This is a genomic window from Paraburkholderia sp. USG1 (assembly GCF_031570135.1).
Classification (GTDB): Bacteria; Pseudomonadota; Gammaproteobacteria; order Burkholderiales; family Burkholderiaceae; genus Paraburkholderia; species Paraburkholderia dioscoreae.
Window position 1 is genome coordinate 1 of record NZ_JAMWXW010000034.1, and the last position, 57,671, is coordinate 57,671.

Here is a 57,671-nt window from a genome sequence, read left to right on the forward strand (position 1 = left end):
GCCGGGGCCGGGGCCGGGGCCGTTCAGTTTAGGCCTTTAGTTTGTCGCCGCTCTGTCATGGGTTTTCTCACCGCAGCCACTTGCGCACATCCTTTTCCCACTCCGGATCGCCGCAGCCTTGCGGGTTTTCCGGCCCAAGCACGGTAATGTAGCCCCGGCTCTTCATACACGATTCGTACGCGCGAACTTTCGTGCATTGATCCGGGCCCGCGTTCCTCGACACGGCTTTGCATTGTGCGATCGATCTGTCCATCGGACCGAAGTCCATATCGCTTGCCTGGTTGAACATCGGCGCGTCGGCACCGGACGCCGAAAACTCGACGGGGCCGGTTTGTGCGCACGCATTCAGGAGACCGGCCAATGCGGCAACGAAGAGAAGATGAACACGCGGATGCATAGGTGACTCCTGCCTGGTAGAGGTTGCAGAATCATACGCCCGCGCAGTTGTAGCTATGCGCTTGCCGACCGGGCGCTCACGTGCCGTCTGCTCCGGTACACGTCGGCAAGACGTGCTTCACGCCGAGTTCCTCGTGAATCTTCGACATGATGCCGTCGCGCCGCCACTGCAACCATTTGATGTAGCACGTTTGCGACGGCGGAAAGCATGCCGGCAGCCGATGCCACTTCTCGTTCTGCGTAGTCACCCACAGGATTGCGTTGAGCACGTCGCGCGGATTTCGGCGCGGCCGTCCGGATCGCAGATTCGGCTCCTGATTGAACAGATGACTGACGCGTAGCCACGCGTCGTCGGAAAGAGGTAGAGATAACATGTGGATCAACGACTAACTAACCAGTACATTTTGATCTTATACGTTTGGCACCTGGCTCTAAATCCTGATATGGCCGTGGTTCCACCTCCAAACCCCGGAATCGCGATCTTCCTTGTCATGCTAACGGGAGGGACAACACGTCCGTAAGCGCATTTTCGCCAGCGCGCCGGATTTCGATGCCGCTTGCGATAGTTGTAATCCATGCGTTTTCATTCCGCCGGTTCCCTGAATGGATTCAATAATCGCGGCAAGGTTTCGTCTTCGCGCTTCGTCCTGGCCCGATCCGCACTCCTGCGCAAAACCGCTTTGATCTCTTTCCAGCTCGGACTCCGCGCATTGCCTCCCGCATAGTTCGACTCGACCGCGGCGATCAGCCTCGCGGCGTCCTGGTCCCCAGCGGCCTCGATATTCTCGAATCGCGCCGGACGGCCGAAGTCGCGCCCTCTGTCCATCCACGAATACAAGGCGGCAATGGTGCGCCGCCATTCCCCCTTGCGCGCGGCCACCGCCAGCTTGCGCCTGGCAAGCGCGTCGCTTGCCAGCCAGCGGGTTCGCGCCTCGCTCAATGCGCGCTCACCGCGTCGAACGAAAGACGCGACATGCGCGCGCCAGGAAATCAGAAGAATCACGCCCAGCACGACGAGACAACCGGCAATGGCTTCGCGCGCATGAATCACGACGACGCGATGCGGCATACCCTCGCGCATGGCGTCCAGCGGTATGTCGAACAACGGCTTGTCCCGCACGGCGTCAGCCGAAAAACGCACTGCCGGCAGCACGACCGTCTCCTTGCGCCGCGCCATCGTGTTCCACCATTCGATCGTCACCGGCGGCAGACTGAACGTACCGCTGCGATCGGCAACGTAGCTCGCGCTGTCGGTTCGCTCACCGGCGACGAGTCCCGCGCGATCCTTCACGATGTTGCGCGTCGCCGCGGGCTTCGCGTAGCGTTTGAGTCCGGCCACGTCGGCGAGTATTGCCGGCGGAATCAGCATTGACTCGGTGCCCGCGGCCCGCTGGGTAATCGTGCGGGTAAGCGGCGCACCGACGGCGAGATGTCCCGGCGCCGGTTCGATTTTCTGTTCGACGGTGAGTTGGGGCGCGGCAAAGAACGTGGTCATGCCTTCCGCACCGGGCGGCAACGTCGCGACGAACTTCAATGCGGGCGTTCTGACCTGCACCGGTCCTTGCATGCCGCCGGGGTACACCGTAATGGTCAGCGGTGCGATCTCGTAGGTTTTGCCCGCCTGCGGCGCGATCCGGTATGCACGGCTCACGCCGAACCAGCGCGTGCCGCCGATGTCTTCCGACAGATTGTCCGCCTGCTCGTCGGGCAGGTTCACGATCGCATCGGCAATGGTGAACAAAGGCCAGTTCGGTGCCTCGGTGAACCATGTGGTAGTCAGCAGATCGACGACCAGTTTGACCTCGCTTCCCGCCACGACCGGGCCGGCCGGTTCGAGATGCACGCGCGCCATGATGCGTGGCGCGGGATCGGCCGCCGCGGGTCCGGTCGCCAACAGGGAAGCCAGCCAGAATGCGAGCAATGCGGCAAGCAGCGCAACACGGCGTGACAATCGCTTCATGGCGCGCCGCCCGTCTTCGCCGTGGATTCCTGTTCGAAACGCTGTTGCAGGAACACTGCCGGCGACGTGTTCAGATTGCGCATCCACGCATCCTCGCTTGGACGCGGCGCGGCTTCGATCACCGCGGTCGTGCCTCTGCCCTTCTTCTTGTCCACCTGCACCTGGTCAGGCGGGTCTTCTTCCGGGTCGGCCTCGTTCTGCTTGTCTCGTGCCAGCAGCGTCTGCATGTACGCGCGATTGGCCACGGCCTGCGCGAGTGAAGGTTGCAGTTGGAGCGCGTTGTCGTACGCCTTGATCGCGCCCGCGTAGTCGTCCAGATGCGCAAGCGTATTGCCGATGTAGAAATACGATTGCGCCGTTTTGAGGCGCGAGAAGGTTTCGAGCGCGGCTGCATAGTCTCCCGCCAGATATTGCGCGCGCCCCTTCCACATGGGATCGTCGAAGCGCTCGGCCGCCGCCTTGTAGTTGCCGTGTTCGAGATTCCATCGCCCTTGCTGGTCATGCGTCGCGAACAGATCGAGCCACTGCCACTGCGCCGCTTGCGCAGAGTGCGGCAGCGCGCCGAAGGCGAGCGAGATCAGCACGACAGGCAGCCACTTGACCGTCCAGCCGCGCCGGAAACTCCACAGCGCGAGCAGCAGCAACGGCAGGACGAGCCAGTAGCCGCTTTCCTTCCAGCGCGGCTCGATCCTGCTCTCTTCCGCTTGCGCGAGGTAAGCCTGCGCGCGATGCTGAACCCACGACACATCGTCGTCATCCGCACGCATGCTCGCGAGCGGAATGCCGGCGTCGCGCGCGACATTGCGAATCGAGTCGGCGTCGAACGTGCCCATCAGCGGATGGCCTTCCGGGTCCATCTGGATCATGCCGTCGGGGCCGCGGATCGGACCGCCGTGTTCCGTGCCGACCGCGAGCCAGAGCAGTTGGTGCCGCAGCGATTTCGCTTTCTGCACGAAGGTGTCCGCCCCATTGGCATCGAAGCCGTCGCTCATGAAGACAATCGTGCCCGCCGCCGGGTCGTTCGCCAGAAGCTGTTCGGCCACGTCAAGACCGGCCGTCGCGTTCTTGCCGTCGCGCGGCATCAGCGCCGGTGACAGCGCGGGCACGTAGAGTTCGAGCATCGCCGGATCTTCGGTCGGCGGCACCACGAGGTGGGCGGTCGCCGCGAATACGACGAGGCCGGTTCGCGCGCCTTTGCGCGCTCTCGCCAGATCGAGCACTTTCTGCTTTGCGCGTTCGAGGCGGGTTGGCGCGATGTCGGTGGCGTCCATCGAATGAGCGAGTTCGAGTACGACGACGAGCGGCGCCTGATCCTGATTGAACGGCGGGCGCTCCTGCTGCCATGTCGGCCCGGCTGCGGCAATCGCACCGATGCCGAGCAGCAGCGCCAGGGTATGAACCGGCTGGATTACACGCCGTTTCGTATCGCCGACGATCAGATGTTCGAGCAATTCCGGCGCGATCACACCGCGCCAGCGCGCGCGCACGTCGTTGCGGCGCAGCCAGACGAACGGCAGCACGAGAGCCGGGATCAGCAACAGCAACCATGCCGGCCGCAGGAAATGGAAAGCGGTCAGATCAATTTCCATGCTGCGCCCCGTTGGCCGGCAAGCCTTGCGCGCGCTGCGTTCGCCGCGGCGAACGCAGCAGCGCAATCAGTAACGCCAGCACATGATAGAGCGCGAGAATGGACAAGCCCACGGCGACGGGCACCCAGAAATAGTCGCGCTGCGGCCGGTAGATTTCCCGTTTGATTTTCTCGGGCGTCAGTTTGTCCAGCGTCGCGTAGACCTCGGCCAGATCTCTTTGCTGACCCAGCGCGCGAAACGCGCGGCCGCCGGTGATGCTCGCAATGCGCGCCAATGCTTCGAGGTCGACCCGATCTTCACCCGTAGTGCCAGGGTCGCCAATGCCTATCGTGTGCACCACCAGCTTGTGTTGCTTCGCGATCTCCGCGGCCCGCTCCGGTGGGATGGCACTGCTGGTGTCGTTGCCGTCGGTGAGCAGGATCAATACCTTCTCCTGCGCATGCGAATCCGCCATCAGCTTGACGGTCAGCCCGATCGCGTCGCCAATCGCTGTACGCGGGCCCGCCATGCCGATCTGCATCTTATCCAGCAATATCCGCACGCTGTCGTGGTCGAGCGTGAGCGGCGCCTGCGGATAGGCCGCGTCGCCGAATACCACGAGACCGATGCGGTCGCCCTTGCGCTTCGCCACGAAGTCGGCCACCACGCGCTTGACGGCGCTCAGCCGGTCCATGCGTTCGCCGGCCGGATCGACGAAGTCGCGCGTGGCCATCGAGCCGGACAGATCGATCGCGAGCATCAGGTCGCGTGCGGGTTCGTCGCGCACGATCGGCGGCTCGACGAACACCGGTTTCGCCGCGCCGGTCACGAGCAGGAGCCACAGCACCGGCAACAGCAAACGCAACAGCCAATGCCGGCGCAAGCGCACGCCGCCGGGCGCCGGTTTTTCGCCCGCGGCCCGTGCCATTTCGTGAAAGAACGGCACGCGCACGGCCGTGGCCGTGGTGCGATAGGCCGGCACCAGCCACCACACGAACACGGGCAGCGGCAACAGCGCGAACATCCACGGAAAATCAAACTTCCACATGATGATGCTCGATCCAGTCGCGCGCATGCCGGATCAGCGCGGCTGCGTCGTCCGGTGAAAGGCGCGCGACTTCCTGCGGCGGCGCATAGCTTGCCAGTGTGAGAAGCGGACCGGTTTGCGCGTCGAAGCGGCCGCGCGTACGGCGCAGAAAAGCGAGCCACGCGTCGCCAGTGAGTGCCGCGACCTGGTCACGCGGCGCGATCTCGAGCGACGTGCGCTTGAGCAGGCAAGGTATGGCGGCGAGCATGGCCGCGCGCCGCTGCGGGTCTGCCCGGCCGGAGGCCAGACTGGCCTCGATGCCCGCCAGTTCCTGCAAGGCGTTGCGCCGGTAACGCTGCCGCCGGTAGCGGCGCAACGCCGCCCATGACGTCAGCAGCACGGCCCCGAGCAATACGATTGCGATGAACAGCCAGCCGATAGTTTGGGGTGCATACGATACCGGTGTGGGCAGCGGCAGCTCCTGCAATCCCTGCAGTTGCGGCGACGAGCCGGCCGGCACAAGCGCGGTGCCTGATGACGTGCCGCTCATATGCCGCTCCCCGCAGTGGGCCGCGCGCGTTCGCCAAACAGACGACGGACCTGATCCACGGCCGGTTCGGCGGTAGACAATGCCAGGAGCGGCACGCCGCTCGTGCGCAGCAATTCGGCCACTTCAGCGGTGCGTCCGCTGAACAGGCTCGACAACGGCTGCCGCACGCGCGCCTGTTCGATGCGCAACTCGACCTGCAGGCGCCCTTCGCTGACCACCAGCGCACGGTGGCCGGGCACCTGCTGCCACAATGGATCGAAGATCATTGCCGCGACGACGTCGTTGTGCGCCGAGAGTTGCCGCAGCAGCTTTCGCGTGCGCGCGCCCGCCCCGGCAAAATCGCTGACCATGCAAATCAGATAGTCATGCCCGGCGAGTTGAAGCACGCCTTCGAGCGCGGCGTCGAGTTGATCGTAAGCGGTTCTGGCTTCGCTTTCGGCATGCAGCGCGCCGTTCATGGACGCGAGTGCGCCAAACAGTGTCCTGATGCGGCCGCGACTTCGCAAAGGTTTGATCCGCACGAGCTGGCTGTCGTTGAACAGCACACCGCCGACGCGGTCGCCCGCGGCAAATCCCATCCACACGGCAAGCGCGGCGGTCTCGGCAGCCACGACCGATTTGAACGCACGACGCGAGCCGAAAAACATGCTCATGCGTTGATCGACGACAACCAGCAGCGGCCGGTCGCGCTCCTCCGTATAGGTGCGGACTTGCGGTTTGCCGAGCCGCAACGATGCCTTCCAGTCGATATGACGCACGTCGTCACCCGGCAGATAGCCGCGTATTTCCTCGAAGTTCAGACCGCGCCCGCGCAGACGCGACGCATGCGCGCCCGACAGCACGCTCGACACCGGCGCGGGCGCGACGAAACTCAGCCCGCGCGCCTGAAATTCGAGCTTTGCCAGATGCGCGGCGTCGACATACACGCTGCCGATCGCGGTTGAAGACTGCACGGCCACGCCACTCCTTCGCGTTGAGAACACACCTGCTGTCAGGCCGGCACCGCGACCTTTTCGATCAGACGGTCGATCACGCGGTCGGCACTGATACTGTCCGCGTTTGCATCGTATGAAAGTATCAGCCGATGCCGCAGCACCGGATGAATGACGGCGCGCACGTCGTCCGGCGTGACGAAACTGCGCGCCTGTAACCATGCCTGTACGCGGCTCGCGCGGTCGAGGCCGATCGCCCCGCGCGGGCTCGCGCCGACTTCGATCCATTTGCCGAGCTCGGCGTCGAGCTGCGCGCCGTGCCGCGTGGCGTTGACGATCGACACGATGTAGTCGTCGATCGCAGGCGCGACGACAATCTGACCGATCTCTTCGCGCACCGCGAAAATGGCCTCCTGCGACAACATGGCCGGCGCCTCGGCGAGCGCGTTGCGCTCCTCGCGCAGCAGACGCAGCATGGCGATTTCGCTTTCAGGCGACGGATAGCCGATCAGCACCTTGAGAAGAAAGCGGTCCATCTGCGCTTCGGGCAGCGGATAGGTGCCTTCCTGTTCAATCGGATTCTGAGTGGCCATCACGAGAAATAGCGCGGACATGCGGTGCGTTTTCCCCGCGACTGAAATCTGCCGCTCTTCCATTGCTTCGAGCAATGCGGATTGAACCTTGGCCGGCGCGCGGTTGATCTCGTCCGCAAGAATCAGATTGCCGAATATCGGACCCGGTTGAAAACTAAGTGTGTGCCCCGTGCCGGATTGCAGCAGCGTCTCCGCCCCCGTAATGTCCGAGGGCAACAGATCAGGGGTGAACTGGATGCGGCTCATGGTCGCCGCGAGCCGCGTGGCGATTGCCTTGACGGTACGCGTCTTGGCGAGCCCCGGCAAACTCTCCAGCAACACATGACCGTCGGCCAGCAACGCGATCAACACCTGCCTGACCACGGACTGCTGCCCTACGACCGACTGATTCACGCTCGCTTCGAACTGCAGAACGATATCGCGCATTGTGCCCTCTCTCAAGTCATTTATGTAGTAGCTGACTGGACGACCCGAATGCCAATGCCCGCCGCCAGACACGTTAATGCAACAGCGCGCATTCGTCAAAGTGTCTGATGTACGTACTAAAAAAAAGATAGGAAATATCGGCGAAAAATTGCTAATCTCCAACTGCTTGTTCGCACTGATTGTGCGTCTTTATTCTGTATCGCTAAGCTTGTTGTGAAGCTGAAATAGAAAGTCCAGAGCGTTGACCGTTGCGTACTACCCGGCCGTTCACTGCACGAGAGAAAAAGATGAAGAGTGAAAGAGATCGAGGTTCCGCAAAGTCGTCCCGCTCGAACGGGTCGGCCGCAGTAACCCAAACGCGTGCCGGTCGCACGCGCAAACTATTGTTGTGGGGCGCCTTACTCGTCATACTGCCCGCCTGTGTCGGCGCCGCGGTCAGTTGGGCCTTCACGCCGCACACACCCGCTCATCCGCAAATCGTTCTCGGCGACGGCACGCATGGTCCGCTCGGCATGGCATGGGTGCCCGGCGGCCAGTTCCTCATGGGCAGCGACGCCAAACAGGCGCAACCGAACGAACGCCCCGCGCACAAGGTCAAGGTGCATGGCTTCTGGATGGACCGCCATCACGTTACCAATGCCGAATTCCGCCGTTTCGTCGAAGCCACCGGTTACGTCACCACGGCCGAGAAGAAACCCGACTGGGACACCCTGAAAGTCCAGTTGCCGCCGGGCACGCCGCGCCCGCCCGAGAGTGCGATGGTGGCGGGTGCGATGGTGTTCGTCGGCACCAGCCGTCCCGTCCCGCTAGACGACTATTCGCAGTGGTGGCGCTACGTGCCTGGCGCCGACTGGCGTCATCCAACCGGTCCAGACAGCAACATCATCGGTAAAGACGATCACCCCGTGGTTCAGGTGTCCTACGAAGACGCACAAGCTTATGCGAAATGGGCCGGCAAGCGTCTGCCGACCGAAGCCGAATGGGAATTCGCCGCGCGTGGCGGCCTCGAACAGGCCACTTATGCGTGGGGCGATCAGTTCTCTCCCGACGGCAAGCAGATGGCCAACGTGTGGCAAGGCCAGCAGCCCCAGTCTTTCCCCGTCGTCAATCCGAAAGCGGGCGGCGCGCTCGGCACGAGCCCCGCGGGGACTTTTCCGGCCAACGGCTACGGCCTTTCCGATATGACCGGCAACGCCTGGCAGTGGGTTGCCGACTGGTATCGCGCGGATCAGTTCAGGCGCGAGGCGGTGAGCACCAGCGCGATCGACAACCCGGTGGGCCCGAGCGATTCGTGGGATCCCGCCGACCAGGGTGTGCCCGTCAACGCCCCCAAGCGCGTGACACGCGGCGGCTCGTTCCTCTGCAACGAAATCTATTGCCTGAGCTACCGGCCCAGTGCGAGACGCGGCACCGATCCTTACAACAGCATGTCGCATCTGGGCTTCCGGCTGGTCATGGACGAAGACACCTGGAAAGAAGCCGGCGCGCGCCAGGCTTCGGCGAGAGCCGCCGGCGTGCCTGGTGCCCCCGGCGGTTAGCGCGCACCGTACTGCTGGCAAACCCTTATTTTTTGCGCCCGTGATCTGCCGGCGCGCATGGCGATCGTCCGTCTGATCGTCTGTCTAATTGAACTGGAGCCTGGATGCAACTGTGCCATCAGCCTGTGTGGTCGAGCCGTGCCTTGCGCATGATGCGAGCCGCATGGATCGTGTTGAGTCTCGCCGGCTGCGTCGCGCCGCACAACTGCGTGGCGCCCGCCCAACCCACGGCGAGCAACCCCGCCGCCACACTGCCCTCATGGCGTGATACATCCGCGAAACAGGCTATCGAGTCGTTCGTTGCCGACGTTACGCGCGAGGGTTCGTCGTCGTTCGTGCCGCCTGCGGAACGCATCGCCGTGTTCGACAACGACGGCACGCTGTGGAGCGAACAGCCGTTGTATTTTCAGTTTGTCTTCATGCTCGATCAGGTGAAGGCAGCCGCACCGCAGCATCCCGAGTGGAAAGACAATCCGGCTTTCAAGGCGCTCATTGCGAAAGACTACGGCGCGCTCGCGAACCAGCAGAAGGCGTTGCAGCAGTTAGTCGCGGTGGCCAATAGCGGTATGACCGTCGACGACTACGACAAGACCATCAGCGCGTGGCTGGCCAGCGCGCGACATCCGAAATTCGGACGCCTTTATACAGACCTCGTCTATCAGCCGCAACTGGAATTGCTGGCCTATCTGCGTGCCAACGGCTTCAAGACCTTCATCGTCTCGGGCGGCACGATCGAGTTCATGCGGGTGTGGGCCGAGAAGGCATACGGTATTCCTCCCGAGCAGGTCGTCGGCTCCAGCCAGGTGGTGCAGTACGAAGTGCGCAACGGCAAACCCGTTCTCGTGCGCGAACCCAAACTCGATTTCGTGGACGACGGCGCGGGCAAACCCGTCGGCATTTATCGCAACATCGGCCACAAGCCGATTTTCGCGTTCGGCAACTCCGACGGCGATCTGCAAATGTTGCAGTACACCGCCGCCGGTCCTGGGCGGCACCTCGCGCTGCTGCTGCATCACGACGACGCCGTGCGTGAATTCGCTTATGACCGCGCGTCGAAAGTCGGCAAGCTGGACAAGGCGTGGGACGAAGCTGTCACTGAGGGCTGGACTGTGGTGAGCATGAAAAACGATTGGCAAACAGTCTTTCCCGCGCCGCGGCAGTAAGCGGCGCGCGGCAAGTTCGGGCCGCGGACTGCCGGCGGCCGACGAGGGGCGACCCCGTCACGCTGAACATTGCGTAATGGGTGAATAAGAGTCAACTCCATTGGAGCGACAAAATGACAAAGTTGTTAAAAAGAGGGCGTTACGCGTTGGGGGCCGGCGCGCTTGCCCTTGCCGCGTTCGGTGCGGTGATTTTTCCATCCATCAACGCGCCGGCCCAAACCCAACCGGCGGCCAAACCCGCCGCCACGAGCGCGCCGCAGCCGGCCGCGAAGTCTTCGGCGAAACCGAACATCCTTGTGATTTTCGGCGACGACGTCGGCCAGGCGAATATCAGCGCCTACACCCGCGGCGTGGTCGGTTACAAGACGCCGAATATCGACCGCATTGCCAATGAAGGCATGATTTTCACGGACTATTACGCCGAGAACAGTTGTACGGCGGGTCGATCTTCCTTCATCACCGGTCAATCGCCATTGCGCACCGGGCTATCCAAAGTCGGCGCACCCGGCGCACCGGTCGGTCTGCAAAAGGGAGACATGACAATCGCTCAGGCACTCAAGCCGCTCGGCTATGCAACCGGTCAGTTCGGCAAGAACCACCTCGGCGACAAGAACGAGTACCTGCCGACCAATCACGGCTTCGACGAGTTCTACGGCAACCTGTATCACCTGAATGCCGAAGAGGAACCCGAGCGCCCTTATTGGCCGAAGGACAAGAACGACCCTTACGTGAAAAACTTCTCGCCGCGCGGCGTGATTCATAGCACGTCGGACGGCAAGGTTCAGGACACCGGCCCGCTCACGGTCAAACGCATGGAAACCATCGACGACGAAACGGGCGCGCACGCGGAGGAATTCATCCGCAAGCAGGTCAAGAACGGCACGCCCTTCTTCGTCTGGATGAACTTCACGCGAATGCACGTCTTCACCCACGTGCGCCCGGAGTTCAGGGGCAAGAGCGGCATGCCCGGCAACGAATATGCCGATGGCATGTGGGAGCACGACCAGGACGTCGGCAAACTGCTCAAGCTGCTGGATGACCTGAACATCTCCAGAAACACCATCGTCATCTACACAACGGACAATGGGCCGAACCAGTTTTCGTGGCCTGACGCGGCAACCACGCCGTTCCGCAGCGAGAAGGACTCTAACTGGGAAGGCGCGTTCCGGGTGCCGGCCATGGTGCGATGGCCGGGGCATATCAAAGCTGGCGAGACGTCCAACAGCATGTTCTCAGGGCTCGACTGGTTTCCGACGCTACTCGCCGCGGCGGGAGACGGCGGCGTGAAGGACCGCTTGCTGAAAGGGTGGGCGCCCAAGGCCGGGGGCACAAGCTTCAGGAATCATCTTGACGGGTACAACCAGTTGCCGTTCCTCACGGGGCAGACGACTCAGGATCCGCGTACCGAGTTCTTCTACTTCAACGACGACGGCGAACTGGTGGCAATGCGCTGGGATAAAGATGGAAACGCATGGAAGACCGTGTTCTGCGAGCAGCGCGCCAAGGGCAATCTGGAAATCTGGCAGGATCCATTCGTATGTCTGCGTTTTCCGAAGGTGTTCAACCTGCGAATGGACCCATACGAAAGAGCTGACGTGACGTCCGATCAGTACAACGACTGGTTGGTGAAGAACGCTTATCTCGTTGCCATCTCGACGATGAAAGCCACGGAATTCCTTCAGACGTTCGTTCAATACCCGCCGAGCCAACGTCCTGCGAGTTTCAGCGTCGACCAGGTGCGCCGGCAAGTCGACAAGAAGATCGACGAGTCGTTCAGAAAACGCGGACTAGAGTAAGACGTTCGAGTGCTGCACTTGCCGGCTTCGACCGGCAGATGCAGCGCTTGCGCGCTTCGAACTCAAAGTCCATTCGCTTCGTCCCGACTTACTTCATCCGCGCACACTTCATCCAATGCCCCAAACGTTGGCTCACCGCGCCAAAAGCTCACGCCGAGCGCGTCGCGCACACGAACGCGCGCAACGTCACGCCGATCCGCGTGAACGCAGACCGGCTGAACCGGGCGACATTCCCGCGTCGCCGGCTTTATCCGTTGCCTGGCCGATGCTCCTGCTGTTTGCATCGGGCGCGGCATCGCTGATTTACCAGGTGCTGTGGATCAAACAATTGGCACTCGTCGTCGGTGTCGACGTCCAGGCGGTCACGACCGGCGTGAGCGCTTTTTTCGCGGGTCTCGCGCTGGGCGGCTGGCTGCTAGGCAGGCTGGCCGACCGCGTCTCACGGCCGTTGTTACTTTACGCCGTACTGGAAGGCGGCGCGACGGTGCTGGCGGTGGCCGGCACCGTCGCGTTGGCGCACGCGGCCGCGCCGTTCGCATGGCTGCAGGATCGCACCGGGCCGTTTGCATGGACGTTGCCGTTCGCGCTGGTCGGCCTGCCTGCCGTGTTGATGGGCGGCACGCTGCCGGTGCTGATGCGTGCGCTGCGCCTTGGCGCGACACGGCTGGGCCGCGCTGGCGCACACCTGTATGCGGCCAATACGGGTGGCGCGATCGGCGGTACGCTCGCCGCCGCCTTCATGCTGATTCCGTTGCTTGGCGTGCAAGGCAGCGCGTTCGTTGCTGCCGGGTTGAACGCGTTTGCCGCACTGATCGCATTGCTCATTCGCCGATTCAATTGTGCACGCGAGCCTGTCGATGTATCTCCGCCCGAAACGACCTCTTCCGCCGAAGCAGCCGCGGACCAGGCCGCGCCCGGCGCACGCCTCGCCGTCGCACTCTATGCGCTTGCCGGCGGCATCGCGCTGGGTTACGAGGTCGTGTGGTCGCAACTGATCGTCCAGTTCATCAGCACCCGCAGCTTCGCTTTCGCGATCGTACTTGCCACGTACCTGCTCGGGCTCACGCTCGGCAGCGCACTCGGCTCGCGCCATGTCGATCGCACGCGCGACCCGTGGGGTGTGTTCGCGCTGCTGATCGTGACCGCCGGACTCGTCGCGCTGCTGGAAGTCGCCGCGTTGGGCGGCTGGCTGCTCCAATGGCAAAGCCTGGCGCGCGAGGCAACGCTCTCCGCCACCGGCAGCCTGCTCGCCGCCATGTGCGCGGGTTTTGCGGTCGCGGCCGCGTGCATTGTCTTCGTACCCACGTTGTTGCTGGGCGCCGCGTTCCCTTTCGCGCTGCGCGTGAGCGTGGATGCCCGGCACACCGGCCGCGATGTCGGCACCGTGGTAGCGCTCAATACCGCAGGCGGTATTGCCGGCACGCTGATCGCCGGCTTCCTGCTCGTGCCGGCACTCGGGCTGGTTCATGCGCTCGCGGTGCTCGCAGTCCTTGCCGGCGCAGTGGGCGCCGTCGCTGTGTGGCGCGGTTGCGGCGTACGGCGCGGCATTCGCTGGAGTGTGCCGGTGCTTGCTGTGGCGACTCTGGGTGCCGTACTGCTGACGCCATCGGACCGTCTCGCCACCCTGCTCGCCGCAGCGCGCGGCGGCACCCTACTCTCCTACGAGGAAAGCGCGGGCGGCACTGTGGCTGTCGTTACGCAGGGCGCGGGCCAGAAACAGTTCCGGCGGCTCTACATTCAGGGAGTCTCCAACTCCGGCGACGCAATGACCTCGTTGCGCTATATGCGTCTGCAGGCGCTCCTGCCGCTGCTGATTCACCGCGACACGCCACGCAGTGCGCTTGTCATCGGACTCGGCACGGGCATCACGGGTGGCGCGCTGCTCACGTGGCCCGGCCTCGACAAACGCGCGGTCGCCGAGTTGTTGCCGGCAGTTGTGCACGCCGCGCCGCAGTTCAAGGGCAACTACGGCATCAGCACCGACCCGCGCGTCGACATCCGCCTGCGCGACGGACGGCGCGAACTACTGCGCAGCAGCGAACGCTACGACCTGATCACGCTCGAACCGCCGCCTCCCTCGGCAGCCGGAGTGGTCAATCTTTACTCGTCGGATTTCTACCGGCTGGCGGCCTCGCGTCTGGGCACGAGCGGCATTGTCGCGCAATGGCTGCCGCTGCCGACCCAGAACGAAGACGACACGCGCTCGCTGATCCAGAGTTTCATCCAGGTGTTTCCGTATGCTGCGCTGTGGACCACCGAGTTGCACGAAATGATGCTGATTGGTTCGATGCAGCCAATCGAACTGGATGTGCCGCGTATCGAGTCGCGCTTTGCGCAGCCGCAGGTGGCGGCGGCACTGCGCGAAGTCGGCGTGGCGTCGCCGGCAGCATTGCTTGCGACCTGGATCACCGATCGCGCAGGCCTCGCCTACTACACCGCGGAAGCTGCGCCCGTAACCGATGATCGGCCGCGTATCGAATACGCGGCGTGGGTGCGGCAAGACGGTTTTCCGGACACGCTCATGCACCTGCTCGCGCTTCGCAGCGAACCACCGTTGCGGCACGCGGACGGAATGTTCCGCGCGGCCTTGAACGCGGAGCGCGGTGCGTTGCAAAGCTTCTATGCCGCAGGCCTCGATGCATACCGCGGCGAGCGTGATGCGTGGTCTCGCGACATTGGCGATGCATTGCAGGCTCGACCGGACAATCCCTACTTCCGGTGGTTCGTCGGCGGCGGGCCATAGTGCTGGATGCGCGCGTGGCGCGCATCCAGCTGCTACCGAACCTTACTGAACCGTATAGCCTTTACCTTGCATGCAGGCTCCATAAGCGTGCCAATAAGTGCTCATTGCCGATTGCTGGTTGGCCTGCGCCGTTTGCGCCTGCGCAGCGTGTTGCTGACGGCTGCGCACACCGCCGGCGAGCGCGCCCGCGGTCGCGCCGACTGCGGCACCGTGTCCGGCGTCGTTGTTACTCACGTCACCAACGATCGCGCCTGCCGCGGCCCCGCGTGCAGCACCCCGGACGCGCGCGCCGGTTGGGCCCGACGGCGGCGGAGGCGTTTGCGCGACCACGGCCGGGTCGATGCCGGTGCTTTGTTTCGCCCATGAGTAGCAGGCGCCGTCGTCCGACATCTGCTGCTGCTGGCTTTGTCCATGCGCAGGATAAACGGCCGGTTTTTGCGCCAGGGCGAGCGCGCTCACACTGGCCAGGATCATCACGGCGAATCGTTTCATATCGGTCTCTCAATGGGTTGAGCGCTTGAGTGGCACGTGCACGGATCAGATGTGCCCGCACGCACCGATCGCCGCTTTACAGGTCTACGGAGAAGGAACCGCAGCTTAGCTGAAAGGATTCGGAAAACACTTAACGTAAATGTGTTTTTACATTAATCGATTGATATCGAGCCGCGCTAATATTCTGTCGCTTCATGCACAGTTTTCGAACGATACCTTGAACGCATAGATGACTGATGCGACAAGATGTCCGTGCGCCGTGATTCGAACAGTCGGGTTGGGCTGCGCGTCCGCGCAAATGGACAACGGAACGCCCCGTATGAAGCGTGAATTAAGAAAGAGCGATCGCTTGCTGCATGCAACTTTCCTCGAAAAGCGTTTCTCGAAAAAACGAAACGGGCGCAGGCTGAATCATGTGTGGCTTGACCTCTTCGGACAGCACGCCGACTATCTCAATGTTATTCAATCACCATATGAGACCCGTGCACGAAACGCAAGGACATTGTTAGATGGGCTGACGGTCGGAAAAAGCGCTTCAAGCGTCAAGCCGCTAATCCATCAGCAAAAGAAATTCAACAAGAATTTATTTGAGCAAAAGATTGCACACTTCGAGGGAAAAGGTTTATTAATCTTGCCATCAAGCTTGTCAACCAGTGAGCGTAGCCTGCAGCACGATTCGGAGTCCATTCGAAGTGCGATCTACGTGGGTCTTGCGTGGGTCTTGCGTGGGTCTTGCGTGGGTCTTAAGAGGCGGTCGGCTACGCCAGTTATCAGACCCGCCCAGGCAATCCACCGCGCGAAGGCACGGCTACGAGGTCGACGTCTCGCGCACCGCACCACCGCGCTATATACAACTTCCAACAGGGGAGACTTGATCGTGAAACGCTCCAGGGCATACCAGAGAAGATCGCGGATTTTTCTAGTCGCATTGACCGTACTGGCCGGCTCGCCGCTCCTGCTCGGAGTCGCGGCGCCTGCCGCTTATGCGCAAGCGCCGGCCAAGATCTCGAATCAGCAACTGGACTCGTTGACCGCGCCGATCGCACTCTACCCGGACGCGCTCCTCGCCCAGGTGCTGATGGCCTCCACCTTTGCGCAAGACGTGCCGGCGGCGGCAGCGTGGTCGAAAGCCAATCCGAACCTCAAGGGCGACGACGCCGTGAAGGCAGTTGCGGCAGAGCCGTGGGATCCGAGTGTGCAATCGCTGGTGGCTTTCCCTCAGGTGCTGGCCACTATGGCGTCGAAACCCGACTGGGTCGCGCAACTGGGCAATGCCTTTCTCGCACAGCCGAACGACGTGATGGACTCCGTGCAGCGCTTGCGCAAACAGGCCCAGCAGGCCGGCAACCTGCAGACCAACCAACAGCAGAAAGTCGTCGTCGAGCAGAGCACCATTCAGATCGTGCCGGTGAATCCCCAGGTCGTGTACGTGCCGACGTATAACCCCACGGTCGTCTACGGCACGTGGCCGTATCCGGCCTATCCGCCCGTATACGTGCCTCCCCCACCGGGCTATGCGGTGGCCAGCGGGCTCGCTGCGGGACTCGCGTTCGGCGTCGGCGTCGCGATCACCAGCTCTCTGTGGAGCAATGTCAACTGGAACAATCACAGCGTCAATATCAACGTCAATCAGTACAACAACATCAATGTCAATCGCCGGCTCGACGTGAACAGCAGCACGACGAACTGGAATCGCAATTCGACTTTCAATCGCAATACCTCGGCCAACGTGGGCAGCGCGCAGCGAGACGCGTATCGCGGGCGTGATATGTCGGCCTCGCGTGCGCAGGCGCAGCAGACATTGCAGAACCGTACCGGGCAGAACCTGGGCGGTACGGCAAGTCAGCGCCTACAGGGTATCCAGCAAGGCGGCAACAATGCCGCCAACCTTCGCAACAACGCGCAAAACGTGAACCGCGACAATGCGCTGCGCGGCGCGGGTGACGGCGGCGCCGCGAAGCAGGACATGCAGCGCGGGCAAGCAAGCCGGCAGTCACTCGCGAACAATCGCAGCGGCGGTCCTGGCGCGAACGGCGGTGCTCAGCAACGTGGCGGCAATCTGGGAGCGGGGGGCAGTGGCGAACGCGCCGGCCTCGGCGCGGGCGGAGGTGGACAACCACGCGGCGGCGGCTTCGGCGCGGGTGGCGGCGGACAGCAGCGCGGCGGCGGTCTGGGTGCGGGCGGCGGCGGCCAGCGTCATTTCGGCCGGCAACATTGAACCGATTTCACAGGAGCCGCTCATGACCCGTATCCGCACGTTCCAGACCTTCGGCGCACGTCTTGCCGACACGCTCGCACACGCCCTCGCCTGCGCTCCCAAGCCGCGCCTCGCCGGCACCGCGCTCGGGCTTGCCGCGCTGTTGCTGGGCGCGTCAGCAGCGCATGCACAAGCCGTATACCCGACCCCCGAGGCCGCTTCCAAAGCTTTTGTCGACGCGCTTTCCAGCAACGACAACGCAGCGATGCAGCATGTGCTCGGCAAGGACTTCACCCGTTTCATCCCGACCAAAAATGTCGGCGAAGACGATATCTATGAGTTTCTCGGCGCGTGGGCGGCAGGACACCAGATCGTCGACGACCCTGCGCCGTTAAACGGTCACGCGAGCAAGCATCTTTCGGTCGGCACCAGTGGCTGGACCTTGCCGATTCCTCTCGTGCAAACGTCCGGCGGCTGGCGTTTCGATCCCGCAGCCGGTCGCGACGAAATCATGACGCGCCGTATCGGCCGCAACGAACGCGCGGCCATGCTAACGTCGCTTGCCTATCTCGACGCGCAACACGACTACCGGGAATTGACCCAGCATTACGCGCAGCGCATTCTCAGCACACCAGGCCAGCACGACGGTTTGTACTGGCAGAGTGCGCCGGGGGAACCGGAAAGCCCGCTTGGCCCACTTGCCGCGGCTATGCCGCACACCGGCTCCGTCGCGAAGGAGGGTTATCACGGGTATCACTTCCGTATCCTGAGCGCGCAAGGACCGCATGCGAAGGGGGGGAGCCAGAACTACGTCGAGAACGGCACGATGACGAAGGGTTTCGGCCTCGTCGCGTGGCCCGCCGAGTATGGCAGGACAGGCGTGATGAGCTTCATCGTCAATCAGGACGGACTGGTTTATCAGAAGAACCTCGGGCCGCAGTCGGCGCGTATCGCGGCCGGGCTCAAATCGTTCGATCCGGATTCGTCGTGGGAGGCCGTGCAGCCCTGAGCGAAGCATCCGCGCCATCGGCACCGCCAGCGTATGGCGCCTTGCGCGATGCCCGGTGTAAGCGATGCGCGCGGGGCGACACGCGGTGAACACAGGATGACCACAGCGACGCAGTTCGCCCCGTACCCGATTCGCAGGCACGTGGCGAGCGAGAGTCAGGACACATCCAGTTACGCTTCGGAGCCCAGTCATGAGTAGCCCGCAAGGATCCAGCTTACCGCCTGATTTGCCTGATCCCGACGTTGCGCCGCCGCGTAGCTGGTTGCCCTCGCTTGTCTGGTTAGTGCCGCTGATCGCGGCGTTGATCGGCATCGCGCTTGTCGTCAGGTCCGTCACGGAACGCGGCCCGGCGATCACGATCGTCTTCGACAATGCCGAAGGCCTTGAACCCGGCAAGACCCAGGTCAAATACAAGGATGTCGAAATCGGTTCGGTGAAGGCGATCACGCTGTCGAAGGACCAGACGCACGTTGAGATCGCCGTGCAACTCACCAAGCAGGCGGAAAACTTCGCGGTCAAGGACACACGCTTCTGGGTGGTTCGTCCCCGCGTGGGCGCCTCCGGTGTGTCGGGCATCGGCACGCTGCTCTCGGGTGCTTATATCGGCGTGGACGTCGGCCGCTCCAAAGAAACTCGAACCGAGTTCGTCGGGCTCGAGACGCCGCCCCCCATCACAGCCGACCAGAAAGGTCATCGCTTTGTCTTGCATGGCGATTCGCTCGGCTCGATCGACATCGGCTCACCGATCTTCTACCGGCGCGTGCAGGTGGGTCAGGTCTACGGCATCGCTCTCGACAAGGACGGCACGGGCGTCACCATGCAAGTGTTCGTCGCCGCACCGTACGACCAGTACGTGGGCACCAATTCGCGCTGGTGGCATGCAAGCGGTGTCAATGTGCGGCTCGACTCGGCCGGCTTCGTCGTCAACACGCAGTCGCTCGCGGCCATTCTGGTCGGCGGCCTCGCATTCCAGACGCCGCCAGGACAGCAAATGGGCGTGCAGGCGGCGGAGAAAACCGACTTCCGTCTGGCATCCGACGAGACGGACGCCATGCGTGCGCCGGACGGCATACCCGTGCGCGCCGTGATGAATTTCAACCAGTCGTTGCGAGGGCTTTCGGTGGGCGCGGTGGTCGACTTCCGCGGCATCGCGCTGGGACAGGTGACGGGCATCGGTGTCGAGTACGATCCGCAAACGCAGAGTTTCACAATGCCGGTGACGCTCGACCTGTACCCGGACCGGCTCAGACGGCGCGCCCGCAGCGCGACGATGCCGCAGGCCCGTACCGCGGCCAGCCACGAACTGCTGCGGCGTCTCGTCGAGCGCGGCCTGCGCGGCCAGTTGCGCACCGGCAATCTGTTGACTGGCCAGTTGTACATCGCGCTCGATATCTTCCCGAAAGCGGCGCCCGTCAAGTTCGACGTCGGCAGCGACCCGGTCGAACTGCCGACCATTCCGAACACGCTCGACGCGTTGCAAGTGCAGGTCGCCGACATCGCGAAAAAGCTCGACCGGATTCCGTTCGATCAGATCGGCTCGAACCTGAACACGTCGCTGAAAAACGCCGACGCGCTGTTCAATCGGTTGAACAACGAGGTCGTGCCGCAGGCGCGCGACACGCTCGCGGCAGCAAGGCAGACCTTCGGTTCAGCGGAAGCGACTTTGCAGAGGGATTCGCCGTTGCAGTCGGATGTGCATGAGGCGCTGCAGGAATTGACCCGCACGCTGCAATCGCTGAACGCGCTGGCCGACTATCTGGAGCGTCATCCGGAGTCGCTCGTGCGCGGCAAACCCGGAGACAAACCATGATCACCTCGCAGCCCGACTGCGGGCGGCGGCCAGCCGGCTCCGCCGCCGCCCGCTCGGTTGATCGCCCGGTTCAGCGCGTGGTTGACTGCGTGGCTGCGCACGCGGTTGCCCACGTTGCGCCCCGCTCGATCGCCGGCATCGCGGCCTGCGTGGGGCTGGCTGCGCTCACCGCCTGTTCGTCACCGTCGAGCCGCTTCTACACGCTGGGTTCGAGCGACGCGCCAATAGCCGGGCACAATGCCGCTACGCCACCGTTGCTGATCGAAGTGCCGCCCGTCGACGTGCCGCCACAGGTTGCGCGCACCGCGTTCGTCGTGCAAACCGGCGCGAACCAGGTCGACGTGCTCGAACAGACGCGCTGGGCATCGCTGCCGGCCGACGAAATCCGTCAAGCGCTGTCGCTGGATCTGACTCAGAAGCTCGACGCCATCGACGTGTTCAACACGCCGCATCCCGAAGGCGCGCTGGTTTATCGCGTCAGTGTGAGCGTGCAGCGTTTCGAGTCGTGGCCCGGTTCGCATGCACTGATCGATGCGGTGTGGAGCGTAAGGCCCTTGTATTCGCAAACTGTGCTGACCTGCCGCAGCGTCGTCAGCGAGACAGTGGCGAGCAGCTACGATGCGCTGGTGGCCGGCCACCGGCTCGCTCTCGCTCAGGTTGCTACGAAAATTGCCGCTGGCGTCGAAGCGCTCAACACTTCACCGGATGCACGCACCGCGCCCGCTCCCACAACGGGCGCGACGACTGCGCGCGTGCGCCGGCCGGCCATCGGCGTGCCCTGCCCAGCGGACTAGCGGACTCCAACCGGACTCCACTGTTCCGCGTGGCCCCACTGTTCCGTCCGGCGTAGAGAACATCGAGCAGCCATCAATCAACCATTACGCACGCAAACCAAAGCCACTTCGTCGCCGTCGAGTAACAGCCGCCAACAGCCCCACCAGCCCGTGACAACCCGCCAATCTGGCCGCATTGCCCGCTAGAATGGTCGGCTTTGCCCGCGTCCGGCGCGCCACGAGGCAAAATACGGGTTTTGCGCGCGCAAATGGCGCCGCGCTCCCGGCTCGATCAGACGCCGGCGGCAACCATGCCACCGGCCTCACCACGACGCACGTCGACGGCCCGCTCAAGCCCAGCGCGGCGGCGCGGCCCGTCACGTACGGCGCAGCCAGGACAGCTCGTCCTTCAACAGAGCACCTCAGGAGCATTTATGACCGATTCGAACCCATCCTTCCTCGGCAGGATTTCCCTGGCCGTGAGCACGTTCTTCCGCATCCTCGGCGATGGCGAATTCGCCGCCGGGGTCTTGCGTCTGCGTCAGGGCGGCGCTGCCGCCCGCGCCACGCCTGCACCGGTCACTGCGCCGGCCCCCACACCCGCACCACCGCCCGCGCCCGTGCTGAAGGAAGCCAGTCCCGACGCCGCGCTGCAACTGCTCGGCCTGCTGCAACGCGACGCGCGTTTCATCGATTTCGTCGAGGAAGACATCAAGAGCTACAGCGACGCCGACATCGGCGCGGCCGCGCGCCTCGTGCACGACGGCTGCCGCGCAACGCTGCGCGAGCACTTCACGATCCGCCCGGTGCGCGACGAAGCCGAAGGCAGCCGCATCACGCTGGCGGAAGGTTTCGACGCGGCCTCGATTCGCCTGACCGGCAATGTGGTCGGCCGCGCGCCGTTTAACGGCAGCATCAGCCATCGCGGCTGGCGAGTCGACGAAGTGCGTCTGCCGAAGCTCGCGGACAGCCACGACGCGAAAGTGATCGCACCGGCCGAGGTGGAGCTATGAGCGACGCACGCCAGCCAGGCGCATCGCGCTACGCCATCGGCATCGACCTCGGCACCACGCACTGCGCGCTGTCCTATGTGGACACGAGCGCGAGCGACGGCGAAAAGACCACCCAGGGCGTGCTGCCGATCGCCCAGCTAACCGGTCCGGGCGCGATCGACAATCTCGATCTGCTGCCCTCGTTTCTTTACCTGCCGCATCCCGACGAACTTGCGTCGGGCGACCTCTATCTGCCGTGGACCGGCCAGCGCGAATTCGCGGTCGGCGAGTTCGCCCGCAGCCGCGGCGCAGCCACGCCGATCCGGCTCGTGTCGAGCGCGAAGAGCTGGTTGTGCCATCCGGGCGTCGACCGGCGCGCCGCGATTCTGCCCAACGACGCGCCGCCTGAAGTCGCGCGCGTCTCGCCTCTCGAAAGCTCGGTGCGTTATCTGACCCACTTGCGCGAAGCCTGGGATCATGTGCATCCCGACGCGCCGTTCAGCGCGCAGGACATTACGGTGACGATCCCGGCATCGTTCGATCCGGCCGCTCGCGAACTGACCGCCGAAGCCGCCGCGGCCGCCGGCTACGGCAGCATGACGCTGCTGGAAGAACCGCAGGCCGCGCTGTATAGCTGGATCCAGAAAAGCGGCGGGCAGTGGCGCAAGCAGGTCAAGATAGGCGACATCATTCTCGTGGTGGACGTGGGCGGCGGCACGACCGACCTGTCGCTGATCGCCGTGATCGAGCGCGAAGGCAATCTGGAACTGCATCGCGTCGCGGTCGGCGAACATATTCTGCTCGGCGGCGACAACATGGATCTCGCGCTCGCGCACGTGGTCGCGCGCAAGCTCGCGGCGCAAGGCACCCAGGCCGACGCGTGGCAACTGCGCGCCCTCACCTATGCGTGCCGCTCGGCGAAGGAAACGCTGCTCAGCGATCCGGCCACCGATACCGTGCCGCTCGTCGTGCCGAGCCGCGGCTCGAAGCTGATCGGCGGCTCGATCCGCACCGAGCTCACGCGCGCCGAATTGACTCAGACGATTCTGGAAGGCTTCTTCCCGCAGGTGGATTGCGCCGCGCGTCCGGTGAGCCGCGCGCGCGCCGGTCTGACGCAGCTCGGCCTGCCGTATGCGCAGGACGCGGGCATCACGCGGCACCTGGCGGCATTTCTCGGCCGTCAGGTGGGCGCGCTCGCAGAACTGGACGGGCTGCGTGACATCGCCACGGCGCCAAACGCCAGTTTCCTGCATCCCACGGCGGTACTGTTCAACGGCGGCGTGTTCAAGTCGCCGTTGCTGGTCGAACGCATCATGGGCACGCTCAACGGCTGGCTCGCTGCGGAAGGCGCGGCGCCGGCGCGGCTGCTCGAAGGCGCCGATCTGGATCTCGCCGTCGCGCGCGGCGCGGCCTACTACGGTTACGTGCGACGCGGCCAGGGCGTGCGGATTCGCGGCGGCACGGCGCGCGCGTACTACATCGCGATCGAATCGGCGATGCCCGCGGTGCCAGGCCTCGAGCCGCCTATCCAGGCGCTGTGCGTGGCGCCGTTCGGCATGGAAGAAGGCACCGAAGCCGAACTGCCCGCGCAGGAATTCGGGCTGGTGGTCGGCGAGCCCGTGCATTTCCGCTTCTTCGGCTCGTCGGTACGGCGTCAGGATCAGGTCGGCACGCTGCTCGACTTCTGGGGCGCTGATGAATTACAGGAGCTCGAAGAGATTCAGGCCACGCTGCCCGCCGCCGGCCGCACCGCCGGCGAAGTCGTGCCGGTGAAGCTGCACGCGCGCGTCACCGAAGCCGGCACGCTCGAACTCGAAGCCGTGCCGCGCGGGACTGACGAGCGCTGGAAAGTCGAGTTCGACGTGCGCGGCAACGCGAATGCATGACTGAGATGAAGCGGTACAGCGTCGGCATCGATCTCGGCACCAGCAACACGGTGCTCGCCTATGCGCAGATGGGAGCATCGGATGGGTCGCGGATTGAGTCGCAACTCATTCGCGTCTTCGAGATCGAGCAACTGGTGAGTCCGGGCGAAGTGGCCGCGCGGCCGCTTCTGCCCTCGGTGCGCTATCACGCGGCGCAAGGCGAACTGAACCCCGGCGATCTGCAATTGCCGTGGTCCAGTGCGGACCAGACCGGCGCTCAAGCCGAAGCTCAGCGCAAAGCGCAGTCACGAGCGCAGTCAAAAGCAAAGGAAGAAGCGAAGAAAGAAGCACAGCCGGTCGTGATCGGCCGGCTCGCACGCCTGTTGGGCGCTCAGGTGCCGGGGCGGCTGGTGACGAGCGCGAAGAGCTGGCTCTCGCATGCGTCGGTCGACCGCGTTGCGCCGATCCTGCCGTGGGGCGCCGCCGACGACGTCCTCAAAGTCTCGCCGGTCGAAGCCAGCGCGAGCTATCTGGCACACGTGCGCGCCGCGTGGAATCACCGTTTTCCGGACGCGCCGCTCGAAGGTCAGGACGTGGTGCTCACGGTGCCGGCTTCCTTCGACGAAGGCGCGCGCGCATTGACCGTGCAAGCCGCGCGCATGGCCGGCTTGCACAATCTGAAGCTGCTGGAAGAGCCGCAAGCGGCATTCTACGACTGGCTGTTTCATCATCGCGAGCGGCTTGCAAGCGAGCTCGCGGACACCCGTTTGGTTCTCATCTGCGACGTGGGCGGCGGCACCACCGACCTCACGCTGATCGAAGTCGGCCTGAGCGACGGCGAGCCTCGGCTCACGCGAATCGGTGTGGGCAATCACCTGATGCTCGGTGGCGACAACATGGATCTGGCGCTCGCGCATCTGGTGGAAGCGCGGTTGCCGGGCGCCGACCAGGCGGGCGGGCGCACGCGCTTGTCGGCGGCGAGCCTGTCGCAACTGGTCGAGCGTTGCCGCAATGCGAAGGAGCTTCTGCTCGGTCCGCAGGCGCCCGACTCCGCATCGGTCACGCTGCTCGGCGCCGGCTCGAAGCTGATCGGCGGTGCGCGCACGGCACAGGTCACGCGCGAGGAAGTGGAGCGGATCATCGTCGACGGTTTCTTTCCGGCGGTGGCATCGAACGAACGGCCTGGCAGGCCGCGTGGCGCAATCGTCGAGTTCGGCCTGCCCTATGCCACCGACGCCGCCGTCACACGTCATATCGCGGCATTCCTCGAACGCTTCGCGGCGCAGTCACGCAAAGCGCTGGGCGCTGCGCCGTCGAGCACGCCGGCCGCCGACGACGAAAACGCCTTGCCGGTGCCCGACACGCTGCTGCTGAACGGCGGCGTGTTCCGGGCCGAAGCGCTCACGCAGCGTCTGGCGAGCACGCTGGGCGCGTGGCGCGGCCAGGCGCTCAACCTGCTGCATAACGACAACCCCGACGTGGCCGTAGCACGCGGCGCGGTCGCCTATGCGCTCGCGCGCGCGGGCAACGCGCCGAAAATCGGCGGCGGCTCGCCACGCAGCTACTTTCTCGTGCTCGACGAAACCAGCGACGGCAAGCACAAGGCCGAGCCCGCGCAACGCGGCATCTGCCTGCTGCCGCGCGGCACGGAAGAAGGCCACGAGATCCTGATCGCGGATCGCACCTTCGCGCTGCGGCTCGGGCATCCGGTGCGTTTTCATCTGGTCTCGTCGAGCGCGGACACGGTGTATCGGCCGGGCGAATTGATCGATCTTACCGGTGGCGACTTCGTTCGCCTGCCGCCGATCGCAACCATCGTGCAGCCGCGTGGCGCGAGCACCGCGCGCGAAACCGCGGTGCAGATCGCAACGTCGCTCACCGAGGTGGGCACGCTCGAAGTCCACTGTATCGAACGGGACAATCCGGCGCAGCGCTGGCTGCTCGAATTCCAGTTGCGCCGTGAAGACGCGCAGGTGAGCCTGACGGACGATGCCGCGCCGTCCCGCCACCCCGCGCTCGACGAGGCGATCGAACATATCGACCGCAGCTTCGGCTCGCGCTCGCAAAACGTCGGCCCGAAAGAAGTCAAACGCCTGCGCTCGCAACTCGAACAATTGCTGGGTCCGCGGGAGAGCTGGAACAGCGCGTTGCTACGCGAACTGTTCGGCGCGCTGCGGGAACGCGCGCGCCGGCGGCGGCGGTCGGCGGATCACGAGCGCCTCTGGCTGAATCTCGCGGGCTATTGCGTGCGGCCCGGTTTCGGCTATCCGCTCGACGAATGGCGGGTCGAACAACTCTGGTCGTTATTCGACGACGGCATCCAGTACGTCAACGAAAGCCAGGTCTGGTCCGAATGGTGGACGCTCTGGCGCCGCGCCGCCGGCGGCCTCGACGAAAGCGCGCAATTGCGTGTGCTCGACGCAATGGCGTATCTGCAAAAGGCTGCGCAATCGCGTCACAAGCTGCCGTTCGACGTCGCGAAAACCGGCTTCACCGATATGGTCCGCCTCAGTGCATCGCTCGAACGGATTCCTGTGGAGCGCAAGATCGAACTCGGCGAGTCGGTGCTGGCCCGCCTGAAGAAGCCCGCTGAAAATCATCAAAGCTGGTGGGCGGTCGGCCGTATCGGCGCGCGTCGGCCGTTCTACGGCAGCGCGCACAGTGTCGTGCCGCCGGAGATTGCCGGCGCGTGGCTCGACGCGATACTCGCGCTCGACTGGAAGAAGGTCGATCCCGCCGCCTTTGCCGCCGTGCAGATCGCGCGCATGACCGGCGACCGCTCGCGCGACTTGCCCGAAGACCTGCGTCGTACGGTGGTGCGGCGGCTCGAAGCGGCCAATGCGCCGCGCGCGTGGATCACGATGGTGAGCGAGAGCGTGGAGCTCGATAACGCCGACGAAGGCCGCGTGTTCGGCGAGTCGCTGCCGGCGGGGCTGAAGCTGATCACGAGTTGAACGGGCGTCGGTGCCGGCCCGCTCGACTACGCCATCGTCACCTGATTCCTACCGCCATGTTTCGATCGATACAACGCGCGATCAGCGCTCGCGAAACCATCGCGATACGCTGGCCGTGATGTTTCGGTGATGCGCGTCAGCGACGCACCCACGCTCACCGTTACCGTGCCGAGCGGCGACGCGCGATGCTCGATCGCCAGATCCTCCACGCCCTGGCGGAGCGTATCGAGCGTGTTTTCGAGTGCTGCCGGTTCCGCTTGCAACATCAGCAGGCCGAATTCCTCGCCGCCCATGCGCCCGACGATCACGCGTTCGCCGTCGGCTGCCGCCTGCATCACCGAGGCCACCTTGCGCAGACAGTGATCGCCCGCCTGGTGTCCGTAGGTGTCGTTGTATTGCTTGAACCAGTCCACGTCGACCACGACTGACCCCATCACGTCGCCCTCCCGCGCCTCTTTCCATCTGCGGGTGATGCTTTCCAGCAGGAAACGGCGGTTGTACAACTGAGTCAGCGGATCGATCGCGGTGGCCGTGCGCATCTTCAGATCGTTTTCGATCATTGCACGCAGGTGATAGAACACCGCGCGCTGTCCCGCATCGAGCCGACCGGGCGCCGGGTCCATCGCGCATAACGCGCCGACGATTTCGCCGTTGGGCGCGCGCAGCGCGATCGCCGCATAAAGCCGCACGAACGGATGGCGCTGCACCAGCATGCATTCGCCGAAGCGCGTATCGCTGTGCGCATCTTCGATGACGAACAGCTCGGCGTCGCGCACCGCATAGTCGGCAAGCGAGCGGGCGCGCGTAACGAGCGGCATCGCCATGCCGACCTCGGCGCGGTAATGCTGATATTCCTCGTCGAGCAGCGTAATCGCCGTGATCGCCGCGCCGGTCACGCTCTTGAGGATTTCCGCTGCGTGGGTGAAACATTCGCGCATCACCTGATCGTCATGCAGCAGCCATTCGATGACCGACGATTCCACCTCGGGTTCACCGGCGACGGACGGATCGAACTGCATCCGGCTGGACAGACGGTCGTTACTGAAGGCGAGTTGCACGGCGCGATCCCAGAATGTGATTAGCTCGTGTCAACGGCAGATACTCACCAAACTTGAGTGCGCAAACGCCAGAACCGCGCGAATGGCCCGCGTGGTCCCGCGAAGTACAATTCACTCGCCGTCTCTCATTGCCCGCCGGGTCGGCAACGCGTCTATTGATCAGACAATTGAACACGTCTTCGGCCACACGCCACCGGCCTCTATCTCTCGCATAACAGCCGCCCTGCTTTCATGTCCACGACCGCTTTCGACCTTCCGATAACCGGCCTGCTCATCACCGACGTTCGTCTGGCGGAAGGCACGCGCGTCGACGTCTCAATCGCCGCCGGCCGCATCGCCGCGCTCGGTCCCGACCTGCCGCGCCAGCCGGACGTGACCGTCGAGGACGGCACCGAGGCATTGCTGCTGCCGGGTTTTGTCGAAGGACATACGCACCTGGATAAAACCAACTGGGGCTTGCCATGGTATCGCAACGAGGTCGGCCCGAAGCTCACCGACCGCATCGAAAACGAACGGCGCTGGCGAGCGCAAAGCGGACATGACGCGGGACAGCAATCGCTCGCGCTCGCCCGCGCGTTCATGCAGGCGGGCACGACGCGCCTGCGCACGCACGTCGATATCGACACCGATGCTGGGTTGCGTCATCTGGAAGGCGTGCTTGCCACGCGCGAAACGCTCGGCGACGTGCTCGACATGCAGATCGTGGCGTTTCCGCAATCGGGTGTGCTTGGCCGGCCAGGCACCGAAGCGCTGCTCGGCGAGGCCTTGAGTGCAGGCGCCGATGTGCTCGGCGCGCTCGACCCCGCGTTGATCGACGGCGACCCGGTGGCATCGCTCGATCTGACCTTCGATCTCGCGCAACGGCATGCGAAGCCGATCGACATCCATCTGCACGAGCCGGGCGAAATCGGCGCGTTCACGCTCGGTCTGCTGCTCGACCGGGTTGCGGCGCTCGGCATGCAAGGGCAAGTGGTGGTCAGTCATGCGTTCTGTCTCGGTGCATTACCCGAGCGCGAACGCGACGCCTTGCTCGAACGGCTGGCCGATCTGCGCGTTGCGTTGCTCACCACCGCGCCGCCATCGACAACCGTGCCGCCGCTCAAGGCCTGCCTCGAAAAAGGCGTGACATTGTTCGGCGGCAACGACGGTGTGCGCGACACATGGACGCCATACGGCTCGCCCGACATGCTCGAACGCGCAATGCTGATCGCAATGCGCTACGGCCTGCGCCGCGACGACGACCTCGCCATCGCATTCGACTGCGTGAGCACCACCGCCGCGCAGGCCTGCGGATTCGCCGACTATGGCTTGCACGTGGGCGCGCGCGCCGACCTCGTGCTGGTGGATGCGGACACGGTCGCGCATGCGCTCGTCGCCCGGCCGCCGAGAAAGCTCGTGGTGTCGCACGGCCGCATCGTCGCGCGCAGCGGGGCACACGCAAGCCACTAAAAATGCGCGTGGCAATGGCCGGCTTCAATTTACACGGCGGCGTACACACCGACCATCGTCGTGAACCCGTCAAGACGTTTGAGCCGCCTGCTCCAGCGTCTGAATGCCGGATAGTCGATCGATTCGATCTCCGCTTCATCGAGCAGCGCCACCGGCACGAAGCACGCAATGTCGGCGATGGTCGGCCTTGAAGTCGCGCACACGAACGGTGTGGCCGCGGCTTCATTGAACCATAAGGTTTCATCCAGCACGCGCAGCAAGGTTCTGGATTCGTTCGTTCCGATGTCCGGCAGGCGGCGAGGCGCGGACTGCGCATGCAACACGGCGTCGCGCAGCGGAAAAACCATAGCGCTCAACTGCGCGGCAAATCCGAGCCAGTTCTGAATCCGCGCGAGTTGCAGCGGGTCATCGAGCGGCAACCAGTGGGCTTGCCCGCTGGCGGCATCGCCATAACGCCGCGCGAGATACACGAGAATCGCGTGCGCATCGTGCAGCAACGCGCCGTCCGCTTCGAGCACCGGGAGGCGACCCAGCGGACTCATCGCGAGAAATTCCTGAGTACGATTCTGCCGCGACGGATAGAGCTCGATGCGCTCTCTCCGATACGGCACACCGAGCAGGCCGAGCATCAGGCGGACCTTGTAGCTGTCGCCGCACAGCTCGTCGTCGTAGAGTTTGAGCATGGCGGCCTCAGAGATCGAGCGTCAGCGTGCTGGATACCGCGCGCGATACGCACACCATCATGCAATCACCGGCAGCCTTCTCCGGCGGCGTCAGAAAATCGTCGAGGTGCAACGGCGTGCCTTGCAGCACGCGCGTCCGGCAGGTGCCGCACACGCCCTGCTCGCATGAACTCGGCACCTCGACGCCGTGCGCGCGCAGCGCATGCAACACGGTGACATCGGCAGCGACGTTCACTGTCTGTCCGTTGCGGGACAGATGAACAGTAAAGGCGCGATTGGCCTCGTGATGTTCGCCGGAATACACCGCAGTTCCCGAGCCGGACGACAGCACGGAAACCGGTTTCGATACCGACTGTTGCAAGACAGCCGGTTGCCCAGGTGTCGATCTCACGAGACTCCACGCGTCTGGTTGCGGCATGTCTGCAATGTCATGGCGATTTACGCGTTCCTGATATGCGGACTGCTGCTCCAACGCGTCGCGCAACGCGTTCAACCGTTGCTGATGATGCCGCAGCACCGCAAGACGCTGGTTCGCGGCAAACGGTCCGAGCGCGATGCCGTGCAGATAGGTCCGCCCTTCGCGCGCGGGCTGCACGAGAAATACCACGCGATGCGCGGCTTCGTCGAGTTGCTCGATCATCACGGCGTGAGGCGCGACCTCGAACGCGACGCAGTCCGATGTTTGCCATGCGTCGAAGCCCGTGTAGTCGAAGCGGTAGTCGGCCAGCGCATGCTGCACGGTGTCGCTCGCGGCATCGATCGCGACGGCGCGTAAACGGACCGGTTGCGCAGGCGCGGCACCAGGCGAAGCCTCGTTCTCCAGTTCCTCGATGGGCGTGAACGGGGGCAATTCGCCGGGCAACGTCAGACACGTCCACACGAATCCATACCGTACCTGCACCGGCCACGTCTGCACCGCCACGGCTGGCGGCGGCGCTTGCGGATGCGCCGGCACGAAGCGGCACGCGCCGCTCCCCGTGCCGAACTGCCAGCCGTGATACTGACACTGCAACGCGTCGCCGCGATGATGTCCGAGCGAGAGCCGCACGCCGCGATGCGGGCAGCGGTTTTCCCACACGTTGACGGCGCCGCCTTCGGCTCGCCACACCACGAGTTCGTGACCTGCCAGCTCGGTGTGATAGATAGCGCGCTCGTCGAGTTCGTCGACGCCGCACAAGGCAAACCATGCCGACTCGACGACATGATGCTTATCGGCCATGAGTCGTCCCGTAGGTCACCTGTTGAGCCGACAACCAACGCCGGTACGCCACCGACATCGCGTCGGCCCGCACCGGGTGCTCGTCGCCCGTGCCGAGCGGCAAACGCTTCGGCACCTGATTGACCAGAATCTTGATGTCCTGTGCGAAGATGGTCTGCTGAAAACCGCGCAGTTCGTCGTCGCTGCTGGTGTCGTCGAGATAGCTCATCACCGTGTGCGCCACGCACCAGTCTTCGTCGAGCGGTTGCACGAAGAGCGCGATCACGTCGAAGCGCTCGGGCTGCGGCGGACACGTCTTGTACAGAATCGCGCTATACGGCCGCGCGACGCGGTACACGTAATGCACGTCGAGCGCCGTGCCGGCGGTCATGGCCGCGCGCGGCTGATAGAAGCGGCAGTCGTGCGCGTACAGTTCGCCATTCTGTTCGTCGCGCTCGATCCGGTACGGCGCGACTTCCGTATAGGGTTCGACGCCGAGATAGCCGGTATGCACGAACGGGAAATGGCCCATGTCGAGGAAGTTTTCGACCGCTCGCAAACCGCTCACATGCACGCGAAATGCGCCCGCATGCAGCAGACGGCGATCGGCTTCGTCGGCTTCGGGAATCGCGAGAATGTCGCGCTGCGGCTCTCCGAGGCAGACCCACAGCACGCCATATCGCGCCTGCACGCGGCATGGCGCATGATTGTCGTGGCGCCACACGCTATAGCGCGCTGACGGTTGTGCGCCGGCAACGTTCGCCGCGCGGATGCCGAGGTCGATACCGAGCAGGCGCGTGTTGCTGGTGGCATCGGAATCACCGAGCGCACCGAGCGCGGCCACCGGATGCCAATCGTTCCAGATGACCGCGTCGCGAGCGGCGCAGTCTGCCGTATCCGTCGTATCTGGCATCGTATCTGGCGTCGTGTCTGATGTACTCGCCGTACTCATCGTGGCCCGCTCCGTCATTGCGCAATACTGCCCTGGACTCCGTCGACGAACCAGTTTATCCGGTTCGTGTCGTCCGCGGATAGCGCGGCACCCGCGGCCACGCGCAGCTTGCCGCTCTGATCCTTCAACGGCCCGGCAAACGGATCGAGGCGGCCCGCGACCAGCGCAGCGCGTTTCTCGGCCAGCGCGCGCTGCGCATCCGCGGGCACGACCGACGTATTCAGGTTCACCAGATCCGTGATGCCTTCTTTCACGCCCCAGTACACCGGCTTGTTGGTCCACGTGCCGCGCCGCACTTCGTCGATCGCTTTGGTGTAGTAGATGCCCCAGTCATAGGCCACCGATCCGAGATGCGCATGCGGCCCCCAGCGGCTCATATCCGAATCCCAGCCGAACGCATAAACCTTATGCTGCTCGGCCACGGCCATCGTCGCGGTGGAATCGGTGTTCTGCATCAGCACGTCGGCGCCGAGTCCGACCAGCGTCTCGGCCGCCTGCCGTTCCTTGCCCGGATCGAACCAGCTGCTCACCCATACCACCTTCACGACCGTTTGCGGCGCCACCGAACGCGCACCGAGCGCGAACGCGTCGATATTGCGGACCACTTCGGGAATCGGCACCGAGCCGACAAAGCCGAGCACATGCGATTTCGACACATAGCCGGCGACGACGCCCGCCAGATACGCGGACTCGTACACCTTGCCGTTGAAATTGCCGAGATTGGGCGCGCTCTTGTAGCCGGAGCAATGCAGAAACACGGTGTCCGGGTAATCGCGCGCAACGCGCATCATCGAATCCATGTAGCCGAACGACGTGCCGATCACCACCTTGTCGCCCTTCGCCGCCCGGTCGCGAAACACGCGCGCGGCATCGGCATTCTCCGGCACGTTTTCGACGCGCGTCACCTTGACCTGCGAACCGAACTGTTTCTCCGCGGCGCCGATGCCGAGATCGTGTGCGTGCGTCCAGCCCGCGTCGCCCGGATTGCCCAGGTAGACGATCGAAACGTCCAGTGGCGCGTCGCCGGCGGCGGCGCGAGCGGGCATGCCGGACGTTGCGAGCACAACGAGCGACACCGCGGCCAGCGCGTGACTCGCGAACCGAGCGACACGCGCAGCAGATTTGAAGCGCGCCGAAAACAGGCGGCCGAAGCAGGAAAATCGGATCATGGCGAGGTTCCGGTAGTGAGCGAATGGAAAAGGGAAGATGCGCTGGACTCGGCGGAATCGATGCCGATGCTCGCGAGCGTTTCGCAGACCAGCGTTGCGAGTTCGGCGGGACGCGCCAGTTGCGGGACATGACCGCAATCGATCGAGCGCACGATCGCGCCGGGCACGAGCGCCTGCATCCTGCGTTGCAGCGGCAACAGCACCGAGCGATCGCGCAGCGCCTCGACATAGATGCGCGGCACGCGGCCAAAACGCTCCGCACTCAACGTGGTGACAACCGTACGGCCACTCTCCTGCTGCGGCGTGAGCTTCGCGGCGGCGCGCCGTGCGGCATCGGGCGGACAATCGTGCAGGAAGATGTCGAGCGCGGCATCCACGGGCACGACCGTGGCCGAACCGTCTTCGCTCCACTGCAGATACGGCGCGATACCGCTCGCGTCAGGCACGTCGGCGACGCTGGCATCCACCAGCTCCGCGTAGCCCATGCCGGCCGGCAGCATCATGCCGGCCACGTAGACGAGGCAGGCGATACGCTCGGGCAATGCCTCGGCCAGTTGCGAAGCCGGCACGCCCGCGCCGCTGTGCGCAACCACGACCACCGGGCCTTCGAAGGCGGCGAGCGCCTGCGTCAACGCGTCGACATAGGTTTGCAGCGAGACCACGAGGCCAGCGTCGCGTGACGGATGCGCGCCGTTGCCGGGCAGATCGACCGCCCTCGCCGTCCAGCCGCGCGCGGCCAGTTCCGGCAGCCAGGCGTCCCATGCCCAGCTGCCCTGCCACGCGCCGTGAATCAGCAGCATGCCCGCTGCGTGCGTACGGGCCGGCGTCATCCGTAGGTTCTCCGGTAGCACGCTTCCAGATGATCCGCGACGGTGATCGGCGGATACTTCGGCGCCTCGCCCTCGTCCGTGCAACCCGGCAGGCAGGTGACCATGTAGTCGGGGCGTCCGGTGAAGAAGAACGGCATCGAATAGCGCTCGCGACCCGATGCGTTGACCACGCGATGCAGCGTCGAGCGATAACGGTCGTTGGTCCAGCGCGCGATCAGATCGCCGAGATTGACGACGAAGGTGCCCGGCAGCGGCGGCACATGAATCCAGCGCCCCTCGCCGTCCTGCACCTGCAAGCCGCCGTTGCCGTCCTGCCAGAGCAGCGTCAGGCAGCCGAAATCGGTATGCGCGCCGCAGCCTTTCTGATCGGGCAAGGCCTGCGCGGGTTGCGGCGGATAGTGCAGCAGACGCAGCGTTCCCATTGCGTCGTCGCAGAACGGCTCGAAATAATCCTCCGGCAAACCGAGCGACAGCGCGAGACCGCGTGTGAGGCGCGTGGACAGATCGAACATCGCGGCGAAATACGCTTCCATTGCCGGACGAAAACCGGGCGACTGCGGCGGCCACTGGTTCGGCCCGCAATTGAACGCACGCGCCACCACGCGCGGATGATCGGGCGGCAATTCGTTGCCGATATAAAAGCCCTCTTTCAGATCGGGCGGCGTCCCTGCTTCCAGCACCTGGCCGCACAACGGCTCGTAGCCGCGATTGCAGAACGACTGCGCCTTGTCCACGAGACGCTTGTCGGCGTCGTCCAGCGAGAAGAAACGCTCGGCTTCGGCACGGGCCGCGTCGATCAGCTCAGGCGCGACGCCGTGACTGGCAATGTAGAAAAAGCCCGTGTCGATACAGGCGGCATGCAACGCCGCGCCGACCGCCACGCGTTGCCGCGGATCCTCGCTCGCGAGCCCGGCCACGTCGACCACAGGCAAACTGGTATGCAGCACCGCTCGAGCTGACAGCACTTCGGACATCTCTGGCTCCTTTGAACACGTCTTTGAACCCGTTGCCGACGAGTCTAGAGCGTGGCAGGCGTACAAAAAAGCGCAGAAAAAAGTGCATGCTGATGCCGTTTCGGCATCATTGCCGGTTGCCGGTTGCCGGTTGCCGGTTGCCGGTTGCCGGTTGCCGGATCAGACGGCCGGCTCGTCGTCCTCGCGCTCGGCGATGGCTTCGGTGAGCAGGCGCACGAACGCGTCCAGCGCGGGCGTCAAGGTCCGGCCGGCGCGCGCGTAGGCGCCCAACTCGGAAACCAGCGGGCGCGGTGTGCGCAACGGTATGTGCACCAGTGTGCCGTCGGCAAGATCACGTTCCAGCCCGAGGCGCGTCTGAAACCCCACCCCGCGCCCGCGTGCCGCCATACGCCGCATCAGCTCGATCGAATCGCTTTCGAGCACGGTTTGAAGCGGCTTGGCGTAGTGGCGAATTAACGGTTCGAGCAGGCCGCTGATCGACAGTTGCGCGTTGCCGAGAATCAGCGGGTAACGCGCGCATTGAGCGAAGGTCACCGTGGACTCGCCCGCGAGCGGATGCGTGGCGGCAACGATTGCGCCCAACTGGAAGCGTCCCACCGCGAGTTGCTGCAAGTCGCCGGTGCGCGGCAGCGAGAACGCGAGGCCGAGGTCTGCGTCGCCGTCGAGAATCGCGCGGGCAATCGTGGCCGAGCCTGCCGTATGCACCTGAAAACGGATTGCCGGGTAGCGCGTCAACATGCGTTCAACCAGGTCGGGCAGAAAACTCGAATTGAGTCCCTCTACCGTGACGATACCGATCTCGCCGCGACGGATTCCGCGCAGCGCATCCATTTCGCTTTCGAAGCGGCGCGCATCCTGCAGCACGGTAATCACATGGCGAGCGAACACTTCGCCGGCGGCGGTCAGCGCGAGCCCGGAGGCGAGGCGCTCGAAGAGCGGCGTGCCGACTTCGGCTTCGAGCTTCAGCAATTGCCGGTTGACCGCCGACGAAGCCACATGCAATTGCCGCGCGGCTTCACGAATCGAGCCGCAGCGGCGAATCGCATCGAAATAGCGCAGGGACCGTGCGTGAATGTGCCAGGCGAGCGTGTCGGCGGGGGCGGGTTTCGGCATGTCGGAGGGTGAGGTGGCGTCGAAATCGAAAGCCACCACCTTACCCCATCAAAAACGCTCATTCCGCCAATCCCACTGCCATGTAGAGATAGATGCTACATCTGCGCACTTGCATCGTGCTGCAATGTATCCGGCCGCGTCATGCCTCTCATCATTTTCGCCGGTTAATCGTTAGCAACTGGAGTTCAGGAAAAAATGACGACATCATCAGTGGGCAACTCGACGTTCGCGGTTCCGGATGGTACGGCTTCAATCGTTCCAGCGCCCTCGGACACAGTATCGAACAATCACGAAGTGCCGGGCCGTCCACGAGCCCCTTCTCCAACTACTCATGCAAAAGCCGCCGCCGCATTCTCGCATCAGACTTTCCGCGAAGGGCTTGGGGCACCGGCCTCTTTGCCGGACAAGGCGGCGCCGGGCATTCGTACCCTGGATCGTCTATCGCGTTCGACTCTTCCTGTAAAGGCCGATTCCGCGCATGCACTCGCCGCATCGGGACTGAACGTCAGCGGCTCCAGCCTCCCGTTTGCAAACAGAGGCGCGAGAGCGTTACAGGCTGGGTCCACTGGCCAGGCCACGCCAACCTCCGGCACACTGCCAGGCGCGAGCATCGAAGAGTTCGACCGGCTGAACAAGAACTACGACACCCAGGAGGGCTACCTCCCCCGCAATAGCGAGGCCAACGCCGCGATTGCACAAAAAATCGAAGATGGCCTCCAGCAGGAAATGACCGGCTATCCCCCTCAGGTGATCCAGTTCCAGCAACGACAAACGCATCTGCAGGGCATGCTCGCCGAACTGCCCGACAGTGAGCGGCAGTTTTACGGCGGTGTGATTGCGACATTAAGCGCGGCTTTTCAGTTGGAAACCAGCAACGACAAACGCTACGCGATCGAACAGAAATTGACCGGACTGGAGAACGCCGTTCGTGACGAAGCGAACCGCGTGCGCAACGATCCTGTCGACCGTGTATTGAGCCAGTTCAACCCGCCTATGGGAGTGGCCTATCTGAACAAGGAAGATCGGGAAAGCGTCGACGGCCTCGATAAATTGCGCGACGACTTCTTCGACGCAGAGAATGCCGACGAACGGGAAGAGATATTCCAGGAGGCCAGTGGACTCAAGGGGATATTGCAGGAACGAATCGCTGCCGAAGTCGACAAACGCCAGAGGGTGAAAAACGCCCAGTGGAAAGAAGCCAATGGTGAGGTCGATCGCATCCTCGATGAAGCGCAGAAGCAGACCGACCCGGCAAAACGCTACGAACTGCTGGGCCGTCAACTCTTTCAGACCACCCCTGGACAGGACGAGTTGAAGGACAAGGTCGTTCTGGCCTTCACCCAGCGCATGCATGAATCGCGCGAACTGCGCGACAAGCTCGACACCTGGCATGATCAGGTCAGCGGCCCGCTCAATGCTCACTCCGTGGGCGCTGCCAAAAGATATACGGACATTCTCAAGGATCTTCCGCCGGTTAGCGGCGACTACGTGCGCGATCTCAGCGACCGCTACACCGCAGTCCTTAAGGACGCCAGCTACAAGGACTACTCCATCACGCCGGCCGCTCGTGCGGAAAAACTCGCCGGACAGGTGCTGGAAGGCATCGACCGCGTGCTTCTGGGTCTGACGCCTTTGGCTCCGCTCGCCGACCTCCTGCCTTCCGCACTACCGGACAATGTCCGCATGGGTCTCGATTATGGCTCGGCGTTTCTAGGCATTCTGGGTGGAGAAGTCCTGGGTGCTGCCAAAGAGATCAGTCTTGCAGGCAATGCCATTTCCGGGGCGGCCAGAGACGCCGAAGCTGCCAGCATGGCCGGCAAAGGCGGCAGCACATCGGCCCGAGACTTCGTTCAGGCTGCGGGGCAAGGCGTCGTCAAAGCGGGCGAGGCGGAGTCCACCTTGAACCCCGAAACACGCGCCACCGAGCGAGCACTCGCGGAAAAGACACTCGCCGAAACGGGCCCCGCGGTCGATTTCACCAGCCAGCTCGCGCATCAAAGCGTGGCCAGCGACCTGTATGGGTCGCTTGAGACCTATGCCGATCCGGACGTTTCGATCAAAGATCTGCGGCCGGCAGACAAGTCGGGCATCCGCCTCGATGCCAAAGGCGACAGGTATATAGAACTGCGCGGCAAGGCTTATCACGTTCGTTACGACAAAGACTACGAAAGCTGGCGAGTGTTCAAAAAAGGCATCGATCTGAAACCCCAGTATTCCGTCCGTCTGAATGACTTGACCCAAAAGTGGGAACTCAATACTGATACACCCGCGGCTGGCGGAATGTCGAAAATCGACGACAAAGTGCGGAGCCAAATTATCCGGCTTCTGAATGAGGGAGAACTGACGAGGGGCGGGATAGCCAGGAAATTGGGCATCAGTCCTACGCCGGTAGCAAAAGTCGCGAGAGAGGAAAATATCGCGTTGTTGGCGGCTGATTCTCTGCGCAGATTGCCACTCACGCCAGCGACGCGGCAGGAAGTTATCGATCTGTTAAAGCAGGGGCAACTGTCGCGTACGCAGATTGCCAAGCAATTCGACATAGCGCGTAGCACGGTGAACAAGATCGCCAAGGACAACCAGATCCCTCCCAAGGGTAGCTACCGCTCGTCAGTCAGTCGGGATATCCGGCACGAGGCGGTCGTGTTGTTAAAGAAGGGGGAGCTGTCCTGCTCACAAATAGGAAAGCAACTTGGCATAGCTACTGCGACAGTGCTCAATATCGCCAGGAAAGACAACATCCCTATTTCGGCCGCCGCTTCGCTTCGCGCGCTAAAAATCACGCCGGGAACGCGCCAGGAAATCATCAGACTGCTAGAGGACGGTGCCATGACACAACGCGCGATAGCCAATCAGGTCGGCGTAGCCACAGAAACCGTGCGTAACATCGCCGCGCGGGAAGGCATACGTGCGCCCGTACCCAGAAACCTCACGCCCGGCCAGATAGATCAGGTATTTGCCTTGAAAGACCAAGGGAAACCGACTCGCGAAATCGCCAGCATAGTCAAACTCTCTGAGAGGAAAGTTCGGGACATTTTCGCAAACTACAACGCCAATACCTACAAAAGGTCGTGGTGGAATACGACGCCGGAAAATCGGACCTCGGCTATTCAGCAGCTGGATGCAGGCACTTCCCCTAAAGACGTTGCCAGGAATCTGGATCTCCCGCTGGAAACCGTGCGGGGGATTGCCAATCAGCACCGCATGGCGAGAGACTCATTGGCCGGCGAGCTGCTGGCCGAAGGAAAATCAGCCGACGAGGTAGCTCGCTCGCTAGGCATGTCTTCCAGCTACACGAAAGGTCTGGCCCGACGTATCCCGGAAGGCAGCCACGACATCCGCTTCACCGCCAAAGATCGGGAGGCGGCCATGGATATGTTCGAGAAGGGTTACACCCGAGAGGACGTCGCCACGAAACTCGGTATCTCGCCGTGGAAATCCCGTAGTCTTGCTAACGAATTCCGCAAGAAAACCATGGATTCCTTGACGCCGCAACAACTTGACGACATCCTTCGGGCGCTTGACAGTTGGAATTACAGCTTCACCACCGGCGATCTGGCTCAAGCGACTCATTTGCCGGAGAATACGATAACGGTCGTCGAGCAGGAATATGCGGGCGGCTTCTTTATTTCGCGCCCGCGATCTCCCCAAGCTGGGCCCTCCCGGGCCGATTTGCCCTCGCCAACTCATCATCAGGAATGGGTTCCGCCGCTTTCGGAAGACGAGGAAATTCAGGCCATGCGTGCGATGGACGAAGGCCTCAGTCTGAAGGACGCCGCCGCTCGGATCAATCAGCCTTATGCGGCCATTGCGCGACTGTATGAAGAGGATTTACCGCTTGTCGCACCGAGGGACGATCTCATCGAGGCTCCGCCGACGGAACATCCGCAACCGGCAACGACCGCGTTCAGCGAAGAGGACAAGGTCGAAATCCGAAATCTTGCACAACGCGATGGTCTGAGCGCATCATTCATCGCCAACCTGTTCAATGCGCCGCTGGAGGACATTCAACGGGTCTTGAGCGCGCATTCCTGAGCTCCTGTACAAAACGGGGAAAGCGCGTGCCGGATGGTTCAGCCCCATGCCCTCATGGCCGCTCGCCGCGCGCCAACCTCGCCTCGATGTCGTAGACCACCGGCATCAGATCCGCGACGCTGTCGATCACATAATGCGCGCCCGCCGCCTGGAGCTTCTGGATCGCGGCGTTGCGACGCCATGCGAATTCATCCGGCGCTAAAGCCTTGACGTCGTATTCGGCCATGCCGAACGCATTGCCGCTCACCGCGACTCCGACCGTCCACGTGCCGCCATTGATTCCCTCTTCAATGCCGACCTCGGTGTCGTCGACCTTGATCGCTTCCTTCGCGCGCCAGACGCCCAACTCCGGCAATGTCCTGTAGATCATGTACGGCGACGGCCGCCCTTCCGGCGTATCGCCGGTGCACACGATACTGTCCGGTGAAAACCCCTGCGCCGCCGCGCCCGGCACGATCTCGGCCATGATCTCGCGCGTATAGCCGGTGGTCGTGCCGATCCGGATATCGTCGCCGCGCAGCGCGCTCGCCACCTCGGCCACGCCTGGAATCACCGAGCTATAGCTCGCCGCGACCGCGATGTTCTTCGGCACGAACACGTCGTACACGGCGTCGATATCCGCTTCATCGGGCGTGTGCCCGTACTTGTCGGCCCATGCCTGCGCGACGCGGGGCAGCGCCATCAGCGCCGCGATATGCGGGCGCTTGGCCATGCCCATCGGGCCGCGTGCTTCGTCGATCGTGATGGGCACGCCGAACTGCCCGAATGTCTCCACAAAGGCGCCCATCGGCGCCAACGAACCGTAATCGACCACGGTGCCGGCCCAATCGAAAATCACCGCTTTCACGTGTTTCATTGACTTCTATCCTTCGGAGGTTCCAAAGCTCGCGCAGCGTGCCGCGCGTTTTTCATGACGTGCTGTCCGCGTGACCGCTACCCGGCCCACGCACCGCACGGCCAGACACGGTTCTTCAGGCCGCCTCGGCCAACGTCTTGCGCTCTTCGAGCGCCGCGGCGGGCGGCGCGGCATGCGCGACGTTCATCGTGCGCAGCGAGCTGGCGCACGCCTCCACCACGCGGCGCATCACGTGCTCGTCCACCTGCCCGATGCAGCCGATACGGAAGCTGTCCACCACCGTCAACTTGCCTGGATAGATGATGAAGCCCTGCTGCTTCATCAATTCATAGAAGGTTTCGAACCTGAACGATGGATGCGCGGGCGCAAAAAAAGTCACGATGATCGGCGAGCGCCAGCGTGCATTCAGCAACGGCTCGAAGCCGAGTTCGCGCATGCCGGCCACGAGCACGTCGCGATTGTTCGCGTAACGCGCGAGGCGCCCGGCCTGTCCGCCTTCGAGCTTATGCAGACGCAGCGCTTCGATAAACGCGGCCACCGTATGCGTGGGCGGCGTGAAGCGCCACTGGCCGGTGCGATTCATCACGTCCCATTGATCGTAGACGTCGAGCGCGAGCGAGTGACTGCGGCCCTTCGCTTCCTGCAACGCACGCTTGCGCGCGATCACGAAGCCGAAACCGGGCACACCCTCGATACATTTATTCGCCGACGACACGAAAGCCTCGCAGGCAATCTCACGCACGTCGAGCGGCACCGCACCGAAGGCGCTCATCGAATCGATCAGCAGCTTGCGGCCTTTCTTCGCGGTGGCGGCGGCGATCTCTTCGAGCGGATTGAGAATGCCCGAACTGGTTTCGCAATGCACGGCGACCACATGCGTAATGCGCGAATCGGCGTCCAGCATGCGTTCTATTTCAGCACCGCGCGGCGGCAAATAATCGCCCTTGTCCAGCACCGTGCAGGCGCGGCCGAGATAGCCGAGCGTGGTCGCGATGCGCTTGCCGTATGCTCCGTTGGCGAGCACGAGCGCGTGAGCGTCGCGCGGAATCAGGCTGCCTAGCATTGCTTCGACGCAATAGCTGCCGCTGCCTTGCAGCGGCACGCAGTCGTATTCGCCCGCCGTGTCGCCGGCGATTTCCAGCAGACTGCTGCGCAGCAGCGCGGTCATCGCGCGAAAATCGCCGTCCCACGAGCCCCAGTCGCGCAGCATCGCCTCTTTGGTCGAGAATGCCGTGGTGAGCGGTCCAGGCGTCAGCAGATACGGCTCGCCCCCAGGCGGCTTCGCGCACGTGAGCACGGCGGATCCTGCGGCGCTCACGGCTCGGGAACGGTCGGTCACGCTGTCCATGTTCGGCATTGCTGTTTCGGTGGCTCATTTTGGTAACTCACACAGTACAGAAACGCGTTACATCGGTAAAATCGATATAATCGATAGAGGTATCGCAATAACTTATACCTCAGTGAGGCACACGTGCAATACGCGCAATTGCGAGCGTTTCATGCGGTCGCGGAACATGGCGGGTTTTCCAAGGCGGCGCAGGCGCTTTCGCTCACCCAGCCGGCCGTGTCGGATCACGTGCGGCGGCTGGAACAGGATTACGGCGTCAAACTGTTCGAGCGCGGGCCGCGCGGCGTCGAGACCACGGAACTCGGTCTGCGTCTTTTCAGCGTGACGCGGCAGATGCTCAGTTGCGAGCGCGACGCGCGGCAACTGCTCGAATCGGCGGCCGGCCTCGAATCCGGCTCGCTCTCGCTGGTGGCGGACGCGCCCGATCTGGCGGTCGCGCTGATCGGCGCGTTTCGCAAGCTGCACCCCGGGATCGTCGTGACGCTGTCCATCGCCAACGCCGCGGATTGCATGCAGCGCGTGCTATCGAGCGCCGTGGACGCGGCCATTACCGCCGCACCGCAAGTGCATAGCCGGCTGGAAGCGCGCGTGTTGCGGCGCGATCCGCTGGTGGCAATGGTGCCGGCGAGCTACCCGGTGGCGAAGAAACGCAAGCTGAGCTACGCGGAACTGGTACAGCAGCCGATGATTTTCCGCGAGGCGCAATCCGTCACGCAGCAGTTGCTCGAGATCGAACTGGTGCGTGAATCGCTGCAAGTGGAACCGGTGATGTACGTGGACGGCCGCGAGGCGCTCGAAGAAGCGGTCGCGCAAGGCATGGGCGTGGGGGTGATTGCACGCGCCGAATTCAACGAATCGCGGCGGATCAGAATGATTCCGTTGCAGGACTGTCGGGTGCAGATGATCGAATCGCTGACGCGGCTCGCCGAGCGGCCCGGATCGAATCTGCTGGACGCGTTGTTTGCGGTGGAGTTGACGAAGCCGGCGCCGGCCACCTCCGCTCGATAAAACGGACAGCCGCCCGCCGGGCGCAGCCTGCGGGCGGCTTTCTTCATGCCGCGCGAGATGGCGTGACGCTATCCGCCCGCGCCACCTGCTTTCGCGTCGCGCTGCTTAACGCGAGCCGCCGCTCGCAATCAGGCTTTCTCCGGTCAGCCAGCGCGCGTCGTCGGAAGCGAGGAAGGTGACGACATCGGCGATATCGTCCGGCTGGCCGATGCGGCCGAGCGGCGTCGTGCTGACCGCCCACGTTTCGAAATCGGAACCGAGAATGCCTGCGGTATGGGTGCCTTCCGTCGCAACCATGCCCGGATTCACGGAGTTGACGCGGATCTTGCGCGGGCCGAGTTCGCGTGCGAGCACACCGGTAATGCCGTCCACCGCGCCTTTGGTCGCGGTATAAACCGCGCTGCCCGGCGGCGTGATGCGGCTCACCACCGAGCTGATGTTGACGATGCTCGCGCCTTCACCCAAATGCTTGACCGCGGCCTGCGTGGTCAGCAGCAGACCCAGCACATTCACGTTGAAGTGCTTATGGAAATGCTCTTCGGTGATTTCTTCGATCGGCGCGAATTCATACACGCCCGAGTTGTTGACGAGAATGTCGAGGCGGCCATACGTTTCCACCGCGGCATCGATAATGCCTTGTGCGTCCGCTGCTTTGGACACGTCGCCTGCCACGGCCACCGCCTTGCCGCCCGCGGCAGTAATCGCCGCGACCACGCTCTCCGCACCCGTCTTGCTCGACGAATAGTTCACCACCACGGAGGCACCCTGGGCCGCCAATGCCTTGGCGATAGCCGCACCGATACCTTTCGACGCGCCGGTTACCACCGCAACTTTACCTGTGAGCTTGCTCATGATCGATTCCTTTAAATGGGATTTGCGCCGGTGCTGTCGCGAAGATTCGCGGGCTGCATTGGAAATCCAGTGGCGCTGTCACTGGTGACAATGTAGGCAGGTTGAGCAGGCGGATAAAGCGGCTGGAGGCGAACAGATACGTCGGTTGAGCCGAACAATCGGTGGATGCGTGCTACGAATGGCTGAAAGGCTTGCTGCGGGAAGCGGTGTCATCCGCCGGATCGAATGGATGGATCGCTAGCAAGCGGGCGCATAAGCTCGCACAGAGCGCATACTGGCCTGCGCTGTCAGGCGAGGCGGTTCAGACAATGCATTGGATTCAGTCCCTACGCATCAGCATAATCTGCACGGCCACGCTGGCAAGCACCGCCAGCGCACCGAGCGTATCCAGAATAGTGGACCACACGATCTCGCTCCTTCCATGTTCGCTTTCGTCATTGCCTGATTAAACGAATGCGCGTGTCATGAATTGAATGCCCAGTCCGGGCAGGCAGAAGCCGTGATTGAAGTGATGCCCGCCATTGTCCACCTGAACGCAATGGCGCGACCGCAAGAGGCGCTAGTGCGGCATCTGGCGGAATTCGAAGCTGCGGCTCTCATACTCCGCATTACCCGATTATCAGTCAGACTTATCCGACTTATCATTTTTTATCGATTTGCCTGATTTGGTGCGGTTTCTTATCCTTGACACACAACCGCATGCGACCCGATGCATGCACCGTCCGCTCCCCTTGCCGGCAAGATCATGGAAAGAACCACCTTCAACGTGCGCGTCGACAGCGTCCGCGACGAGGCGCATGGCGTGCGCTCCTTCAGCGTGTCGCGTCTGGACGGCCAACCGTTCGACCACTACGAGGCCGGCGCGCACATCGACGTCACCGGCCCCTCCGGCGTCACGCGGCAATATTCGCTGTGCGGCGACCCGGATCATCGTGAAGCACATGTGTTTGCCGTGAAGCGCGAAGCGACTTCGCGGGGCGGCTCACGTTCGCTGCATGACGATGTCACGGTCGGCAGCGAATTGACCGTCGGTGCGCCGCGCAACCTGTTCCAGCTCGCGCAGCACGCCCGCGAACATATTCTGCTGGCCGCGGGTATCGGTGTGACGCCGCTCCTGAGTATGGCGTACCGTCTGCTCGAGCAGCGGCAGCGTTTCGCGCTGCACTATTTCGCTCGCAGCGCCGAACATGCGGCGTTTTTGCAGCTGCTTTCACGCGCGCCGTTTAGTGACTACGTGACGCTCCACTTCGGCGTTGCGCGCGACCAGCTCGATGCGGTGCTCGGCAGTTGTCTCGCGAATGCGCGCGAGGGCACGCATCTCTATACCTGCGGGCCGGCGCCTTTCATGGAACGTGTGGTGGCGATCGGCGAAACGCGCGTTGCGCCGGAGGCGATCCATCTCGAACGATTCGCGGCTGACCCGGTCTCCGCCACGAGCGCTCAGACCGCCGCGCTCGATACGTTCGACGTGCAGATCGCGAGTAGCGGCGCAACCGTGCGCGTGGACAAGGACACGACGATCGTCGCGGCGCTGGCGTCGATCGGCATTGAAGTGGATACGTCGTGCGGCGAAGGCGTCTGCGGCACCTGTATGGTCGACGTGCTGAGCGGCACACCCGAGCATCGCGACCATTGCCTGAGCAAAGCGGAACGGGCGGGCGGCAAGGTGATCTGCTGCTGCATTTCGCGCGCGGCGTCGCCGGTTCTTGTGCTGGATCTTTGACGCGCCTCGCTTTTTCACCGCCATGCCGGTTTCCACAGCGGCAGCGGCAGCGATCACGTAAGCCAACGAGGTGCCGCAATCGCGGCACCTTCGCGATCGCATGTCCTTACCGGTCGTCGTCGCGAATCGACGACGCATGCCGGCACAACGCGCGCACTTCGACATCCATATACGGAAACAGCGGCAACTGGCTCAGCACGTCGTGCAGATGCGCGGGGCTCTCCACGTCGAATACGCTGATATTCGCATAGCGCCCGGCAATCCGCCACAAGTGTCGCCACACGCCTTCCTGTTGCAGCCTTTGCGACATCGCCTTCTCATCGGCCTTCAGGCGAGCCGCGCGTTCGGCATCCATATCGACCGGCAGATTGACGGTCATTTCAACGTGAAACAGCATGCTTGCTCCTATCCCTGATCGATGACAAAAAAGCCCTGGCGGCCCGGCCGATCTCGCCGCGCAACCAGGGTTGACAGATTCATGCGGTACGTCCAGCCCTTTTCTGCCGAGAATCAGGCTTCAGCGCGCAGGCGCTCCACTTCGGCATCCGGCAGGTTGTCGCGTTCCTTGAACAGCGTGAAGTCGAAATCGATCAGCGCGAAATTGCCGTCCACGCCATACGGTTTGCCTTCGGCACCCTCGGCCTGCTTGACCGCCGGCACGAGTCCGTCGCGCGTGGCGAACGCGAAGTCGTCCCACAGATACGGATCGCCGTCGATGTTGATCTGCGTGGTCAGCTTGCGGAACCCCGGCGCGGAAACGAAAAAGTGAATATGCGCCGGACGATGCCCATGACGGCCGAGCTGATCGAGCAGCAACTGTGTCTGCCCTTGCGGCGGCACGCTATAGCCGACCGGCACGACGCTGCGGAAGCTGTACCTGCCTTCTGTGTCGGTGCGGATCGAGCGGCGCAGATTGAAGGCCGGTTGCGATTTGTCGAAGTACGAGTAGTTGCCGAGATGATTCGCGTGCCACACTTCCACGAGCGCGTGCGCCAAAGGCTTGCCGTCTTCGCCCAGCACGCGGCCGCGCATGATCAGCGTCTGACCCGGATCGGTGCCGTCGTCGAGCCGCGCATGCCCTTCGGAGAGCGGCGCGCCGGCCACGTACAACGGACCTTCGATGGTGCGCGGCGTGCCGCCTTCGATGCCGGCCTTTGCCTCCGCTTCATCCAGACGCAGATCGAGAAAATGCTCGAAGCCCAGCCCCGCGGCCAGCAGGCCGAGCTCGCCGCTCTTGCCCGCGTCGCCGAGATAGTTCAGCGCGGTCCAGAATTCGGCGGGCTGCACGTCGAAGTCTTCGATCGTATAGAACAGATCCTGCACGATCCGGTTGACGATCTGCCTGGTGCGCGGATTGCCTGCGTGGGTGGCGCTGTCGTTGATCTTCTGGAGCAACGCGTCGATAGCTTGCCTGTTCATGGGGTATCTCCTTCGTATGATGTTCTGGATGGCTAACGGATGAGCCTTCAGTTCGTGGTAACGCTGGCGCCTTTGCGCGTATCGCGTCGCAGGCGGTCGATCTTGTCCCAGTCGAGCGTAATGCCAAGACCCGGACCTTGAGGCAGGTGCAGCGCAAAATTCTCGTAGCGCAGCGGTTCGGTGAGAATTTCTTCGGTCAGCAACAACGGGCCGAACAGTTCGGTGCCCCACTTCAATTCGCCGAAGGTGCTGAAAAGTTGCGCCGAAGCCATTGTGCCCACCGCGCCTTCGAGCATGGTGCCGCCATACAGGTCGATATTCGCGGCCGAGGCGATGCCCGCCACTTGCGCCGCGCCCACGAGGCCGCCCGATTGCGCGATCTTCACGGCGAAGACATCGGCGGCACGGGCGCTGGCAATCGCGAATGCATCGGCCGGACCGTGCAGCGCTTCGTCGGCCATGATCGGCACTTGAGCGAGGTCGGTCAGACGCTTGAGGCCGGTGCGGTTTTCCGCGGCAATGGGCTGCTCGATCAGTGCCACGCCCGCGTCGGCGAAACGCCGCGCGGCCCAGATCGTTTCCGATTCGGTCCATGCCTGGTTCACGTCGACCCGCACTTCGCCGCGCCCTTCCAGCGCTTTCCTGATGGCGACGACATGCGCCACGTCGTCTGCCAGCGCGCGCGAGCCGATCTTCAGCTTGAACACCCGATGCCGCTTCGTCTCGTACACCTGCTCGGCTTCATCGATATCGCGCTTCGTGTCGCCGCTCGCGAGCGTCCACGCCACCTCCATGCAATCGCGCACACGGCCGCCGAACAGTTCCGACAGCGGCACGCCGAGGCGCTGTGCCTGCGCATCGAACAGCGCCGTTTCCAGCGCGGATTTCGCAAAGCGGTTGCCCTGAAACAGCTCGCGCAGTTTCGCCATCGCGGCGCCCGGACGCGTTGCGTCCAACCCTTTGAGCAACGGCGCGAAATAGGTGTCGATGTTGACCTTGATACTTTCCGGGCTTTCCTCACCGTAAGCGAGGCCGCCGATGGTGGTGCCCTCGCCCACGCCGACTACCCCGTCGGCGCAACGGATGCGCACCAGCACCAGCGTCTGGCAATTCATCGTTGCGACCGAGAGGCGGTGCGGACGGATCGTCGGTACGTCGACGAGAATCGTCTCCACGCTCTCGATCTTCACGGGTGTTGCTATCATTCGTTGCCCTCCTGAACTGCCTGACCGGGAGCCCCCATATTAGAAACAAACCCGCGAAGCAGTCCAACACCGATTCCGACTACTTCCATACCTTAGAGGTATGCATGGAACTTCGCCAACTCCGCTATTTCATCGCGGTCGCGGAAGAAATGAACATCACGCGGGCCGCCAATCGCCTGCACATGACGCAGCCGCCGCTCAGCCGGCAGATCCAGCAGATCGAAGAAAACGTCGGCCTGCCGCTGTTCGAGCGCGGCTCGCGGCCATTGCGGCTGACCGAAGCCGGCCGCATTTTCTATGCGCAGGCAAAGCGCCTGATCGACGAAGCGGACGAGCTCGGCCCCCTCACGCGGCGCCTCGCGCAACTGGCCGAGCGCGTCGTGATCGGCTTCGTGCCGTCGACGCTCTACGGCGCGCTGCCCGCCGTGATCCGTGCGTTTCGTGAAGCCGCGCCGCATATCGAACTCTCGCTGATCGAAATGTTCACGATCGAGCAGCTCGGGGCGCTCAAGGGCGGCCGCATCGACGTGGGCTTCGGCCGCCTGCGCTTCGACGACGCGCAACTCGCGCGCGAAGTCCTCGTCGAAGAACGGATGATTGCCGCGCTGCCGCAAGACCACCCGCTGGCGCGCCAGAAGAAAGCGCTGACACTGGCGGCGCTCGCGCAGGAAACCCTGATCGTCTATCCCAGCACGCCGCGGCCGAGCTATGCCGACCAGCAGCTATCGGCCATGCACGATCATGCGCTGGAGCCGAAGGCAATTCATGAAGTGCGGGAATTACAGACCGCGTTGGGTCTGGTCGCGGCACAAGTGGGCGTGTGTCTGGTGCCGGAAAGCGTGGAGGGTTTGCGCGCGCACGGCGTAGTGTACCGGCCGATTCCGTCAGCCAACGTTGCTTCGCCGATCATCATGAGCCGCCGTTTGCAGGACGAATCGCCGACCACCACCTTGCTCTGTTCGCTCGCACGTGAGCTGTTCAAACGGGTTTAACGCGGCCGCGCAGTCACTTCCCGTCGAAGCGCCGCACGATATCCGCCATCAGGTTGCGCAACCACACGTTGCCCTCGTCCTGATCGAAATGCTCGTGCCAGTGCATCGTCACGGCCGCGATCGGCAAGGTCACGGGCAACTCGTAGATCTGAAAATTGCCGCCGCGATTGAAAATCTGCGCAAGACGCCGCGGCAGTGTGGCGAACAGATCGGTGACGGCCAGCACGCTCGGCAAAGCCACGAAATGCGGTAGTTCCAGCGCGATATGACGCCCGACGCCCTGCGCGCGGAATTCGTCGTCGAGCGCGCGGTGGCTATGCTCCACCGAAGTGATCTGCACGTGCGAAGCATCCAGAAACGCCTTCAGGCTCAGCTCCTTCGTGCGCGGCAACCCGCGGCGCTTCCTCGTCATGCATACGTAGGTCTCTTCGAACAGCGCCTGATGCCGTGTGCGTGCGGTCAAAGTGGGCAGATTGCCGATGGCGAAATCGAGCCGGCTCGCACGCAATGCGTCTTCGATTTCCTCGACCGGCAACGGCTCGATGCGCAATCTCACGCGCGGCGCCTGCTGGTGCAAAGCCTCGCAAATGGGCGGCAGATAGGCGAGCTCGCCCGCGTCCGAAAGCGATACGCGGAACGTGCGCGTGCTTACCGCCGGGTCGAAATGTTCCGCGTAGCGCAGCGCCTCGCGCACCGTGTCCAGCGCGCGAGCCACGATAGCCGACAGTTCCAGCGCAATCGGCGTGGGCTGCATGCCGGCGCGTGTGCGGATAAAGAGCGGGTCGTCGAATAGCGTGCGCAAACGCCCCAGCGAATAGCTGATGGCGGGCTGCGACAACGCCAGCCGCTCGCCCGCCCGGGTCAGGCTGCGCTCTTCGACAATCGCCTGAAAAACGCGCAGCAGGTTGAGGTCGACTTGATCCAGCGAATTCATCAAGATATCCATGCGATTGATTTTATATTTTATTTTAGATCAATTTGACGCATATCAACGGGTCGGCGAGACTGCCCTTCATCCAACACCCCCACCTGCACAGCCATGAGCGAATCCCCGTATCAGAGCGTCGACGCGAGCGCGTTGTATCAGCGCGCGCAGTCCGATCGCGTGGCCCCGTCGCTGTACTACGACCCGGCCGTTTTCGAAGCGGAACTCGAACGCATTTTCTACAAGACATGGGTCTGGGTCGCGCACGAAAGCGAATTGCCGAATCCGGGCGACTTCTGCACCACCGCGATCGGCCGTCAGCCGGTGATCGTGGTGCGCGACAAGACCGGCGCGGTCAACGTCTTGCAGAACCGCTGCCGCCACCGCGGCGCAACCGTCTGCGAACAGCACAAGGGCAACGCGAAAGGCTTCACCTGCCCTTATCACAGCTGGACCTATGGTCTCGACGGCGCGTTGCGCGCGCTGCCGTACGGCGACGGTTACGAAGGCGTGATCGACAAGACCGAGCTGCCGCTCGCCAGTCTGCGCGTGGGCATCTATCAAGGCCTGATTTTCGCGAGCTTCAATCAGGAGATCGAGCCGCTCGAAGCATTCCTCGGCGGCGCGAAACCGTGGATCGACCTGTTCATGAAGCAAGGCGCCGGCTATCCGGTCAAGACCAACGGCGAGCATCGCTTCCGCTTCAACGGCAACTGGAAGATCCAGCTCGAGAACACCACGGATCTGTATCACTTCCCCGTGGTTCACAAGTCGTGGATGAAATCGATCGACGACGAAACCGCCGCCGCGATCACGAGCTTCATGACGAGCGACGAGGCCTTCTGCCGCTCGCTCGGCAACGGCCACAGCCTCGCGGTGCTGATGCCGGAACTCGTCGATCTCGACCACGATGACGGCGCGCCGATCCCCGAGCGCTTCGAAGAACTCGCCGCGTCGCTCGCGAAGGACCACACGCCGGACGAAGTGCGTCGTATCGTGCGCTCGCTGATGGGCGTCGGCTTCAATCTGAATCTGTTTCCGAACCTCGCGCTGTCGATGGCGTTTTTCCGCGTACTACGGCCCATTTCCGCGAACGAAACCGAGATCCGTCACGTCGCCCTCGCAATGGACGGCGGCCCCGAGGAAGCGAACCGCGTACGCCTGCGCATTCACGAACACTTCCAGGGCCCGTTCGGTTTCGGCAGTCCGGACGACGCCGAAGCGTGGGAGCGCGTGCAGCGCGGCTCGCACGCCGGCCCCGATCTGCCGATTCTGGTGAACCGCGGCCTGAATCGCGAGAGCACGGCGCCGAATGGCGAAAAAACCGCCCACGCCACGGACGAAACCGGCATGCGCGAAGCGTACGCGCAATGGCGCACGATGATGGAGCAGGCATGATGGACGACAGGAACACGCTGTTTTCGCAGAAGACTTTCACTGGCGCGATCGAACTCATCTGGCGCGAAGCGGAACTGCTGGACCGCAAGGACTATCGCGAGTGGCTGTCGCTGTGGGATCCCACGGGCTTCTACGTGGTGCCGATCGAGCACGACACCACCGACTTCGCCGCCACGCTGAACTATGCCTACGACGATCAGGACATGCGCGAAAAACGCGTGCAGCGCATGACGTCCGGCTATTCGGTATCGGCCGCCGACGCGGCCCGCACCGTGCGCACCGTGTCGCGTTTCACGCTCACCAGCGAAGCGGGCGACGAAGTCACGGTGAATTCGGCGCAAGTGATCGTCGCCTTCAAGCGCGGCAAGTCGACGCTGTTCGCGGCGGACCTCACGCATCGCATCAGTTTCGCGAGCGGAGAGCCGCGCATCGTGCAGAAAGTGATCCGCCTGATCGATTCGACCGAAGCGTTGAGCGCGATCGGCTTCCTGCTCTGAACCCCAAAAAACCAGCGAGCACGACGATGCCAAACGACACGTTTTCTCCCACAGCCGGATCGCCTCCCGTATCCGCCGCGCCGGCTACCTCGCGGACCTTGCGGCGCATCATCGTCGCCTCCGTCCTCGGCAATGCGCTCGAGTGGTACGATTTTTTTCTGTACGGCACCGCCGCCGCACTGATCTTCGGACCGCTGTTCTTCCCGCTGCACGGCGACCCGCTGCTGGGCACCCTCGCCGCGTTCGCCGGCTTCGCGATCGGCTTTCTGGCGCGGCCGCTGGGCGGCATCGTGTTCGGCCATATCGGCGACCGCCACGGCCGCAAAGGCGCGCTCGTCGTCACGCTGATGATGATGGGCGTGGCGACCTTCGGCATCGGCCTGCTGCCCACGTTCTCGCAGATCGGCTTTCTCGCGCCCACGGCGCTCGTGTGTCTGCGCGTCGTGCAGGGCGTCGCGTCGGGCGGCGAATGGGGCGGCGGCGTACTGCTGATCAGCGAAAGCGCCCCGGCCAACCGGCGCGGCTACTACGCGGCGTTCAGTCAGTTGGGCGTGGCGGGCGGCTTCGTGTTGTCGGCGGCCGCGTTCTATCTTGTGCAGCGCTTGCCGCTCGAAAGCTTCATGTCCTGGGGCTGGCGCGTGCCGTTTCTGGCCAGCGTGCTGATTTTCGGCGTGGGCGTGTACATTCGCCGACGCCTGCCCGAAAGCCGCGATTTCACCGCCGCCAAACCGAAGCACATGCCCGTGCTGACGGTGCTGCGCAATCATCCGAAGCAGGTATTGCAGGCTATGGGGCTGCGTGTCGCCGAAAACGGCGGGACGTATATCTTTCTTTCGTTCGTGCTGGTGTACGGCAAGACGATCGGCGTGCCCGTTTCGGTGATGCTCGGCGGCGTCATGATCGCCATGCTGCTCGAACTCGTCACGATCGTGTTGTGGGGACGTCTGTCGGACCTGATCGGACGGCGGCCGGTGTATATGATCGGCGCGCTCGGGCTGGTGGTGATCGCGTTTCCCGCGTTCTGGCTGATCGACACGCACCAGCCGATGCTCGTGTTCCTTTCGCTCGCGTTGGGCCTGCCCTTCTGTCACGCCGCGATGATCGGTACGCAGCCGGCATTGATGGGCGAATTGTTTCCCACGGAAGTGCGCTACTCGGGCATGGCGCTCGGTCACGAGATTGCCTCGGTATTTTCCGGCGGGCTCGCGCCGCTCGTGGCTACCGCTCTGTATGCGAAAGTGCGTGCGCCGTGGCCGGTCGCGCTGATGCTGATCGGCTTCGGGCTGATTACCGCGCTTACGCTCGTGACCATTCCTCGCAACACCAGCGCTACGCATGATTGAGTTGCGATTTACCCGCCGGCGCGACTCGATGGTCGTGACCAGCACGCGTTTCCAGGTGAAGGCGGCTGCAACCGCGCCGTCGGCGGCACGATGTTCGCAAGCGTTGCGTCGATTCCGGGCCACCTGTAGGCCACTTTCCAGTTGATCCGTCATCCTGACGATTGCGGTTGCAAGGAGCAGCGCCTCATGTCCGATACCTCAACGCCGCCGCTGCGCGTTCTGTTCTGCTGCGGCGTCACGCAGAATTTCTTCGATCTGCCGCGCGAGCAGATCGGTGAAGTCTGGCAGGCCTACGGCAAGATGCTGGCCGCCGTCGAGTCGATGGAAGGCGTCAAGGTACTCGGCATCATGGACGACGACCGCCTCACCGTGGGCCATGCCGACAATTCGCCGTGGACCTTTTACATCATGGCCGACGTGCGCGATTTCGACACCACCGTGGCCGTATGCAACCTGTATCGCACCACGCCGGTGGGCGAATACAACCTGTGGCGCTATGGGAAGATCGAAGCGCGTGTCGGCCGCGCGCTGCAAGTGCCGCCGCAACATGCCCATGCAGCCTGAGCGTGACGCCATGAACGCCACTCCCGCGACGCTTGCCATGCTGACCGAACGGCTTGCCGCGCTCGACGCCGAATCCGCGGTACGCCGCACGATGGCGCGTTATATGGCGCTATGCGACGTGCCGTGCAGCGCGCTCGAAGGCGAGTCGCTCGCCGCGCTTTTTACCGCCGACGCGATCTGGGAAGGCATCGGCCCGCAGTACGCGAGCAAGTTCGGTCGCCTGACGGGCCACAGCGAAATCCTGACGATGCTCACGCGCTATCTGCCGCCCTCGCCGCACTTCTCGGTGAACGTGCACTTTCTCACGTCGGAAACCATCGACGTGCGGGGTGCGAACGCGAAAGGCCGCTGGATCATGCTGCAGGCTTCGAGCTATGTCGATGCGCAAGCCGAACTGATCGCGGCGCGCCTGGAAGTGGATTTCGCGCCGGCCTGCAATGGCCGTGACTGGCTCATCACGCACTTTCGCACGGAACGCCTGTTCGACGCGCCGTGGCAAGTCAACGCAAGGAAACCTCAAACATGAACGAGTTTATCCAGACGCTCTCGTTAGGCGGCACAGGTCCGAACATCGCGATCAAGGACACGATCGATATCGCCGGCTATGCCACCACCGCCGCGAGTCGCGCGCTGGCCGATACGCCGCCCGCGCAGCGGCATGCGCAGGTCGTCGAGCGGTTGCTGGCGGCGGGCTGGCATATCGTCGGCAAAACGAACATGCATGAACTGGCGTTCGGCATGACCGGCATCAACGACTACACCGGCACGCCGCAGAATCCGCAGGACGCTACGCGCATTCCGGGCGGATCGTCGAGCGGGTCGGCGGCCGCGGTCGGGCTGAAGCTCGCCGACGCCGCGCTCGGCACCGACACCGGCGGTTCGATTCGCGGTCCCGCCGCATGCTGCGGCGTGATCGGATTGAAGCCCACCTTCGGGCGCGTGTCGCGGCTCGGGGTGGCGCCGCGAGAATCCACGCTCGACTGTGTGGGGCCGTTTGCACGCGACATGCACATGCTCGCTGCCGCGATGCTCGCCATTGCCGCGGATTTCGATGTGAACGCCGCGCACGCATGGCAAGGCCCGTGCAAGGTCGGTATCGTGCAGGCCGAGGCAACGGCCGACATCCTCGCAGCCGTGGCACGCGCTGCCGACACGGCCGGCTGTACCGCGCATACGCTGCGGATCGAGGGTCTCGCAGCCGCCTTCGACGCGGGCCTCACCGTTATCAATGCCGAGACTTCGCACGCGTTCGGGCACCTGGTGGCCAGCGGGAAAATCGGTTCGGATCTCGACGCGCGCCTGCGCGCGGCGGCCAACACCACCGCCGCGCAAGTCGATGCGGCGGAACAGGTGCGCCGCCAGTTCACGGCGGCGGTCGATCATGCGCTCGACAACGCCGACGTGCTGATTCTGCCCACGCTGCCCGCGCTGCCCATCACACTCGAAGAAGCGCGCAGCGGCAAGTCCGTGATCGCCATGTCGTCGCTGATCCGGCCGTTCAATCTGAGCGGGCATCCCGCGTTGAGTTTGCCGCTACCCGTCGAAGGCTCGCCGCTCAAGGCGGGGTTGCAGATAATCGGACGCAAGGGGCATGACGAGCAGGTGTGCGCAATCGCGGCGCGTTTCGAAGCCGCCCTCGCCGCTTGACGCATGCTTCAGGTCATGCCGCTCGGGCGGCGGCTGTTTTATCCGGAGCGCAAGCAATGCAGAAGAGAGTCGTACTTGTCACCGGCGCCGCGCGTGGTCTGGGCGCCGCGATTGCCACGCGCTTTCATGCGGCGGGTTACGCGGTCGCGATCGGCGATATTGCATTCGATGCAGCACAAGCCCTCGCGCGCGATCTGAGCGCAGACGGTTCCAGCGCATTCGCACTGCATCTCGACGTCACCGCGAAGGCCGCTTTCACCGCTGCGCGCGAGGCCATTCTTCAACGCTGGGGCCGTGTCGACGCGTTGGTCAATAACGCGGGCGCCTCCAGAATCGTGTCCGTGATGGACATCACGGCGGAGCAATTCGATCAGGTCATCAACGTCAACTTGCGTAGCGTGCTGTTTGGCTGCCAGGTATTCGGCCAGCATTTCGCGGACACGGGCACGGGCCGCATCGTCAACATCGCGTCGCTCGCGGGACAGAACGGCGGCTCGGCAACCGGCGCGCATTACGCGGCGGCGAAAGGCGGCGTGATCACGCTCACCAAGGTGTTCGCGCGAGACCTCGGCGCCGCGGGCGTGACCGTCAACGCCATTTCGCCCGGACCGATGGATCTGCCGGTCGTACATGAAAGCGTGGCGCCCGACAAGCTGAAGGCGATGATCGCCAATATTCCCGCGGGCCGTCTCGGCTCAGCGGATTACGTCGCCGATGTTGCCGTGATGCTGGCGGCGGAAAATGCGTACTTCGCGAACGGCGCGTGCTGGGATGTGAACGGCGGGCTGTTCATGCGCTGACGGCTGAAGCCGGCTCACATTGCTGACCGCAGGCACTCGATATTGCATGCCACCGCTGACCGCATCCTGATCCCACACCGCCATGACATCGGCTGCGAGCGATACGGTTTCTCGACGAAATCAATCGCGGCCGTCGCCGATCGGTAAGGCGGGTGACGATGCTTGGCGTGCTCAGGCTTCGCCGTCCCACTGAACGAGCAGTTCAGCGGGAATGGCCTTGACCACTTCAGCATACCGCTTGCCCACCAGCAGTTCAGCACGCCTGAGCAGCAACGGAACCGGACTGCTCGGCTCGCTTTTCTCGAACCACTCGCGAGCCTGCCTGACCAGTTCGAGCGCGGCATGGCGATCTATGGGGGCTGTGCCGGCGCCCTCGCCTGCGGACATATCAATGTCGGCTCGTACCGCCTGCGCTTCGCGTGCGGCCGGGGAATCCCGCATCGCATCTTCCACGCGTTGGTCGACGCTCGACGGGTCGACCGTCACGATCCCCGCCTTCGCTCTCGCCGTACGCACGCCGCCTGGCGCGACATGGCGGAGCAACCGCCTCAGCGTGGACAGATCCGGCGCGTGCGCGCCCAGGTGTTCACGGCCCCATGTGTCGATCGCCGTCAGGCCTGCGAAGGCCTCGTCGAAACCCGCCAGCGTTTCCTGTTGCTGCGAACGCAGATCGTCGAGTTGCCGCGTCACCGATTCCGGCGCGAGCGCATCGCTCGGGCGGGGCTGCGCAAACGCCCGTTCAATGTCGCGCATCTGAAGCCGCGTGGCGGTCGCCTTCGTCAACGCGATTTCGCGCACATCCGCGAGCAGACCGTCCGCGTCGGTCAGTGCCTGCAATGCGTTCATGCGAAT

At 63.7% G+C, this 57,671-nt stretch carries 48 protein-coding genes (1 of these 48 running past the window's edge); 23 read left to right on the plus strand and 25 right to left on the minus strand.

Annotation, left to right across the window (positions count from 1 at the left end; all coding sequences use genetic code 11):
- Positions 1-67: 67 nt before the first annotated feature.
- From NE850_RS32510 to NE850_RS32545, 8 genes are all read right to left on the minus strand, one after another.
- The gene (locus NE850_RS32510) at positions 68-397 is read right to left on the minus strand and encodes a hypothetical protein (protein ID WP_007181867.1); all 330 of its coding nucleotides are present in this window, start codon (positions 395-397) and stop codon (positions 68-70) included.
- A 76-nt stretch (positions 398-473) separates the two neighbouring features.
- On the minus strand, positions 474-770 hold the full coding sequence (locus NE850_RS32515; RefSeq protein WP_007181866.1) for a transposase: 297 nt from the start codon (positions 768-770) through the stop codon (positions 474-476).
- 209 nt (positions 771-979) lie between these two features.
- The gene (locus NE850_RS32520; protein WP_007181865.1) at positions 980-2,356 is read right to left on the minus strand and encodes a BatD family protein; all 1,377 of its coding nucleotides are present in this window, start codon (positions 2,354-2,356) and stop codon (positions 980-982) included.
- Positions 2,353-3,945 (minus strand): VWA domain-containing protein, encoded by a 1,593-nt coding sequence (locus tag NE850_RS32525; protein WP_007181864.1) that lies wholly within the window; start codon positions 3,943-3,945, stop codon positions 2,353-2,355. The genes NE850_RS32520 and NE850_RS32525 overlap by 4 nt, the downstream gene beginning before the upstream one ends.
- Positions 3,935-4,972: a VWA domain-containing protein gene (locus NE850_RS32530; protein WP_310699866.1), complete on the minus strand. Its 1,038-nt coding sequence runs from the start codon at positions 4,970-4,972 to the stop codon at positions 3,935-3,937. Before NE850_RS32530 ends, NE850_RS32525 begins: the two co-directional genes overlap by 11 nt.
- Positions 4,959-5,501: a DUF4381 domain-containing protein gene (locus NE850_RS32535; RefSeq protein ID WP_007181862.1), complete on the minus strand. Its 543-nt coding sequence runs from the start codon at positions 5,499-5,501 to the stop codon at positions 4,959-4,961. The genes NE850_RS32530 and NE850_RS32535 overlap by 14 nt, the downstream gene beginning before the upstream one ends.
- Positions 5,498-6,454: a DUF58 domain-containing protein gene (locus NE850_RS32540; RefSeq protein WP_310699867.1), complete on the minus strand. Its 957-nt coding sequence runs from the start codon at positions 6,452-6,454 to the stop codon at positions 5,498-5,500. Before NE850_RS32540 ends, NE850_RS32535 begins: the two co-directional genes overlap by 4 nt.
- 38 nt (positions 6,455-6,492) lie before the next feature.
- Positions 6,493-7,452 (minus strand): MoxR family ATPase, encoded by a 960-nt coding sequence (locus tag NE850_RS32545; RefSeq protein WP_007181860.1) that lies wholly within the window; start codon positions 7,450-7,452, stop codon positions 6,493-6,495.
- A 287-nt stretch (positions 7,453-7,739) separates the two neighbouring features.
- On the opposite strand from NE850_RS32545, the gene NE850_RS32550 reads away from it, so the two are divergent.
- The 4 genes from NE850_RS32550 to NE850_RS32565 all read left to right on the plus strand — a co-directional run bounded on the left by NE850_RS32550 (position 7,740) and on the right by NE850_RS32565 (position 14,692).
- The gene (locus NE850_RS32550; RefSeq protein ID WP_007181859.1) at positions 7,740-8,990 is read left to right on the plus strand and encodes a formylglycine-generating enzyme family protein; all 1,251 of its coding nucleotides are present in this window, start codon (positions 7,740-7,742) and stop codon (positions 8,988-8,990) included.
- Positions 8,991-9,094: 104 nt separating this feature from the next.
- Positions 9,095-10,153 carry an HAD family hydrolase gene (locus NE850_RS32555; RefSeq protein WP_310699868.1) on the plus strand — a complete coding sequence of 353 codons (1,059 nt, stop codon included), beginning with the start codon at positions 9,095-9,097 and terminating at the stop codon, positions 10,151-10,153.
- 113 nt (positions 10,154-10,266) lie between these two features.
- On the plus strand, positions 10,267-11,949 hold the full coding sequence (locus NE850_RS32560) for an arylsulfatase (RefSeq protein WP_007181857.1): 1,683 nt from the start codon (positions 10,267-10,269) through the stop codon (positions 11,947-11,949).
- Between the two features lie 265 nt (positions 11,950-12,214).
- On the plus strand, positions 12,215-14,692 hold the full coding sequence (locus tag NE850_RS32565; RefSeq protein ID WP_007181856.1) for a fused MFS/spermidine synthase: 2,478 nt from the start codon (positions 12,215-12,217) through the stop codon (positions 14,690-14,692).
- A gap of 42 nt (positions 14,693-14,734) precedes the next feature.
- On the opposite strand, the gene NE850_RS32570 is transcribed toward NE850_RS32565, so the two are convergent.
- A complete protein-coding gene (locus NE850_RS32570) occupies positions 14,735-15,184 on the minus strand; it encodes a glycine zipper domain-containing protein (RefSeq protein WP_007181855.1) in 450 nt (149 codons plus the stop codon).
- A gap of 877 nt (positions 15,185-16,061) precedes the next feature.
- Between NE850_RS32570 and NE850_RS32575 the strand changes: the two genes are divergently transcribed.
- The 7 genes from NE850_RS32575 (at position 16,062) to NE850_RS32605 (ending at position 26,784) form a co-directional block, all read left to right on the plus strand.
- Entirely contained in the window at positions 16,062-17,402 is a 1,341-nt protein-coding gene (locus NE850_RS32575) for a DUF3300 domain-containing protein (RefSeq protein WP_007181854.1), read from the plus strand.
- A gap of 22 nt (positions 17,403-17,424) precedes the next feature.
- The gene (locus NE850_RS32580; RefSeq protein ID WP_007181853.1) at positions 17,425-18,390 is read left to right on the plus strand and encodes a DUF2950 domain-containing protein; all 966 of its coding nucleotides are present in this window, start codon (positions 17,425-17,427) and stop codon (positions 18,388-18,390) included.
- 190 nt (positions 18,391-18,580) lie between these two features.
- Positions 18,581-20,200, plus strand: coding sequence for an intermembrane transport protein PqiB (locus tag NE850_RS32585; RefSeq protein ID WP_007181852.1), 1,620 nt, complete (start codon positions 18,581-18,583; stop codon positions 20,198-20,200).
- Positions 20,197-20,994 carry a membrane integrity-associated transporter subunit PqiC gene (locus tag NE850_RS32590; protein WP_007181851.1) on the plus strand — a complete coding sequence of 266 codons (798 nt, stop codon included), beginning with the start codon at positions 20,197-20,199 and terminating at the stop codon, positions 20,992-20,994. The genes NE850_RS32585 and NE850_RS32590 overlap by 4 nt, the downstream gene beginning before the upstream one ends.
- Before the next feature lie 413 nt (positions 20,995-21,407).
- A complete protein-coding gene (locus NE850_RS32595; RefSeq protein ID WP_007181850.1) occupies positions 21,408-21,986 on the plus strand; it encodes a DUF2760 domain-containing protein in 579 nt (192 codons plus the stop codon).
- Positions 21,983-23,851 (plus strand): Hsp70 family protein, encoded by a 1,869-nt coding sequence (locus NE850_RS32600; RefSeq protein ID WP_310699869.1) that lies wholly within the window; start codon positions 21,983-21,985, stop codon positions 23,849-23,851. The genes NE850_RS32595 and NE850_RS32600 overlap by 4 nt, the downstream gene beginning before the upstream one ends.
- Positions 23,848-26,784 carry an Hsp70 family protein gene (locus tag NE850_RS32605; RefSeq protein ID WP_310699870.1) on the plus strand — a complete coding sequence of 979 codons (2,937 nt, stop codon included), beginning with the start codon at positions 23,848-23,850 and terminating at the stop codon, positions 26,782-26,784. The genes NE850_RS32600 and NE850_RS32605 overlap by 4 nt, the downstream gene beginning before the upstream one ends.
- A 26-nt stretch (positions 26,785-26,810) precedes the next feature.
- On the opposite strand, the gene NE850_RS32610 is transcribed toward NE850_RS32605, so the two are convergent.
- Positions 26,811-27,842, minus strand: coding sequence for a sensor domain-containing diguanylate cyclase (locus tag NE850_RS32610; RefSeq protein ID WP_007181847.1), 1,032 nt, complete (start codon positions 27,840-27,842; stop codon positions 26,811-26,813).
- A 231-nt stretch (positions 27,843-28,073) separates the two neighbouring features.
- On the opposite strand from NE850_RS32610, the gene NE850_RS32615 reads away from it, so the two are divergent.
- Positions 28,074-29,291, plus strand: coding sequence for an amidohydrolase family protein (locus tag NE850_RS32615; RefSeq protein WP_310699871.1), 1,218 nt, complete (start codon positions 28,074-28,076; stop codon positions 29,289-29,291).
- A 29-nt stretch (positions 29,292-29,320) separates the two neighbouring features.
- Here NE850_RS32615 and NE850_RS32620 read toward each other — a convergent pair whose 3' ends face one another.
- The 7 genes from NE850_RS32620 to NE850_RS32650 form a co-directional block, all read right to left on the minus strand.
- Positions 29,321-29,974, minus strand: coding sequence for a glutathione S-transferase family protein (locus tag NE850_RS32620; protein WP_310699872.1), 654 nt, complete (start codon positions 29,972-29,974; stop codon positions 29,321-29,323).
- Between the two features lie 7 nt (positions 29,975-29,981).
- Positions 29,982-31,193: a Rieske 2Fe-2S domain-containing protein gene (locus NE850_RS32625; RefSeq protein WP_165186035.1), complete on the minus strand. Its 1,212-nt coding sequence runs from the start codon at positions 31,191-31,193 to the stop codon at positions 29,982-29,984.
- Complete coding sequence (locus NE850_RS32630) at positions 31,183-32,085, minus strand: aromatic ring-hydroxylating dioxygenase subunit alpha (protein WP_035518113.1); 903 nt, start codon at positions 32,083-32,085, stop codon at positions 31,183-31,185. Before NE850_RS32630 ends, NE850_RS32625 begins: the two co-directional genes overlap by 11 nt.
- 53 nt (positions 32,086-32,138) lie before the next feature.
- Entirely contained in the window at positions 32,139-33,293 is a 1,155-nt protein-coding gene (locus tag NE850_RS32635; protein WP_007181842.1) for a BMP family ABC transporter substrate-binding protein, read from the minus strand.
- Positions 33,290-34,123, minus strand: coding sequence for an alpha/beta fold hydrolase (locus tag NE850_RS32640; RefSeq protein ID WP_007181841.1), 834 nt, complete (start codon positions 34,121-34,123; stop codon positions 33,290-33,292). Before NE850_RS32640 ends, NE850_RS32635 begins: the two co-directional genes overlap by 4 nt.
- Positions 34,120-35,097, minus strand: a complete 978-nt coding sequence (locus NE850_RS32645; protein ID WP_310699873.1) for a 2-oxoglutarate and iron-dependent oxygenase domain-containing protein — start codon at positions 35,095-35,097, stop codon at positions 34,120-34,122. The genes NE850_RS32640 and NE850_RS32645 overlap by 4 nt, the downstream gene beginning before the upstream one ends.
- 159 nt (positions 35,098-35,256) lie before the next feature.
- Positions 35,257-36,246 (minus strand): LysR family transcriptional regulator, encoded by a 990-nt coding sequence (locus NE850_RS32650; protein ID WP_232064166.1) that lies wholly within the window; start codon positions 36,244-36,246, stop codon positions 35,257-35,259.
- Between the two features lie 159 nt (positions 36,247-36,405).
- On the opposite strand from NE850_RS32650, the gene NE850_RS32655 reads away from it, so the two are divergent.
- Complete coding sequence (locus NE850_RS32655; RefSeq protein WP_007181838.1) at positions 36,406-40,242, plus strand: ArsR family transcriptional regulator; 3,837 nt, start codon at positions 36,406-36,408, stop codon at positions 40,240-40,242.
- A gap of 52 nt (positions 40,243-40,294) precedes the next feature.
- Here the strand turns inward: NE850_RS32655 and phnX are convergent, their stop codons facing one another.
- Together phnX and NE850_RS32665 are read right to left on the minus strand one after the other, a co-directional pair.
- Complete coding sequence (gene phnX / locus NE850_RS32660) at positions 40,295-41,098, minus strand: phosphonoacetaldehyde hydrolase (protein ID WP_007181837.1); 804 nt, start codon at positions 41,096-41,098, stop codon at positions 40,295-40,297.
- 115 nt (positions 41,099-41,213) lie between these two features.
- A complete protein-coding gene (locus NE850_RS32665; RefSeq protein WP_310699879.1) occupies positions 41,214-42,446 on the minus strand; it encodes a 2-aminoethylphosphonate--pyruvate transaminase in 1,233 nt (410 codons plus the stop codon).
- Between the two features lie 123 nt (positions 42,447-42,569).
- Here NE850_RS32665 and NE850_RS32670 point away from each other — a divergent pair, with 123 nt between their 5' ends.
- Positions 42,570-43,454, plus strand: a complete 885-nt coding sequence (locus NE850_RS32670) for a LysR substrate-binding domain-containing protein (RefSeq protein WP_310699874.1) — start codon at positions 42,570-42,572, stop codon at positions 43,452-43,454.
- 105 nt (positions 43,455-43,559) lie between these two features.
- Here NE850_RS32670 and NE850_RS32675 read toward each other — a convergent pair whose 3' ends face one another.
- The gene (locus NE850_RS32675; RefSeq protein WP_007181834.1) at positions 43,560-44,306 is read right to left on the minus strand and encodes a glucose 1-dehydrogenase; all 747 of its coding nucleotides are present in this window, start codon (positions 44,304-44,306) and stop codon (positions 43,560-43,562) included.
- 745 nt (positions 44,307-45,051) lie between these two features.
- Here NE850_RS32675 and NE850_RS32680 point away from each other — a divergent pair.
- The gene (locus NE850_RS32680; RefSeq protein WP_035518609.1) at positions 45,052-46,029 is read left to right on the plus strand and encodes a PDR/VanB family oxidoreductase; all 978 of its coding nucleotides are present in this window, start codon (positions 45,052-45,054) and stop codon (positions 46,027-46,029) included.
- Positions 46,030-46,135: 106 nt separating this feature from the next.
- Here NE850_RS32680 and catC read toward each other — a convergent pair whose 3' ends face one another.
- From catC to NE850_RS32695, 3 genes are all read right to left on the minus strand, one after another.
- Positions 46,136-46,426 carry a muconolactone Delta-isomerase gene (catC, locus tag NE850_RS32685; protein ID WP_007181832.1) on the minus strand — a complete coding sequence of 97 codons (291 nt, stop codon included), beginning with the start codon at positions 46,424-46,426 and terminating at the stop codon, positions 46,136-46,138.
- A gap of 113 nt (positions 46,427-46,539) precedes the next feature.
- Positions 46,540-47,448, minus strand: coding sequence for a catechol 1,2-dioxygenase (gene catA, locus NE850_RS32690; protein WP_007181831.1), 909 nt, complete (start codon positions 47,446-47,448; stop codon positions 46,540-46,542).
- A 47-nt stretch (positions 47,449-47,495) separates the two neighbouring features.
- The gene (locus tag NE850_RS32695) at positions 47,496-48,653 is read right to left on the minus strand and encodes a muconate/chloromuconate family cycloisomerase (protein WP_007181830.1); all 1,158 of its coding nucleotides are present in this window, start codon (positions 48,651-48,653) and stop codon (positions 47,496-47,498) included.
- Positions 48,654-48,757: 104 nt separating this feature from the next.
- On the opposite strand from NE850_RS32695, the gene NE850_RS32700 reads away from it, so the two are divergent.
- Complete coding sequence (locus tag NE850_RS32700) at positions 48,758-49,645, plus strand: LysR family transcriptional regulator (RefSeq protein WP_007181829.1); 888 nt, start codon at positions 48,758-48,760, stop codon at positions 49,643-49,645.
- A gap of 13 nt (positions 49,646-49,658) precedes the next feature.
- Here NE850_RS32700 and NE850_RS32705 read toward each other — a convergent pair whose 3' ends face one another.
- Positions 49,659-50,579 (minus strand): LysR family transcriptional regulator, encoded by a 921-nt coding sequence (locus NE850_RS32705; RefSeq protein ID WP_007181828.1) that lies wholly within the window; start codon positions 50,577-50,579, stop codon positions 49,659-49,661.
- A 105-nt stretch (positions 50,580-50,684) separates the two neighbouring features.
- Between NE850_RS32705 and NE850_RS32710 the strand changes: the two genes are divergently transcribed.
- From NE850_RS32710 to NE850_RS32740, 7 genes are all read left to right on the plus strand, one after another.
- Positions 50,685-51,968: a Rieske 2Fe-2S domain-containing protein gene (locus tag NE850_RS32710; RefSeq protein ID WP_007181827.1), complete on the plus strand. Its 1,284-nt coding sequence runs from the start codon at positions 50,685-50,687 to the stop codon at positions 51,966-51,968.
- Positions 51,965-52,465 (plus strand): aromatic-ring-hydroxylating dioxygenase subunit beta, encoded by a 501-nt coding sequence (locus tag NE850_RS32715; RefSeq protein WP_007181826.1) that lies wholly within the window; start codon positions 51,965-51,967, stop codon positions 52,463-52,465. The genes NE850_RS32710 and NE850_RS32715 overlap by 4 nt, the downstream gene beginning before the upstream one ends.
- Positions 52,466-52,491: 26 nt before the next feature.
- Positions 52,492-53,808: an MFS transporter gene (locus tag NE850_RS32720; protein WP_007181825.1), complete on the plus strand. Its 1,317-nt coding sequence runs from the start codon at positions 52,492-52,494 to the stop codon at positions 53,806-53,808.
- A gap of 186 nt (positions 53,809-53,994) precedes the next feature.
- Positions 53,995-54,372, plus strand: coding sequence for a hypothetical protein (locus NE850_RS32725; protein ID WP_007181824.1), 378 nt, complete (start codon positions 53,995-53,997; stop codon positions 54,370-54,372).
- A 10-nt stretch (positions 54,373-54,382) separates the two neighbouring features.
- The gene (locus NE850_RS32730; RefSeq protein ID WP_007181823.1) at positions 54,383-54,898 is read left to right on the plus strand and encodes a nuclear transport factor 2 family protein; all 516 of its coding nucleotides are present in this window, start codon (positions 54,383-54,385) and stop codon (positions 54,896-54,898) included.
- Complete coding sequence (locus NE850_RS32735) at positions 54,895-56,019, plus strand: amidase (protein WP_007181822.1); 1,125 nt, start codon at positions 54,895-54,897, stop codon at positions 56,017-56,019. Before NE850_RS32730 ends, NE850_RS32735 begins: the two co-directional genes overlap by 4 nt.
- Before the next feature lie 56 nt (positions 56,020-56,075).
- Positions 56,076-56,819: an SDR family NAD(P)-dependent oxidoreductase gene (locus NE850_RS32740; RefSeq protein ID WP_007181821.1), complete on the plus strand. Its 744-nt coding sequence runs from the start codon at positions 56,076-56,078 to the stop codon at positions 56,817-56,819.
- A 171-nt stretch (positions 56,820-56,990) separates the two neighbouring features.
- Here NE850_RS32740 and NE850_RS32745 read toward each other — a convergent pair whose 3' ends face one another.
- Positions 56,991-57,671: the 3' portion of an ImpA family type VI secretion system protein gene (locus NE850_RS32745; protein WP_165187451.1), read on the minus strand. Its footprint extends 348 nt past the window's final position; the window shows 681 of its 1,029 coding nt (coding positions 349-1,029); its start codon lies off the right edge, out of view; it ends in the stop codon at positions 56,991-56,993.

Coding starts and splice junctions, on each gene's coding strand:
- NE850_RS32680 (WP_035518609.1), top strand. CDS start 45,052: ATGGAAAGAACCACCTTCAACGTGCGCGTCGACAGCGTCCGCGACGAG.
- NE850_RS32525 (WP_007181864.1), bottom strand. CDS start 3,945: ATGGAAATTGATCTGACCGCTTTCCATTTCCTGCGGCCGGCATGGTTG.
- NE850_RS32630 (WP_035518113.1), bottom strand. CDS start 32,085: ATGCCAGATACGACGGATACGGCAGACTGCGCCGCTCGCGACGCGGTC.
- NE850_RS32740 (WP_007181821.1), top strand. CDS start 56,076: ATGCAGAAGAGAGTCGTACTTGTCACCGGCGCCGCGCGTGGTCTGGGC.
- NE850_RS32545 (WP_007181860.1), bottom strand. CDS start 7,452: ATGCGCGATATCGTTCTGCAGTTCGAAGCGAGCGTGAATCAGTCGGTC.
- NE850_RS32620 (WP_310699872.1), bottom strand. CDS start 29,974: ATGCTCAAACTCTACGACGACGAGCTGTGCGGCGACAGCTACAAGGTC.
- NE850_RS32515 (WP_007181866.1), bottom strand. CDS start 770: ATGTTATCTCTACCTCTTTCCGACGACGCGTGGCTACGCGTCAGTCAT.
- NE850_RS32570 (WP_007181855.1), bottom strand. CDS start 15,184: ATGAAACGATTCGCCGTGATGATCCTGGCCAGTGTGAGCGCGCTCGCC.
- NE850_RS32615 (WP_310699871.1), top strand. CDS start 28,074: ATGTCCACGACCGCTTTCGACCTTCCGATAACCGGCCTGCTCATCACC.
- NE850_RS32720 (WP_007181825.1), top strand. CDS start 52,492: ATGCCAAACGACACGTTTTCTCCCACAGCCGGATCGCCTCCCGTATCC.
- NE850_RS32705 (WP_007181828.1), bottom strand. CDS start 50,579: ATGAATTCGCTGGATCAAGTCGACCTCAACCTGCTGCGCGTTTTTCAG.
- NE850_RS32550 (WP_007181859.1), top strand. CDS start 7,740: ATGAAGAGTGAAAGAGATCGAGGTTCCGCAAAGTCGTCCCGCTCGAAC.
- NE850_RS32665 (WP_310699879.1), bottom strand. CDS start 42,446: ATGGACAGCGTGACCGACCGTTCCCGAGCCGTGAGCGCCGCAGGATCC.
- catA (WP_007181831.1), bottom strand. CDS start 47,448: ATGAACAGGCAAGCTATCGACGCGTTGCTCCAGAAGATCAACGACAGC.
- NE850_RS32625 (WP_165186035.1), bottom strand. CDS start 31,193: ATGGCCGATAAGCATCATGTCGTCGAGTCGGCATGGTTTGCCTTGTGC.
- NE850_RS32580 (WP_007181853.1), top strand. CDS start 17,425: ATGACCCGTATCCGCACGTTCCAGACCTTCGGCGCACGTCTTGCCGAC.
- NE850_RS32510 (WP_007181867.1), bottom strand. CDS start 397: ATGCATCCGCGTGTTCATCTTCTCTTCGTTGCCGCATTGGCCGGTCTC.
- NE850_RS32695 (WP_007181830.1), bottom strand. CDS start 48,653: ATGATAGCAACACCCGTGAAGATCGAGAGCGTGGAGACGATTCTCGTC.
- NE850_RS32555 (WP_310699868.1), top strand. CDS start 9,095: ATGCAACTGTGCCATCAGCCTGTGTGGTCGAGCCGTGCCTTGCGCATG.
- NE850_RS32730 (WP_007181823.1), top strand. CDS start 54,383: ATGAACGCCACTCCCGCGACGCTTGCCATGCTGACCGAACGGCTTGCC.
- NE850_RS32725 (WP_007181824.1), top strand. CDS start 53,995: ATGTCCGATACCTCAACGCCGCCGCTGCGCGTTCTGTTCTGCTGCGGC.
- phnX (WP_007181837.1), bottom strand. CDS start 41,098: ATGAAACACGTGAAAGCGGTGATTTTCGATTGGGCCGGCACCGTGGTC.
- NE850_RS32675 (WP_007181834.1), bottom strand. CDS start 44,306: ATGAGCAAGCTCACAGGTAAAGTTGCGGTGGTAACCGGCGCGTCGAAA.
- NE850_RS32735 (WP_007181822.1), top strand. CDS start 54,895: ATGAACGAGTTTATCCAGACGCTCTCGTTAGGCGGCACAGGTCCGAAC.
- NE850_RS32560 (WP_007181857.1), top strand. CDS start 10,267: ATGACAAAGTTGTTAAAAAGAGGGCGTTACGCGTTGGGGGCCGGCGCG.
- NE850_RS32565 (WP_007181856.1), top strand. CDS start 12,215: ATGCTCCTGCTGTTTGCATCGGGCGCGGCATCGCTGATTTACCAGGTG.
- NE850_RS32585 (WP_007181852.1), top strand. CDS start 18,581: ATGAGTAGCCCGCAAGGATCCAGCTTACCGCCTGATTTGCCTGATCCC.
- catC (WP_007181832.1), bottom strand. CDS start 46,426: ATGCTGTTTCACGTTGAAATGACCGTCAATCTGCCGGTCGATATGGAT.
- NE850_RS32655 (WP_007181838.1), top strand. CDS start 36,406: ATGACGACATCATCAGTGGGCAACTCGACGTTCGCGGTTCCGGATGGT.
- NE850_RS32715 (WP_007181826.1), top strand. CDS start 51,965: ATGATGGACGACAGGAACACGCTGTTTTCGCAGAAGACTTTCACTGGC.
- NE850_RS32535 (WP_007181862.1), bottom strand. CDS start 5,501: ATGAGCGGCACGTCATCAGGCACCGCGCTTGTGCCGGCCGGCTCGTCG.
- NE850_RS32700 (WP_007181829.1), top strand. CDS start 48,758: ATGGAACTTCGCCAACTCCGCTATTTCATCGCGGTCGCGGAAGAAATG.
- NE850_RS32605 (WP_310699870.1), top strand. CDS start 23,848: ATGACTGAGATGAAGCGGTACAGCGTCGGCATCGATCTCGGCACCAGC.
- NE850_RS32635 (WP_007181842.1), bottom strand. CDS start 33,293: ATGATCCGATTTTCCTGCTTCGGCCGCCTGTTTTCGGCGCGCTTCAAA.
- NE850_RS32710 (WP_007181827.1), top strand. CDS start 50,685: ATGAGCGAATCCCCGTATCAGAGCGTCGACGCGAGCGCGTTGTATCAG.
- NE850_RS32645 (WP_310699873.1), bottom strand. CDS start 35,097: ATGTCCGAAGTGCTGTCAGCTCGAGCGGTGCTGCATACCAGTTTGCCT.
- NE850_RS32640 (WP_007181841.1), bottom strand. CDS start 34,123: ATGACGCCGGCCCGTACGCACGCAGCGGGCATGCTGCTGATTCACGGC.
- NE850_RS32530 (WP_310699866.1), bottom strand. CDS start 4,972: ATGTGGAAGTTTGATTTTCCGTGGATGTTCGCGCTGTTGCCGCTGCCC.
- NE850_RS32600 (WP_310699869.1), top strand. CDS start 21,983: ATGAGCGACGCACGCCAGCCAGGCGCATCGCGCTACGCCATCGGCATC.
- NE850_RS32520 (WP_007181865.1), bottom strand. CDS start 2,356: ATGAAGCGATTGTCACGCCGTGTTGCGCTGCTTGCCGCATTGCTCGCA.
- NE850_RS32595 (WP_007181850.1), top strand. CDS start 21,408: ATGACCGATTCGAACCCATCCTTCCTCGGCAGGATTTCCCTGGCCGTG.
- NE850_RS32590 (WP_007181851.1), top strand. CDS start 20,197: ATGATCACCTCGCAGCCCGACTGCGGGCGGCGGCCAGCCGGCTCCGCC.